Raw genomic sequence first — 57,671 nt, forward strand, 5'->3', positions numbered from 1 at the left:
CGGGTTGGCATTGGCTTCACGCAGGCCGCCGACACTGCCCAGTGCATCCAGCAAACTGGTGTTCTGCGCTGGCAGATCCTTCAGGCCGGGTTCGCCTACGGCGCCCATGGCAACGAAGCGCTGGCGAGCGCGGTCCAGGACGACTTCCGAGTTCGGGCGCAGCACCATGTTGTTGCCGGCCAACACGTCTTCGTAGTTGAACTGTTGCACCTGGCTGCCGGTACGCACCGTGACATTGACCAAGTGTGGCTCCATGACCGGACCACCGGCCTGGTTGACGGCGTCCAGCAGGGTTAGTGGACCCTGCAGGGTGCTGAAACGGCCAGGAGACTTCACTGCGCCAGCTACCAGCACTGAGCCGGACAGATCTCCTACCAGTTCAACGTGAGTCTGCACGTCGGTTGTGACACCTTTGAGCTGCTTGCGGATCATGTTCTCAACTTCGTTGAGGGTCATGCCCGCCACGAACTGACGACCGACGTAGGGCAGGGAAATCATGCCTTGATCGTCGATGCGGGTTTTCAGTTGGGTGCCGCCGCTGGAGAGCGGGGCGAACAGCGCCGAACCTTCCGGGGCGTTGTCGGTGATCAGCACATCGAGGATGTCGCCGGCCATCAGGCGCGCGGAAGGCGCGACTGGCTTGGCAATCGAGGCTTGCACCGGGCGCACGGCGCCGCGCATGTAGGGGCCGATGGTGTTGGCGTTGATCTCGACCAGATTGTAGGTCTCGTTCTTGCTCTCGATATCATCTTTGTACGGGCCTGCGCCCGACAGCGTGCCGCCACAACCGCTGAGGCTCAGGCCGGCCAAGGCCAGCGCTGCCAGTTTCAGTTTGAATTTTGCTGGAGCTGTAAGGGATTTAATCACGATGATCCTCGATCGAAGCCAGGATGAAGCGGGTGATGCCGTACAGCATGAGCAGGCCAAGCAAGATCGTTGCCAGGTTGTACAGGCGCTCTGGGTACAGGGCGAGTTGCGGGCTGTTCGGGCTGACTACGGTGACCAGGGTGCGAATCTTTTTGCTGGCTTCGATACGGGCGTTGTCGAGGGCAGCAACGGCGGTCTTGTAGCTTTCTTCGGCGATACCGGCATCCAGCGTCAGTTGCTGGAAGCGCGAGGCGACGACGTTAAGCTGCGAGCCATTTGGCGAGGAAACCAGCAGGCGCTTTTCCTTGGCCAGTTGCTGGGTGATGGCGTTGACCTTCTGCTTTTGCTGTTTTACCTGCGGCGAGTCGGCGCGCAACTTGAATAGCATTTCAGTGAGGATTGCCTGTTCCTTGGTGTACTGGCCTTCCAGGTCGGCAATGATCGTTGCACGGCTTTGTGCGGTGTTGGCACCGTCCAGTACCTTGTTGTCATTCTGGAAGTCCAGCAACTCGGTCTTGCGTTCGGCGTAGTTGACGCGCGCGGTTTCCAGTTCGCTCTTGGCGAAGGCCATCTGTTCGCGGGCGATGCTGTGGCTGACTTCGTTGACGAAGTGCTCACTGGCCTCAAGGATGGTGCGCAACATCTTTTCCGACAGTTCCGGGGTGAACGCCTGGACTTCGACGCGCAGCAGGCCGGTGGTTTCGTCGTAGTGGGCAGAAACCATGCGCTGGTAGTACTTGAGCAGGTCTTCGCGCTCGGCGTCCTTGTCCAGCCAGAAGAAAATATCGTTGCGCTGGGCGGCGTATTGCTCGATCCAGTGCAGGCGTTCTTCCAGCAGCAGCATCATGTCCATGGACACGATGTATTCGCGCAGGTAGAGGGTTTCTTCGCGGGAGGCGGGATTGGTGCCAGTGAGCAACGTCGCTAGGCCTGGTACTGACGCCGCCTGATTGCCACCGTCCTGGCGCACAACTACTTGTGCCGAACTGACATAGCGGTCAATGGCGAATGCACCGTAGTAAATGGCTGCAAGCACCAGCGGTATTACGACCATGCTGATTGCCAGGCGCCAGCCTTTGAGTTTACCCGTACTGCTCATATGTGATGCATCCTTGAAGTGGAACGGTGCTGCGATATAAGGGGTTTGTAATCAGGTGTTGTAGGCTTTTATGCCTTCAGCGACGTCCTCGTAGATCTGTATGCCTCCATCTCGAACCAGCAGGACGATGTCGCAGATTTTTTCTACTTCGGACATGGCGTGGGTCACAAGCACGACGTTCGATTGCAGAAGCTTCTCTTGGAATACTTCTGCGCACTTGCGCTTGAACTGAGCATCGCCGACCGACATGACTTCATCTATCAAGTAGTAATCGAAATCAAAAGCCATGCTCAATCCAAAGGCTACGCGTGAACGCATACCAGACGAATAGGTCTTGATGGGCTCGTCGATCCAGTCGCCGATTTCAGCGAACTCTTGGACGTAACGAATTTTTTCGCGCATGGCTTCGCCCTCGGCACCATAGACCCGGCAAACAAACTTGATATTGTCCCGGCCGGTCATGCTGCCCTGGAAACCACCCGCCAACCCCACGGGCCAGGAGATACTCTTGTCCGTGATGATGGAGCCAGAGTCAGGAATATCAGCGCCGCCCAACAGGCGCATCAACGTCGACTTGCCAGCGCCGTTGCGGCCGATCAAGCCAATGTTTTTTCCTGGTGGAATCGACAGCGATAGGTTACGGAATACATGCCGACGACCTTTGGGGGTCAGGTAGGACTTGGTGACGTTTTTAAGCTCGAACACGTTGGCCTGTACTCATCCGTTCTTGGTGGAAATCAGGTGCAGTCGGCGGGCGCGGTAGCTGCCCAATGCTACAAATAGCAGGATTACCGTGACCGAAATTACATACAGCTCAGACACGCCATCCACGGGTGTGTAGTGGGGGAGGACTTCGGCGCGAATCAGTTCGACAAGGTGCAAAAAGGGATTAAGGAGCAGCAGAGGCATCATGGCTTGTGGAAGATACGCAGCAGGAACCAGGACACCGGAAATGAAATAAAGAGGGAAGAACGCCATGCGGATCACTGGCTTGATGCTTGGTAGGGCGTGAGTGACTAGGGCCAGAACCATGCCAAGGCTAAAGGCAAACAACAGACCCAGGGCCAGGGTCCCTAGCCATTGCAGAGGGTTGCTCACCGACATGTCGAAGCCAAACCAAGCGAAACCGAAGACAAGAATCGAGTAAACAGAAGCGCTGATACAGGTTTCCACCAGCACTCGAGCGACGTAGGTATCCAGTGGTTTGATCTGTTTGTAGGCGAACAGCGAACGGTTTTCTCGCAGACTGTCCATCAAGCGCAGCGCAGTGTTGCGATATAGAAGAAAGGGGGCCATGCCCACGAGAACAAACACCGGGTATTCAACACCGGCCACAGTTCGCCCTCTTATCAATGAGAACAACAGGCTGAAGATCAACAGATGGCAGATCGGCTCAATCAACGTCCAAACCGCCCCCATGCGACGGTCACCAAACCGCGCACGCGCCTCGCGCAGGACCAGGGCAAAGATGACCGATTTTTGAATCTGGAAGGAGGAGCGAGGTTTCACGATTTTTACCGCACAGCAAAGCGGCGTGCCTGGGCACGCCGGTGAATTCGTTTCAGGAATGGCCCGCATCCGCGCGGTGACTTGGGGATTCGGGCGGCTTCCGTGCTCAAGGGGCGGGAGATTAATCGCTGGGTGGTATTAGCGTCAAGTGAGAATCTTTCCCTATATCCTACACTTCGCTGGTAATTGCCTACACATGTATCCTGCGTCAGCGACAGGCATTTCCTACATTGAGTGACACTGCATCGCATAAATGACAGGCTTCAATCTGCATGGTCATTGATGGCGTATTGGCATCGCGATGATGCACAGCATTGGAAGTTGTACTTGGTAGGAAAGTTGTACAGAAAATGCCTGTCTTTATATTAATCAGGCAATTAGATGTTTCCATCGGCTTTGGTGGACTGCATACGCGTTTGGCGGTATGGATAACGGCCCGGGATGCCCGGCCTAGAGACCTTTTCGCCGCCTGAGGCCTTGCGGTTGAGCGAGCTTGGTGACGACGATTGAGCCGCGGTACTCGACGGCTCGGTGCGCTGACGAGTTTGACCTTAAGGTCAATTATTCATCCCGTGGATCCCTCACTGTCGCTGGATTTCTTCTTATAAATAGTCGCCATTCGTCGGAAGTCTCCAGAGAGTAGAAGTATTGGAAGAGTTTTCGCTAATGGGACGGAAGTTCCGGTTCTGCTCCGGCGCTAATCATTGCATTTATTACCCTGCCAGCAAAACGCGGTGGGGTGGTTGGTAATAGCGCGAAGTTATGCGCTGACAGTATCGGGAAGATCGATGCCGAGTGCAGATTGACGTTGCAAACTGCCCCGCGAATTTCAGTCACAATACCCCCCCTCAGAAACTCCGCTTCCAGGCCCATCAATGAAAAAACTCCCCCTCCTGGCCCTCATCGCCGCACTCGCCGCCGCCAGCCTCTACCTCAACAAATCACCCCAGCCCCCCCGACCCGACAGCAAGCCCCAAGCCCAATCCCAACCCACCCCCGGTCAATTCGACTACTACCTCCTGGCCCTCTCCTGGTCGCCCACCTTCTGCCTGACCCGCCCGGAAAACGCCCAGTGCTCGGGCAAGGGCTACGGCTTTGTGCTGCATGGCCTGTGGCCGCAGTACGCCAAGGGCGGCTGGCCGCAGTCGTGTGATGGGCAGGCGAAGCTGTCGCAGGCTGAGCGGGCGCGGGGGATGGAGGTGTTTGTGACGCCGGCGTTGCTCAAGCATGAGTGGGCCAAGCACGGTACGTGCAGTGGGTTGGGGGCGATGGGGTATCTGGCGGCGGCGGATCGGGCGTTGGCGGCGGTGAAGATTCCCGAGCCGTCGCAACCGTTGGGCAAGGATGTGTACTACTCGGCGCAGGATATCGCGCAGATGTTTCGGCGCAGCAATCCGGGGATTCCCGGTGATGGCCTGGCGGTGATTTGTCGTGGGCCGGAGTTGTCCGAGGTGCGGGTGTGCCTGGGCAAGGATTTGTCGTTCCAGGCGTGCGGCAAAGGCGTGAAGAACCAGTGCCGCTCGGGGGATATTCGGGTGCCGCCGGTGCGCTGAGGCGCCCGGTGGGGGTGGGTCAAACAACCTGCGAAGGGCTGAGGGGTAGGCCGAAGGCGATCAATTCCTTGCGCAGTTGCTCGGCGGTGGTGAAATGCAGGGCATTGAAACCTTCGCCGCGGGCGCCTGCAATGTTCGGGGCGTGGTCGTCGATGAATACGGCGTGTTGGCCTTCGAACTGGTAGCGCGACTTCAACAGTTGAAAGATTTCCGGCGCCGGTTTGATGATGCCCTCGGCGCCCGAGACCAGGATGCCGTCGAATTTGCCCAGGAAGGCGAAGCGCTCCAGGGCGATGGGGAAGGTTTCGGCGGACCAGTTGGTCAGGGCCAGCAGGCGAATGCCTTTGGCGTGCAGTTCTTCGAGGATCAGTACGCTGTCTTCGAGGGCGCCGCCGAGCATTTCTTCCCAGCGTTCGCGGTAGGCGCGAATCAAGGGCGCGTGGTGCGGGTGGCGGGCGATGGCTTCGGCTATGGCTTCTTGCCAGGGGCGACCGGCGTCCTGGCGTTCGTTCCACTCGGTGCTGCACACCTCGGACAGAAAAGTCTCCATGCCCTGTACGTCGTCGCCAAACAGCTTGCGGTACAGGTTGCGTGGGTTCCAGCGAATCAGCACGTTGCCGAGGTCGAAGACCACGGTGTCGATGGATGGATTCATGGTGTTCCTCCTTGAAATTTTTCTTGAGCTTGCAGGCTAGCAGAGAGCCGGGCGGCGGTTTGCTCCGGGTCGTGGCCCTGGGCTAAGCTCTGCGCGCCAAGGAATTGCGGCCTCTGTTCGCGCATTACCGTTCAAGGATGATGTATTGCCTACCCCCGTGCACGACCCTTATCACACTCTCGGTGGCCCATTGAAACGTTTGCCCCTGCGCAAGGCGGCGGTGGCGTTTATCGCGGCGGTCTGCCTGTGCCTGTGTGGCTTGCTGTACCTGCAGCTGGAGCAGTCTCGGGAGCATGATCTGGCGCTGGCGCAGAAGAGTTCGTCAAACCTGACGCAAGCGATGGCGCAGCAGGCTGAGGATACTTTCAGGGCGGCCGACCTGGTGGTGACCAGTCTGGTCGACTGGATTCAGGCCGAGGGCTTCGAGGCGGCGCGCAATCCGCGCCTGCAGCCGACCTTTGCGCGTCGGGTGCAGGCTCTTGAGCCGTTGCACGGGTTGTTTCTGATCGATCGCGACGGGCGTTGGCTGTTGAGCTCATTTGCCGATCTGGCGCCAGGTGCCTCATACAGTGATCGTGAGTATTTCCAGTTTCATCAGCGCAACGCCTCCCTGCAAGCGCATATCGGCCCGGCCATTCGCAGTCGGCAGAGCGGCGAGTGGATCATTCCGTTGTCGCGGCGGATCAATGATCGCCAGGGGCAGTTCCAGGGGGTGCTGGTGGCTGGCATTCGCATGGCTTACTTCGACCGCTTTTTCAAAAGTTTCAGTCTGGATGACCACGCGCTGATGTTTCTGGCGTTAACGGACGGTACGTTGTTGGCCCGGCGTCCCCATGTAGAGCAACTGATCGGCACCTCATTGGCACGCCGGGCGATATTCAGCGACTACTTGCCGGATGCGCCTTCGGGCAGTGCGATGATTCGTTCGACGTTGGACGGCAAACAGCGTTTGTTCAGTTACCAGCAGTTGTCGGCTTACCCCTTGGTCGTCGCTGCGGCGATCCCCGAAGAGGTGGTGTTGCGTGGCTGGTACGCCAATGCGGTGCAGTCCAGCGTGATTGTGGCGCTGGTGGTGCTCGGGATCAGTCTGTTTGGCTGGGTGTTCGTGTTGCAGGTGCGCAATGGTGAGCGCATCGAAGCCGACCTGCGTGCCGCCCAGGAGCGCCTTGAAGTGATTGCCACCCACGACAGCCTGACCGGCCTGGCCAATCGGCGGTTGTTCGAGCGGGTGCTGGACACCGAGTTTGCCCGGGGCCTGCGCCAGCAAAGCTGGTTGAGCCTGATTCTGCTGGATGTCGATTACTTCAAGCGCTACAACGATACCTATGGTCACGTTGCCGGGGATCAGTGCCTGGCCCGGGTCGCCAGCCTGGTCAGGAGTTGCTGCCAGCGCAAGACCGACCTGGTGGTGCGCTACGGCGGCGAAGAGTTTGCGGTGTTGTTGGCCGATACCGATGAGCGTGCGGCCTTTACGGTGGCCGAACAGATCCGCCGTTGCGTCGAGAATGCCCGGATTGTGCACAGTGCGGCGCCGTCGGGATACCTGACGGTCAGTCTCGGCTGTCATACGTTTGTACCGACGGCGCAGGACAGTATCGAGTTACTTATCGAGCGAGCAGATGCCGCGTTGTATCAGGCGAAACACCTTGGCCGAAACTGCACGCAAGTAACCAGTGCCGAGGGCAAGTTACCGGAGCAAGTGTCCACCCGTTGAATAAAGACCGAGTGCAAGAATCAGCTATTCAGGCCGGCTGTCTTGCGTTCGAGCTGTTATCGCCAACTCGTCTAGAGTTCAATTGCCTGCGCAGTAACTGGCCAACTATTTCCCCCACCCTTCGGACGATCACGCACATGTTGATACCCAAAGCATTCAAGGCCTCGGCGCTGATGGTCGCGGCTGCATCGTTGTCGCCGCTGACCAGTTACGCCGACTCGACATTGACGGCGCAGGAAGCTCACGCCATTGGTATCGATGCCTATGTGTACTTCTATCCGCTGTTGACGATGGACGTCACGCGCAAGCAGTTCACCAACATCGAACCCGGCAAAGAGTTTGGCAAGGGGCCGATGAACATGTTTGTCAGTGTGCCGGAGTATCCGCCGGCCAACTTCAAGGGCGTCGTGCGTTCCAACTTTGACACCCTGTATTCGATTGCCTGGCTCGACCTGAGCAAGGAGCCGCTGGTGGTGTCCGCGCCGGCCACCAACGGGCGCTTCTATCTGTTGCCGATGCTCGACATGTGGACGGATGTCTTCGCCTCGCCTGGCTGGCGCACCACGGGCACGGAGGCCGGGCAGTTCCTGGTGACGCCGCCGGGCTGGCAGGGCAGTGTGCCGGCTGGCATGACCCAGTTGCCGGCGCCGACCCCCTATGTGTGGGTGATCGGCCGGACCAAGACTGACGGTGCGGCGGATTATCCGGCGGTGCACAAGATCCAGGCCGGTTATACCGTGACCCCGCTGTCGCAGCTGGGCAAGCCGGCGGTGCCGGTCAGCGTCAAGGTCGATCCGGCGATCGACATGAAAACCCCGCCGAAGATTCAGGTCGATTCGATGTCGGCGGCCAATTACTTTGCCTACGCGGCGGAGTTGCTCAAGCTGCACCCGCCCCACAGCACCGACCAGCCAATCGTTGCGCAGATGAAACGCATCGGCATCGAGCCGGGCAAGTCGTTCAAGCTCGACGCGCTCGATCCGACGATCCAGCAGGCGTTGCAAACCGCTCCGGCCGAAGCCCAGGCCCTGATGACGTGGAAGGTGCAGACCCTGGCGCGGGTGGTCAATGGCTGGTCGATGAACACCGACACCATGGGTGTCTACGGCAACTATTACCTCAAGCGCGCGATGGTCGCGCAACTGGGGCTGGGGGCCAACCTGCCGGAGGATGCGATCTATCCGTTGAACCTGGGCGATGACAAGGGTCAGCCGCTGGATGGCGCCAATCAGTACGTGCTGCATTTCGACAAGGATTCGGTGCCGCCGGTCAACGCCTTCTGGTCCATCACCCTGTACGACGCCGAGGGTTTCCAGGTGGGCAATGAGCTCAACCGCTTTGCGGTGAGCAGCTGGATGCCGTTCAAGACCAATGCCGATGGTTCGCTGGATCTGTACTTCCAGCACCAGAACCCCGGCAAGGAGCGCGAGGCCAACTGGCTGCCGGCGCCGGCCGGGGCGTTCAACCTGACCATGCGCCTGTACGGGCCCAAGCCTGAAGCCTTGAACGGCAAGTGGAACCCGCCTGCGGTCAAGCGCAGCTAATCAGCAGTCGGGCCGCCGTGGGTGAGCGACAGTTTGCTTTGCAGTCCCTCACGCACCTGCGGCCATTCTTCTTCGATGATGCTGAAGCGCACTGAATTGCGTTTGCGCCCGTCGGGCATGATCCGTTCATTGCGTACGATGCCTTCCTGCTGCGCGCCAAGTCGCAGAATCGCCGCACGGGACTTGAGGTTGATTTCGTCGGTAGTGAATTGCACACGCACGCAGCCGAGTTGTTCAAAGGCGTGGCGCAACATCAGGTACTTGGCCTCGGTGTTGACGAAGCTGCGCTGATGGCGGGTGGCGATCCAGCTGCTGCCGATTTCCAGCTTGCGGTTGACCGGGTCGACCTTCCAGAAGCGCGTTGAGCCAATGATCTCGGCGGTTTCGTTGAGCACGATGACGTAGGGCAAGACGCTGCCGGCGTCGCGGCCGACCAGGGCTTTTTGCAGGTAGCTGTCAACGGTGCTGCTGGACGGCACCACGGTAAAGGGCAGGTTCCACAGTTCGCCGTCGCTGGCCGCCCGCACCAGGGCGTCAGCATCGCTGGCCTGGAGTGGACGCAGGGTGATTCGCGGGCCGTGCAGTGTGTCCATGATCGATAAGGGCTCGTGGCGAGAACTGGTTTGCCATTACTGGCAGCCGGCGACCCGCTTGGCAAGGGCTGCAGCGCGGCGATGAGCGAAATCTATTATCGGCCGGGCGCGGCAATGCTCTATAACCTCGTGATCATGCACAAGGAATCGCTCATGTTCACGCCAGCGCTCAACGACCTCGACCTGTATCTGCACCGCCTGGGCTATAACAGTGCACCCGCGCCCACTCTTGAGACATTGCAGCAACTGCAATTGCGCCATACCAGCACCTTTGTCTTCGAAAACCTGTCGCCCTTGGCGGGCCTGCCGGTGCGCCTGGACCTGGAGTCGATCCAGGGCAAATTGCTGCACGAAGGGCGGGGCGGATACTGCTATGAGCTGAATAATCTGTTCATGACCCTGCTGCAGCACCTGGGTTACGAGGTGCGCGGGATTACCGGGCGGGTGGTGATGAATGCGCCTGCGGACGCCTGGGTGGCGCGCACCCATCGCTTGACCCTGCTGACCTTGCAGGGCGTGCGCTACATCACCGATGTCGGCTTCGGCGGCATGGTGCCCACCGCGCCGCTGCTGCTCGACACCGAGGCGGTGCAGGCCACGCCCCATGAGCCTTACCGTATTACCCGCGAGGGTGACAGCTACACCTTGCGCGCGCTGGTGGGGGATGCCTGGTGGGCAATGTATGTGTTCGACCTGCAGCGCCAGGGCGATATCGATTACGAGATCGGCAACTGGTATGTCTCGACCCACCCCGAATCGCCGTTCCTGCAGCGCCTGATGGTGGCGCGGACCGAGGGGCCGACGCGGCGCACCTTGAACAACGGCAGCTTCGCCGTGCATCGCGTGGGGGCGCCCAGTGAGCGCCGGGAGATCACCGATCCTGGCGAGTTGGTCAGGATTTTGCATTGTGAGTTCGGCCTGCAGGTGCCCAAGCTTCCGGCTCTGGAGACGAGGCTGACGGAATTACTTGCCGCCACCCTGTAGGAGCGAGCCTGCTCGCGAAGAGCGTCAACGATAACGCGAGCATCCTGAATGTACGCGGCGTTCTCAGGTTTTTCGCGAGCAGGCTCGCTCCTACAGTGGGCGTGATTTTTTTCGGGATAAAAGCTGATCAATCGATCAGCTTTTTTTCGACGGGCGGTCACGGCCGCAAGTCCCGTCCCAGAGGGCTCTGCAGGGGTGAATATGAACGAGTGTCCATTATGTGACTGGCAAGTTGTATACAACTCTATGGACATTTGTCTTGTGTGTTGAATACAGTGTGCGCATAACAAAAACCCAGGGAACCCCCCACGATGAAAACGCCCTCTGTTTCACACCAGCGGCCCGAGGATGAAAACCTCGGGATCGGCGCGAATATGGCTTATGGCCTGCAACACGTTCTGACCATGTATGGCGGTATCGTTGCGGTACCACTGATCATCGGCCAGGCGGCCGGGCTTTCTCCGGCGGACATTGGTCTGCTGATCGCGGCATCGTTGTTTGCAGGGGGGCTGGCAACGCTGCTGCAAACCCTGGGTTTACCGTTCTTTGGTTGTCAGTTGCCGCTGGTGCAGGGCGTTTCGTTTTCGGGCGTGGCAACCATGGTGGCGATTGTCAGCAGCGGCGGGGAGGGTGGCTTCCAGTCGATCCTCGGCGCGGTGATTGCCGCCTCGCTGATCGGGCTGTTGATTACCCCGGTGTTCTCGCGAATCACCAAGTTCTTCCCACCCCTGGTCACCGGCATCGTCATCACCACCATCGGCCTGACGCTGATGCCGGTGGCGGCGCGCTGGGCCATGGGCGGTAACAGCCACGCGGAAAGCTTCGGCAGCATGGCCAACATCGGCCTGGCCGCCGTGACCCTGGTACTGGTGCTGCTGCTGAGCAAGATCGGCAGCGCGACCATCTCGCGGCTGTCGATCCTGCTGGCGATGGTCGTCGGCACCCTGATCGCCGTGTTCCTCGGCATGGCGGACTTCTCCAACGTCAGCGAAGGGCCGATGTTCGGCTTCCCGACGCCGTTCCACTTCGGCATGCCGACCTTCCATTTCGCCGCCATCCTGTCGATGTGCATCGTGGTCATGGTGACTCTGGTGGAAACCTCGGCGGATATCCTCGCGGTCGGTGAAATCATCGACACCAAGGTCGACTCCAAGCGCCTGGGCAATGGCCTGCGTGCCGACATGCTGTCGAGCATGATCGCGCCGATCTTCGGTTCCTTCACCCAGAGCGCTTTCGCCCAGAACGTGGGCCTGGTGGCGGTAACCGGAATCAAGAGCCGCTATGTGGTAGCGACTGGCGGGCTGTTCCTGGTGATCCTCGGCCTGCTGCCCTTCATGGGTCGAGTGATTGCCGCCGTGCCGACCTCGGTACTGGGTGGCGCCGGCATCGTGCTGTTCGGCACCGTGGCGGCCAGCGGCATTCGTACGCTGTCCAAGGTCGACTACCGCAACAACGTCAACCTGATTATCGTCGCTACTTCGATCGGCTTCGGCATGATCCCGATCGCGGCGCCGAACTTCTACGACCACTTCCCAAGCTGGTTCGCCACCATCTTCCACTCGGGCATCAGCTCGTCGGCGATCATGGCCATTGTGCTCAACCTGACCTTCAACCACTTCACCGCCGGCAACTCGGACCAGCAGTCGGTATTTGCCGCCGGCACCGAGCGCACCTTGCGCTTCCAGGACCTGGCCGCGCTGCGTGAAGGCGATTACTTCAGCGATGGCAAGTTGCATGACTGCGACGGCAAAGAGGTGCCGGTGCTGGCGGAGGATGATCATGGCCATGGCGCGCCGGAGCATCGGCCGGTGCAGATAAAGAGTAGTGAACACGTCTGATTGGCGTCGTTGAAAAGAGGCCGGCCTGATAACCAAACAGGCTGGCCTTTTTTTTTGCGCCTACCAACAAGAGCCTGCTCGCCGAGCAAACCCGTGGCTGAAGGATGCGTTTTCTCACACCCATGGGTGATGCCCGGAGGCGTTGAGGCCCCCAGGCTTTTCACGGTCACGGCATTTCCGGTAATTCTTGAGGCCGCAGGTCGAACACCAGCACTTCGGCATCGACACCCTTGGTCAGGGTCAGCGCCTGTTCATCCCTGACCCGCACGCCGTCGCCTTCCTGCAACAACAGTCCATTGAGCTCGACGCTGCCCCGGGCCACATGCACATAGGCGTAGCGGTTGGCGTCCAGCGCCAGAGTAGCGGTTTCATTGCCGTCGATCAGGCCGGCATACACCCGGGTATCCTGACGCACCCGCAGCGAACCGTTGGCCCCATCGGGGGCGATGATCAGTTGCAGGCGACCGCGTTTCTTCTGCGTGCTGAAATGCTCTTGCTGATAACGCGGTTTGGCACCGCTGATGTCCGGCACGATCCAGATTTGCAGGAAGTGCACCGGCCGGGTCGCCGAGTGATTGTATTCACTGTGGGCCACGCCGCTGCCGGCGCTCATCAATTGCACATCGCCGGGGCGGATCACCGAACCGGTGCCCAGGGTGTCCTTGTGTTCCAGGGCACCTTCGAGCACATAGGAGAAAATCTCCATGTCGCGGTGCGGGTGTTGGCCAAAGCCTTTGCCGGCTGCCACGCGGTCATCGTTGATCACCAGCAGGTCGGAAAAACCCTGCTCCCTGGGATTGCGGTAGTTGGCGAAGGAGAAGGTGTGGAACGACTTCAGCCAGCCATGGTTGGCCATGCCGCGATTAGAAGCTTTGCGAAGGGTCAGCATGATGAATTCTCCTCTGGGGACGTTGATTCGTCCGAGTGAGAAGAAGGTTAATGTTTATCTTTTGGTGCAATAAGTAGATGAAAATTGAAATACTGTCTCTTGCAGGTTGACAGTATCGGGCGAGCGTCGCTCGTTCCGGAGCTGGGCCATAATGTTCAGCATGAGCGAAACCAGCCACAAAAAAACCTGGTCTGGTGGTTCGATCCCTTTTTGAATTCTGTGATGTGTACCCCATGAAAACTGTGGCAATGGTGCTGTTTCCCGACTTTCTCCTGCTCGACATGGCCGGGCCCATGGAGGTGTTTTCCATCGCCAATCGCTACCTCAAACCCGAGGACCATTACCTACTGTCGACCATCGGCACGGTGCCGGGTGCGCTGCGGGCGTCCAATGGTGTGAGCGTGCAGGCCGACCTGCACATCGATCAGGCCTGTGACGGTTACGACCTGTTGCTGGTGCCCGGTGGCCCCGGTGCCTACAACGAAAAGCATCCGCCGTTGCTCGAGTGGCTCAACCACACTGTCGCTCGGTCCAGGGTGTATGGCTCGATTTGCACCGGTGCCTTTGTGCTCGGGCATGCCGGTCTGCTCGACGGCTTCCGGGTCACCACTCACTGGCATTACACCGAACGGCTGATCAAGGGCTTCCCGAAGGCCACGGTGGAGACCGATCAGATTTACGTGCAGGACCGCAACCTCATCACCTCCGGGGGTGTCACGGCCGGCATCGACCTCGCGCTCGCGGTGGTGGCCGAGGACCATGGCAAAAAAGTCGCCCAGGACGTGGCCAAGGTATTGCTGGTGGTGATGAAGCGCCAGGGCGGACAGGCGCAGTTCAGTCCGTTGATGGCGACCGTCGCCCCCCATGAGACACCGGTGACCCGGGTGCAGAACTACATGCTCGAACACCTCGACGAAGCATTCAGCATCGAGCGCCTGGCGGGCCAGGCCAACATGAGCCCGCGTCATTTCGCCCGGGTGTTTACCCGGGAAGTGAACATGACGCCGATGGAGTTCCTGCAAAGTGCGCGCATCGATCGCGCGCGGAACCTGCTGGAAACCAGCGACTTGCCGCTCAAGACCGTGGCCTTCAAAAGCGGCTTCGGCAGTGTCCGGTACATGCGGTTTCTGTTCGGCGAAAAGCTTGGGCTGACGCCGGCCCAGTACCGCGAGCAGTTCAGCTAGTGCCGGCATGTCCGTATTGCGCACCGTGATGGCCGTGACGCTCCTCCTGTGGCAGTTGTTCCATCACGGGGGACTGCCAAGATACTGGTGAACGTATTATCGGGAGTTGCGCAAACCCTGCGTGTCATTGAGCCATAGCGGGTTTGTCCACGTGAACGCGCATGAACAGCCTCAGAGAGTTGAACACCGAGACCGCGCTGCACTTTGGTCCCTACGCCTTTCATCTGCGGCAACGGTTGATCCTGGAAGGTGCGCGGCCGCTGCGCATGGGCGGCCGGGCCCTGGATATTCTGCAGGTCCTGATTGAGCGTGCGGGCACCGTGGTCAGCAAGGACGAGTTGATTGCGCGCGTCTGGCCGACGTCGGTGGTCGAAGACATCAACCTGCGCGTGCACATCGCCGCGCTGCGTCGCGCACTGGGCGATGGGCAGCAGGGCCAGCGTTACATCGTCAACGTTCCGCAGCGCGGCTACCTTTTCGTTGCGCCGGTGGCCCACGCATCGGTGAGCCCGCAGATTTCGCTCGACAGCGCGCAAAGGGGCCAGCACAACCTGCCGACACGCCTGACTACGGTGACCGGTCGAGACCCGATGGTGGGTAGCCTGGTGCGGCATCTGCCCGTTTGCCGGCTCATGACCCTGGTCGGTCCGGGCGGCATCGGTAAAACCACCGTGGCCCTGCGTGTGGCCGAGTTGCTCTTGCAGCATTATCGGGACGGCGTCTGGCTGGTGGATCTGACGGCAATCGACGACCCCGCGCAGGTGGAAGAGCACTTGAGGTGCGTCCTGCACCTGGAGGTCGGGACTTCGCTCAAGGTCCTGTCGAACTGGCATGGGTTGTTGGTGCTGGATAACTGCGAACACCTGCACGAGCGTTGCCGTACGTTGGTCGAAGCCTTGTTGCAATCGGCGCCGCGACTGTCGGTGCTGGCGACCAGTCGTGAACCGCTGCGGGTGCCGGGGGAAATCGTCCAGTCGCTGCCGCCACTGACAGTGCCGCCCGAGTCGGCGCTGTTGAGGGTGGATGAGGCCATGGGGTACTCGGCGGTGCAACTGTTCGTCAGCCGAGCCCGCGCCCGCCAGCAGGGGTTCACCCTGCGCGAGCAGGACCTGCCGGTGGTACGCGATATCTGCCACCGCCTCGATGGCTTGCCATTGGCCATTGAACTGGCGGCCGCGCAAATCGATGCGCTGGCGCTGGTCGGTGTTCAAGCCCAACTGGATAACTGTTTTCAGTTGCTGTCCCAGGGCCGTCGCACGGCGGTACCGCGCCATCAAACCCTCAAGGCGGCACTGGACTGGAGCTACCAGCGACTCAGCCCCCTGGAGCAAACCGTGCTGCAGCGTCTGGCGGTGTTCAAAAAGGCCTTTACCCTGGAGGCGGCCACCGGCGTCCACGGCGGGGCGATACTGCCGACTCGACTGGCGCAGGGGCTGCACAGCCTGGTGCGCAAATCCCTGCTGGCAGAGGCGCAGGGCAGTGGTGCAACCCACTATCGTCTGCTTAACACCACGCGCCGCTATGCCTTGGAGAAGCTCGAAGGCAGCGGTGAGCTGCGCGCTGTCGAGATGAGCTACGCGCGCTACATCAGCCAGGCCCGCCGCGGCTCAGGCGAGCGCATGGGTTTGCAACTCGTCGAGTAGCCGGCAGGCCTTTGTCAGGTCCGGGGTGGCGTGTCCTTCGGTGAACCGGTTGCAGATCGGCGCCAACAACGTGTGGGCCTGGCGATGCCGGCCCTGACGCTGCCACAGCTGCGCCAGCGAGGTAGCACTGCGCAACTCCCAGGCCAGCGCCCCTTGGTGTTTCGCCACATTCAATGCGCGAATCAGCAGGCTCTCGGCCGTCCCACGATTGAGCAGGTCATCCTCGACGAGCAGCGCGCCCGCCCTGGCCCGCAGGATTTCCGCGGTGCTCCAGCCCGCGATGCCGGTTTCCGCCCGCAGCACCAGTTGGTCATCGACGAAACGGCTGTCCAGGGTGATCAGGATGTCCTTGATCAACCCCTGGCCTGGCTTGAACGGCAGGTCGGCTTCGCCAGGGTCGATCACTTGCGCGTAATGCCGGGCCCAGGTGTGGAACAACTGCACCGAGTGTTTTTGCGCCTGCTCCAGCAATAGGCGCAAGAGTTCACGCGCCGTGCGGCGGTCGCCGTTGTAGTGTGCAATCAGGCAACCGGCCAGGGCCAGGGTGTAGCAGATGGACGTGCCGTGGTTGATCTGCAACGCAATGTCCAGTGCTTGCCGGGCGGTGCGCCAGGCCTGCTCCGGTTGCCCCTGCAGCCAGAGGATGCGCGCCAGAATGGTCAGTGACGCGACGCTCTGATCGTACTGCACGCCAAATCCGTGGGTGAAGCGGTTGAGGTGCCCGCTCTGGGTCATGCGCTGCAGCACCTGCTCGGCGTTCGTTCGCGCCTGCACCTGGTCGCCGGCGAAGTGCAGCGCCAGCACCCGCAAGCGCTGGGTGCTGAGGGACAGGGTGGCATCACCGTGCAGACCCAGGCAGTCGAATTGCTGGCTCTGCTCCAGCGCCATCTGATAATCGGCGCAACAGAGGTTGACCGCCAGGTGTCCGGAGACCGCCCGCAGCTGGCCGGCGATGTCGCTGCACTGCCTGGCCAGGGTCCGGGCGCTGATGAACGCCTCGATGGTTTCCGGCGTGCCGCCCTGTGCGTGATAGCAGGAACTGCCCAGCGCCAGTTTGAGGTCGATCTGCACCTTGGGGCAGGGTTCGCAAGCGGCCTCCAGCAAGGCCAGTGCCTTGCGCACATACAGGCCATGCTCCTTGAGCAGCGACAGTTCCTGCCACAACGGTGTGGACGTCGCGGTCAGGCGGATCGCCAAGACTTGCGCGCCCTCGCGGGTCAATCCCCAATCGAGGGCCGAGCGAATGTCTTCCAGGCTGCGGGCATAACGCTCGAGCCACGTGCCCGTCGAGATCCGCTCCCAATCGTCCCGGGCCTGTTCCATCAAGGCCAGGCAGCGTTCGGCGTGGCGTTCGCGGGTGCCCGGCAGGTCTGAGGCCAGGCCGAGTTTTTCCAGGGCATAGCTGCGTGTGGTGTCGAGCAGGCGGTAGAACACTTCCTCATCGCCGACTTCGACGTTCAGCAGCGACTTGGCCACCAGTTGCGTGATCGAACCGAACACCTCGCGCGGGTCGATGTGCTCGCCGCCAATCACCGCCGCCGCCGACTCCAGGGTGAAACTGCCCCTGAACATCCCCAGGCGACGCAAGCAGGTTCGTTCGCAGGCACTGAGCAGTTCATAGCTCCAGTCCAGCGTGGCGCGCAGGGTCTGGTGGCGGCCCAGCGTACTCGGACAACCCTGGGTGAGCAGGCGGAAACTGCCTTGCAGTTGCCTGAGCAAACCGCTCAATCCGAGGCTGGCGACCTGTGCCGCCGCCAGCTCGATGGCCAGCGGAATACCGTCCAGGCGCTGGCAGATTTCGATGGCCAGCGGCAGTTCGTCATCGGTCAATTCAAAACTGTCGTGGCTGGCCATGGCCCGCTCGACAAACAATTGCAGGGCCGAAAACGTCAGGGCCTGCGCGCGGTCGAGTACGGCGATGGGCGGCGGGCAGTCCAGTGACTCCAGGCGCTGGACGAATTCCCCTTCGGCCCGCAGGCTCTCGCGGCTGGTGGCCAGGATATGCACCTGGGGCGCGGCGCGCAGGAGGCTTTCGCTGAGCGGGGTGATGGCGTCGATCAGGTGCTCGCAATTGTCGATCACCAGCAACATCTGTCGGTCCCGCAGGAACGTCGCGATGCCACGCATGGGGTCGTCATCGTGCAGGGACAGTTCGAGCAGGCTGGCCAGGTGCGGGGCGATCATCGACGGATTGTTGATCGGTGCCAGGTCCAGCAGAAGTATGCCGTCGCGGTAGCGCCCGATCAGTTGTTCGGCGACCCGCAGGGCCACGGTGGTCTTGCCGATTCCGCCGGGGCCGACCAGGGTAATGAAGCGCTGGCGCGGCAGTTGGGTCACCAGGTTATCGACCAGGGATTGGCGGCCGATCATGCGGGTGCGGCGCAACGGCAGGTTGTGGCCGCCAGGCGTTGAGGCGGGATGCGTCGCCGGTTGCACAAGTGGCTCCAGCGAATAGGGCGCGACGAAACTGTAGCCGCGCTGGGCCACGGTGACGATGTAGCGCTGCCCGGCCTGACCATCGCCCAGCGCCTTGCGCAAGGCCGCCAGGTGCACCCGCAGGTTGATGTCTTCGACGACACTGTTGGGCCAGACCCCGGCGATCAGCGTTTGCTTGCTCACCACATTGCCGGCGTGTTCGAGCAGGATCAACAGAATGTCCATGGCACGCCGACCCAGGCGCACGGGCTGATCGGCCTCCATGACCAGGCGTTGCTCGGGATAGATCCGATAGGGACCGAAATGGATCGCCTGGGCGGGGGTTAGGGTCAACGGCTCACTCCTGCTTGCAACCGTCTGGTACGCGGTTTCCGAGCATTTTCGTCGGGATTTTTCCTTGGCGCAATCCACAGCCGAGCGCGCCGACGGTGTCCATCGCCACCGCCTGTCCACCTGTGATGCGCATTCGCGGCGTGTTTACGGGCTGCGACGGCGGATAAAGGTGTCGCCATGGCTTTTCGCGCGCCGGGAATAATTAACAACATTTAACTCGTGCTGCGTCCGGTCTACGCCCAAAACTCTGCCTCTTCAACTTCCACCGGTCAGTGTGGGGGCGCGCCTGCTCGCGACCGCGGCGGCCCATCCAGCAGCATGGATGACTGACGCAACGCTTTGGCCGGCAAGCCCGGTCTCTCTGCCAGAAAGGACAATGGAATGAGCAACGTGGTGGTGGTCTATCACAGTGGCTACGGACACACTCGCGTCATCGCCGAGGCGGTGGCCGAGGGGGTGGAACGTCAACCAGGAAGCACCTGCCTGTTGATTGCCGTCGAGGACGTGGATCAACACTGGGACCGTTTGCACCACGCCGATGCGATCATCTTCGGCGCGCCGACCTACATGGGCAGCGCTTCGGCGCACTTCAAGGCGTTCATGGAGTCCACCGCGATGTTCTATCTGGCCCAGCCCTGGCCCAGCCCTGGCGCGACAAGCTCGCTGCAGGCTTCACCAACTCCGGCTGCCTGTGCGGCGACAAGCTCAACACCTTGCTGCAGATGGCGGTATTCGCCGCCCAGCACTCGATGATCTGGGTCGGGCTCGATGTACTGCCGGCGCGTTCCAGCAGCGGTCTGTTCGACGGGCAGTTGAATCGCCTGGGCAGCTCGCTCGGCGCCATGGCGCAATCGAATGTCGAGCAGTCCCCCGAAGACGCACCGCCGTTCGAAGACCGCTGCACCGCCGCGTGCCTGGGCGAACGGGTGGCGCGACTGGCCAAGCGCCTGGGCGCTGCACCGCCCTGATCGGACGTCGCATCAATGGGTTGGAGATTCGAGGCGTTCCTTCAAGCGGGGGCGCCGGACGCTTGCTGCGCGTGAAACGGCGGGGTGGGGAGGGCGTGATGGGGCAGGGCGCGAACCGTGCGGCAGCGCCAGGCAAACGGGTTGATGCCTTCGCTGCGGGTGAAGATGTGGCAGAAATGGGCCTGGTCGCAGAACCCGCATTCGAGGCTGATCTGCGTCAGGCTGCGGTTGGTGTTCTGGATCAACTGCTTGGCCCGGGCGATGCGTTGCTGACGGATCCAGTCCTGGGGTGAGAGACCGGTGGTGCATTTGAACGCGCGGGAAAAATGGCTGCGTGACAAGGCGCAGGCCCGAGCCAGGTCACTGACTTCGATGGTTTCGCCCAGGCGCTCGAGGATCAGTTGCTTGGCCAGGCTTTCGCGCCACGCTGTCAAACCCCCGGTGGGTTTCTTCGGCGTTTCGGTGACCGTCAGATATGCGCTGTGCTGCTGAGAATGGGCCATGACGAATGTCCGTGTCGGTGAGCTTCATTCTTGGACGCGGGGCACTGGCAGGCGAGTTAAACGTTGTTAATTGTGTCGATGTGCATTCCGACTGACTCAGCACATGGCTGCAATTTCCACGGGCCAGAGGTGTGCACAATCGAGGCTCTTGGCGGCTGAGCATGGCCGCATTTCCGATCGATCGAGGTGGCGCCAATGAACCGTAACGATCTGCGTCGCGTCGACATGAACCTGCTGGTTATTTTCGAAGCCCTGATGTTCGAGAAGAACCTGACCCGGGTCGCCGAAAAGCTGTTCATGGGGCAACCGGCGGTCAGCGCGGCGCTCGGTCGTCTGCGCGACCTGTTCGACGATCCGCTGCTGTTGCGCAACGGTCGTGGCATGGAGCCGACGGCGCGGGCGCTGGCGATTCTCAAGGAGCTGCAGCCGGCGATGGACGTTATCTCCGGGGCGGTCAGCCGGGCCAAGGAGTTCGATCCGACGACCAGCTGCGACGTGTTTCGTATCGGCTTGTCGGACGATGCCGAGTTCGGCCTGTTCCCGCCATTGCTGCGGCAATTGCAGGAAGAGGCGCCGGGGATCATCGTGGTGGTGCGGCGTGCCAATTACCTGCTGATGCCGACCCTGCTGGCCTCCGGTGAAATTTCCGTAGGGGTGAGCTACACCACGGATTTGCCGGCGAATGCCAAATGCAAGAAGCTGCGCGACATCCCCTGCAAGGTGCTGCGCGGCGACAAACGGCCGGGACCGCTGACCCTCGATGAGTACTGCGAACGACCGCATGCCATGGTGTCTTTTTCCGGTGACCTGAGCGGTAACATCGACCTTGACCTGGCGAAGATCGGCCGCAGTCGCCGGGTGGTGCTTGGCGTGCCGCAGTTCAGCGGGTTGCGCGCGCTGCTCGCCGGCACCGAGATGATCGCCACGGTGCCCGATTATGCGGCGTGTGCGCTGGTCGAGGGGTGTGCGTTGCGGGCTGAGGATCCACCCTTCCCGATTGCGGCGGCGCAGTTGTCGATGGCCTGGAGCGGCGTGCACGACAACGACCCCGCCGAGCGCTGGTTGCGCTCGCGGATCGCCGAGTTCATGTCAAGGCCTTTGCCTCTGGCGGGCTGACCGTCGCGGCCACAGGTTGGTCGCAACGCCTGCAGATCGGCGCTCGCTCCTGAAAGAGAGCACGTACATCCAATTTTCCCCAGCCCCATACCCGCATTATCGAATAACGTTGCGGCGCATTGACGTCGGTGTTTTTTCATTCGGGCGGGTAACCCATGAACGTTTCGCGACAGGATGAACGGGCCCAGGCCTTCGGGCTGCTGTTTTTGCGTGTCAGCGCCAGTCTGTTCCTGTTGTGGGTGCACGGTTTGCCCAAGCTGTTGAATTTCAGTTTTCAGTTGCAAGTGATCGAAGACCCTTTCCACCTGGGCGCCCACATCACCCTGATGCTGGCGATCTTTGCCGAGGTGCTGTGCCCGCTGCTGATTATCGCAGGGGTGTTGGTGCGTCTGGCGTGCCTGCCGATCCTGTGTGTCCTGTTGATCGCGTTGCGGGTGGTGCATCCGCAGTGGAGCGTTGAAGAGGGGCAGTTCGGCTGGCTGTTGTTGCTGCTGTTCAGCAGCGTTCTTATCGCCGGGCCGGGCCGGCTCGCGCTCAATGTCCGATTCACCGGAGCTTTACGTTATGCCTGAATCCAACCGTTTCGAGGAAGTCGTGACCCTGGTCATCAAGCACCGGGTCAAGTCCGGTTTCGAGGTGCCTTACGAAGCCTGGCTGCGCAACATCGTCAGCATCGCCGGGCAGCAGGACGGGCACCTGGGGGTGGATGTGATTCGCGGCAGAAACGCCGGCCTCGACCTGTATACCTGCGTGCTGCGCTTTTGCAGTACCGAAGCGATGCAGCGCTGGCTGGATTCGCCGCTGCGCCAGCAACTGGTGAACGAAGCCACGCCGATGCTCGCCGATGGCGACCAGACCGAGGTCAACCCGGTCAATGAGTTCTGGTTCGCCCCCGGCACCGACCCCGCTGCTCCAGCGCCACCGCGCTGGAAACAGGCCGTCGTCACGCTGCTGGTGATTCTGCCGCACACCCTGCTGGTACCGCTGCTTTGGGGCCCGCTGTTGAGCCTCAATGCCTTCCTGTCCAACTACATGGTCGCCACGTTCCTGATCACGCTGACCATCGTGGTGTCGGTGGTTTACCTGTTCATGCCCATGGCGACACGCCTGTTCGCCCCCTGGTTGTCCTCTTCCCATCAACCCAAGGAAACGCGATGAACGCCAGTCTGATTCTGTTCAATGGTCAATTTCATACGGTTGACCGTGAAAACCCACATGCCAGCGCCGTTGCCATCAGCGACGGTCGCTTCGTCGTGGTGGGCACCGATGCCCAGGCCATGGCCCTGCGGGGTGCAGACACCCAGGTCATCGACCTCAAGGGGCGCTGCGTCATTCCCGGCCTCAACGACTCGCACCTGCACCTGATCCGCGGAGGGCTGAACTACAACCTCGAACTGCGCTGGGAAGGCGTGCCGTCGCTGGCCGACGCGCTGCGCATGCTCAAGGAGCAGGCCGACCGTACGCCGACGCCGCAATGGGTGCGCGTGGTGGGTGGCTGGAACGAATTCCAGTTCGCCGAAAAACGCATGCCGACTCTGGCGGAACTCAACCAGGCGGCGCCGGATACGCCGGTGTTCGTGCTGCACCTGTACGACCGCGCCTTGCTCAACCGCGCCGCACTGCGGGTGGCGGGCTACACCCGCGACACGCCGAACCCGCCGGGTGGCGAGATCGTGCGCGATGCCAATGGCGAGCCGACCGGCATGCTGGTGGCGCGGCCGAACGCGATGATTCTGTACTCGACCCTGGCCAAGGGGCCGAAGTTGCCGCTGGAATACCAGGTCAACTCGACCCGCCAGTTCATGCGTGAACTCAACCGCCTGGGCCTGACCAGCGCCATCGATGCCGGCGGTGGTTTCCAGAATTACCCGGACGATTACCAGGTGATCGAACAGTTGGCGAAGGACGAGCAACTGACCGTGCGCATCGCCTACAACCTGTTCACCCAAAAACCCAAGGAAGAGTTGACCGACTTCAAGAACTGGACCAGCAGCGTGAAGCTGCACCAGGGCGACGATTACCTGCGACACAACGGCGCCGGGGAAATGCTGGTGTTCTCGGCGGCGGATTTCGAGGACTTCCTTGAGCCGCGCCCGGACCTGCCGCAAAGCATGGAAGACGAACTGGAGCCGGTGGTGCGCCACCTCGTTGAACAGCGCTGGCCGTTCCGTTTGCACGCCACCTACAACGAATCCATCAGCCGCATGCTCGACGTGTTCGAGAAGGTCAATCGCGACATTCCGTTCAACGGCTTGCCGTGGTTTTTCGACCACGCCGAAACCATCACCCCGCAGAACATCGAGCGGGTGAGGGCGCTGGGTGGCGGCATTGCGATCCAGGATCGCATGGCGTTCCAGGGTGAGTATTTCGTCGAGCGTTACGGCGCCAAGGCGGCCGAAGCCACGCCGCCGATCAAACGCATGCTGGCCGAGGGCGTACCGGTCGGCGCCGGTACCGACGCAACGCGGGTGTCCAGCTACAACCCGTGGACCTCGCTGTACTGGATGGTCAGTGGTCGCACCGTCGGCGGAATGGAGTTGCACGCCGAAGGTCTTTCACGCCTGACGGCGCTGGAACTGTTCACCCATGGCAGCGCCTGGTTCTCGTCGGAGCAAGGCAAGAAGGGCCAGATCAAGGTCGGGCAACTGGCCGACGTCGCGGCCCTCAGCGCAGATTTTTTCAGCGTCGACGAAGAGGCGATCAAGTGGATCGAGTCGGTATTGACCGTGGTCGGCGGCAAGGTCGTGTATGGCGCCGGTGACTTCGAGAAGCTCGGGCCGGCCAGCGTGCCGGTGCTGCCGGACTGGTCTCCGGTGGTGAAGGTCCCGGGCCACTGGCGCCCGACCTCGCCGATGCAGGCCCAGGTTCACCATTGCAGCGGCCCGTGCGCGGTGCATTCCCACAGTCATGAACGGGCGCGCCTGTCGAACGCGCCGGTCAGCGATTTCGCCGGTTTCTGGGGCGCCTTTGGCTGCTCGTGTTTTGCCTTCTGAGCCCTTTTAAAAAGCGCCGGCCCAGCAGGTCGGCGCTGACTGCAACAACCATCCACCAAGGAGTTTCCAATGAGCAACGTTCCGTACAAACGCCTGAACAAAGACGATGCCGTGGTCTTGCTGGTCGACCACCAGACCGGCCTGATCTCGCTGGTACAGGATTTCTCGCCCAACGAGTTCAAGAACAACGTGCTGGCACTGGGCGACATCGCCAAGTTCTTCAAACTGCCGACCATCCTCACCACCAGCTTCGACAGCGGTCCGAACGGCCCGATCGTGCCGGAGCTCAAGGCGCAGTTCCCGGACGCGCCGTTCATTGCACGCCCAGGCCAGATCAATGCCTGGGACAACGAAGACTTCGTCAAGGCGATCAAGGCCACCGGTCGCAAGCAACTGATCATCGCCGGTGTGGTGACCGACGTGTGCGTGGCGTTCCCGACCCTGTCGGCCCTTGCCGAAGGCTTTGAAGTGTTTGTGGTGACCGACGCTTCCGGCACCTTCAACACCACCGTGCAACAAGCGGCCTGGGCACGCATGTCGGCCGCCGGTGCACATTTGCTGAACTGGTTCTCGGTGGCTTGCGAGCTGCAAGGCGACTGGCGCAACGACATGGAAGGCCTGGCCAATCTGCTGTCCGAACGCCTGCCGAACTATCGCAACCTGATCAACAGCTACACCAAGTTCACTGCGCAGTGATTGGCTGAAAAAAATGCCCGCCGATGTGCGGGCATTTTTTCGCTTAACGTTTTTGCAACCACCCCAAAAAACCGCCTTTCCTCACCGGCGCAGGCTTGGCTATCAACGCCAACCGGCTGTTCTGCTGGCGCACCGCCTGCAAGGTGTGCAACGCCCGATCCACTTCGCTACGCTGTTCCATGCACTGGCGGGTCAGGTTCTTGTCGAGACGGTAGATGATGCACGAGGTCAGCGCGGTGAACGTCGCCTGTGACGGCGTATCGGCAAGGATGCTTTGCTCGCCCATGACTTCGCTCGGTCCCATGCGTCCGGCTTCAGTACGGCCATTGCCGTCGGACACGCTGGCGCTGACCACGCCCGTGGCGATCACCAGCAGGCTGTCCGGCACTTCGTCCAGATCCAGCACCACCTGCCCGGCGGCGTACTGCTGCGGCACCATCGATTCGGCGAGACGATCACGTTCCTCGTGGCTCAGTGAGCGAAAAATCTTCACCTCATCGAGCAGCGCGCGGGCGCGGGTCGAGGGTTCGATCACACCGTCCGGATGCCGCGAGATGCCCGCCGCTTCAAGGTGCCTGTGGGCGAGGTCGAACAGTTGATTGCGCACTTCGCCTTTCCTGGCTAGTTCGGCAATGAAACCGCTGGCCACGTATTCGGACATTTCATCGCCAGCCTCTTTGAGCAGCGCTTTCGGCGCTGGATTGAGCAACAGGCTGCTGCTGCCTTGCAGCGTACGGTCGAGGGCATCGAGCACCCGCCGCGGACGGACGTGGTTCGGCACCTTGATGCTGATCGACACGCCGTGCAGATTGGTCGGGCGGCTGAGGTTGACGATCTTGGCCTTGGCCGCCACCGAGTTCGGCACCACGGCCAGAGTGCCGGCGCTGGTCAGCAGATGCGTGGCGCGCCAGTCGATATCGAGCACCTTGCCTTCGACGCCGTCGATCATCACGAAATCGTCCACCTGATAGGGCTTGGTGGTGTTGAGCACGATGCCGGAGAACACGTCGCTCAACGTACTCTGCAACGCCAGACCGACCACGATGGCGACTACCCCGGAGGTCGCAAGCAAGCCCTTGACCGGCAGCTCCAGCACATACCCGGCGGCAGCCACAATGGCGGCCAGGAACACCAGCGCACCGATCACGTCCTGCAACAACCGACCGCTGTGACCGATGCGGCGCATCAAGACCAGACCGATGACTTCGGTGAGTACCCGCGCGACGTACAGCCACCAGAGAATCGCCAGTGCCGTGGCGCCGAGTTGGGCAACACGATCGTCGGCGAACAATGGCGCTTGCAACGGGCTGACGCCGGCGTTGATCACCAGCGCGCTGAACGCCAGAAACAACACCAGGCGCACGCCGACCCGCGGGGCGCGGTGCTTGAACGGGGCGAGGTGCCAGAGCGCAGCGTCGAGCACCAGGAGCAGGGCGCTCCAGGACAGCAGGTGGGTAGAGAAAAGGCTCATCGATTGCACTCCGGCGGGCACAAAAAAACTCACCACACCCAGGGGTGTGGCGAGCGGTTGGACTCAGTTCAGATGCGTCTTGAGTTCGGCCGCGGCCTGACGTACCGCCGCTTTGACTTCCGGAATCTGATTCAGCGGATTGAGCAGGCCAAAGTCATGGATCATCCCGTTGTAGCGCACCGAGGTCACCGGTACGCCGGCTGCGTCGAGATGGCGGGCATAGCTTTCGCCTTCGTCACGCAGCACGTCGAATTCGGCGGTCTGCACCAGCGCCGGGGGCAGGCCCTTGAGCTGTTCGGCGCTGGCGTTGAGCGGCGAGGCATGGATCTGCGCACGCTCGGCCGGGTTGGTGGTGTAGTTGTCCCAGAACCACTGCATCATGCCTTTGGTCAGGAAGTGGCCATCAGCGAACTGCTGGTACGAGCCGTTATCGAACCCGGCGTTGGTCACCGGCCACATCAACAACTGGAAACGCAGGGCCGGGGTTTGCTGTTCCTTGGCCTTCAACGCCACCACCGCCGCCATGTTGCCGCCGACGCTGTTGCCGGCCACCGCCAGGCGCTTGCCGTCGACTCCGATGTCCTTGCCGTGCGCGGCTACCCATTGGGTAGCGGCGTAGGCCTGGTTGATCGCGGTCGGGTAATGCGCTTCCGGCGACGGCGTGTAATCGACGTAGACCGCCACCGCGCCGGAACCCACCACCAGGTCACGGATCAGCCGTTGGTGGGTCGGGAAGTCGCCCAGTACCCAACCGCCACCGTGGAAGAACATGAACACCGGCAATTCGCCCTTGGTCCTGGCCGGACGCACCACTTTCAAGTTGATCGTCTGGCCGTCGACCTTGATCGCCTTGTCGCTGACTTCAACACCGGACAAATCGACCTTCACCGAAGCCTGGGCACCGGTCAGCACCGCGCGGGCGTCTTTCGGGCTCAGTTGTTCCAGCGGTTTTCCACCGCCGGCGGCGAGGGCGTCGAGGAAGGCCTGGGTGTTGTGTTCGACACCGGCGCTGCCGGCGGCGAAAGCGTTGCCGATGGACAGGGCAAGAAGGGACGCGGTGAGGGTTTGCTTGATGCTCATGGTCAATTCCTTTTTCAATCGTCTGGTTTTTTTATGCCTTGGGATCGGGCTGCTGTGGCGCTGGGGTTCAGGCCTCAGCAACACCGTGAGGACAGATTAATGGGGTGCCAGGAAGTGAAAAAGCGGCTATAAAGCGTTTAACTGTCAACCAGGGAGTGACAATGAACCCGTTCGAGGATATGCGTATTTTTTGCCAGGTCATGGACTCCGGCAGTTTCACCGCAGCGGCCGATCAACTGGGGCTGTCCAAGCAATTCGTCAGCCGACGCCTGATGCAACTGGAAGAGCGCCTCGGTGTGCGGCTGCTCAATCGCTCGACCCGGCGGCTGGACGTCACACCCCTGGGGCAGAGTTATTACCAGTCGGCCTTGCGCCTGCTCGGCGAAGTCGAGCAAGTGGAGCAGGGGATCGCCGGCCAGACCCCCGAGCCTCGCGGGACCATTCGCTTGAGCGCGCCGCTGTCGTTCGCGGTGGCGCACCTGGGTTGCTTGCTGCCGGTGTTTTTGCAGCGCTATCGCGACGTCACGGTGGAAGTGGATTTGAGTGATCGTCCGGTGGACTTGCTCAATGAGGGCTACGACCTGGCATTGCGCATCGGTGTGCTGGAAGACTCGACGCTGATCGCCCGACGCCTCGCCTCCATCCAGCGGGTGTATTGCGCCAGCCCGGCCTACCTGGCCGAGCGCGGCATGCCGGTCATCCCTGAAGACTTGGCCAGGCATGACTGCCTGCCTTACGGCCATGGTCGTCAGGTGCAATGGTGTTTCGCAGGGCAGGGCAAGCCATTGACCGTGAACGTCACGGGCAGGATGCGGGTCAACAACGGTGAATTGCTCAAAGACGCGGCCATCGCCGGCATGGGCATTACTTATTTGCCGACCTTCATTGTCGGTTCGGCCTTGAAGGACGGGCGGCTGGTGCCGGTGCTGGACAACTTCCGCCCTGAGCCGTTGACGTTATCGGCGGTCTATCCGCAACATCGTCAGGGCTCGCGACCGGTACAAGCACTGATTGAATTCTTGCGTGAACGGCTGGATCGGACCGAGGACTCGCTTTAAATGAGGCGCATTCCTTGAGCGGACGCAATAGGCGCGGTCTGGGGCTTGGCCCAACGGCCAGTAGTGTCGGAGCGTGGAACAGTGGTGCGCGACATAAGGGTGCGCCCTTTTATCGAACGGTCTTTATCTCAAACTCCACCCTTGGTTACGTGGTGGCGACAGGCGGGCTGTTCCTGGTGATTCTCGGTCTGCTGCCCTTCATGGGCCGGGTGATTGCCGCAGTACCGACCTCGGTACTGAGTGGCGCCGGCATCGTGTTGTTCGGCACCGTGGCGACAAGCGGCATTCGCACCTTGTCCAAGGTCGACTATCGCAACAACGTCAACCTGATCATTGTCGCCACGTTGATCGGCTTCGGCATGATCCCGTTCGCGGCACCAAACTTCTACGATCACTTCCCAAGCTGGTTCGCCACCATTTTCCACTCGGGCATCAGCTCGTCGGCGATCAGGGCCATCGTGCTCAACCTGACCTTCAACCACTTCACTGCCGGCAACTCGGACCAGCAGTCGGTATTTGCCGCCGGCCCCGAGCGCACCTTGCGCTTCCAGGACCTGGCCGCGCTGCGTGAAGGAGGTGTTTGTCAGAGCCATTGAGGGTGACTGCAAATCTGAAGAAGACTTCCAATATCCGCAAGCCCCAATAAATGCGGGGTTTGCATGTCGATGGTGGTGGCACTAGCTGAAATCCAGGGATTCAAATGTCGCCTTGGAGTATTTGAAGCGAAGTGAGCTAACCCGAAAACACTTTGCACTCCTGGTGTCTTGTTGAGCAAGGGGGGGCTCTCCGGTTTTGTGCGTTATGGCATAACGTTGCTAGCGGAGCCGGCAGCGCAATGCACGCGCCCTTCCTGTAGATGCCCAGATTTTTTAAGGGTGCCTCGACGCCCAAGTCACGTCTACGCTTGGGTTGTCTTTTTTGGATCAAGATTGCGTTCAGACGCACGGGTAGTAGAGGCACTACATACCTGAGAATATTCAATCGGTATACTCGGCGCGATTCTATTGGTTGGGTGTGGTCGATATGCTAGGTCGCCGGGAAATGTTGAAGCTCAGTGCTGTCGGTTCCGTATCGTTTGCGGCCCCGATGGCTTTTAGTGCAAATATGATATCTATGACCAACACTGAGGAGGCGACCAGGCTCGATTCTGCAAGTGTTGATGCATTGCGCAAAGAACTCGGAAAATCTGCGGGATCCGAAATTGTAGGATATCAATCATCCAGTACAGGGATTGGAAGGACTCTCTTAGATCATCTCTCAGACTTTCAAGTGTCTGTTAAAGACTATGGCGCAGTAGGTGATGGCACGGCAGATGATATTGAGGCGATCAATAAAGCGATTGACTTTGTCCGATCCCGGAGTAGTGGTGGAAGCATTTGGTATCCCGCTGGCACCTACTTGGTCTCAAGTCCAATACCCTTGGACTCATTGATTCACCATGAAGGTCCAGGGCGCGGTACGTGCACAATTGTAGCTGCACCAGGCTCAAATACAGACGTCTTTAAAACGCGAGATTTTGACAAGCTAATCGGTAGGGGAAGCATATCAGCCGCGCCGAATGCCTTTAGTATTAAAGGTATGACAATTGAAGGTAATTATCTCGATGTAAGTAGCGGTAAATCATGGAGGAAAAGCAATAGGGTGATTAATTCTGGAGGAAGCGGAATTAAGATTTTCGGAAGCAGATTCGATATTGATGTGGAGGTTTATAACGTCGCAAAAAACGCATTGTATGTAGAGGGGGTGGGACCATTTTCAGAAAATCAGGAGCACGCGAGTCGTATCCGGATCACAGGCCGCATAAGCGGTAAGGAGGGGATTGTTTTTCGAGGTCCGGGTGACATCTATCTTGAATACGTAGTTTTTGGGCTAACAGGATTGCTCCCTTACTCTCAGCGGCAAACGGCTATTGATAACCTTAGCGACATCTACCCGGGTATTAGCGTCGATGGATTGGTGCTGGATAACTCCCCCCCGTACACAGGGCACGCCGAACTCGGCTTCGTTCACATGTATGCAAATAACTATGGTTATGGTGTGCGCACGAGAGGAGTTAACAGGTTCAATGTGGGGCATGTAGTATCCGAAAATAGTCGAGGAGGCTACTACTTCGGAGAAGGGGCGCACGGTGTTATAGGCGTTCTTGAGAGTCGAGCAAATGGTAGGGTTCCTGATTCATACACTGGCTCTAAATTCGTCCCGCTTTCTGACATAGTTGTGAATAATGGGACTATCTGGCAATTAACAGGCCAGATGCGTGTATATCGTTACAGGCCCAGCCAAGATTTGTCTGGATATTCGGTCGAAATCATGGGGAGTGGAAATAACTTAACGATAACTTATGCGGCGCAGTTGCAAGGAGATTTTGTTCCCCTTAAGGCTGGTTTTTTGAAAATTACGGGGAGTAACAATAATATAAGATTTCAAGCGTTGCGGGTTAGAGGGGGCGGAGTGTATGTCTCCGGCGAGACCAATCGTATTGATGGCGTAGTTGATACTATCTACTCGGGTTCCGCGTTTATTCGAGATGGTAACTCCGCATTCGGTAATATCGTGGATATTGCCGCAGCGGGTTTGACGGCTGACAGTATTGGCTTTCGGTCCGTAGGGGTTGTCGCGAGTGAAAAAATAAGGTTGGTGATATCGGGAGCAAGTGGGTATACGAAATTTGCAGGTGACCCTATGGCCGCTCTTAATCGGGCTTGTACCTGGGATATCAATGCTAGCAATGGTAACTCAATAAATGCAAAGACCACAGAAGATTATATTGATGTAATTATCCCGACTGCTTCGGTATCGGGGGATATTGTTGTGGCGCATAATTTCCTTTACGCCCCAAATGCTAGTCAGGTGTCGACGTCTTTGAGATTTCCTGGTTCTCCTCCAGATCAACTCTTGATTGTTGGGGTAAGAGACGATGAGGCGAATAAGCCAACTGCCACGCAAATTGTACTTTCTTACAGATGGTCTGCAGTTCCTAAGTCGGGCAGTGCTAACTGCACCGTCCATATTCGTTGAGCTTGTAACACGCATAAATTCGGCATCCCGCCTTGGTCGCGCTCTTTTTCTTGCGCAGAGGCTAGCAACAGTCGTGTGGCTTACCCAACCTCAAGCCTGTCACGCGAACGCGCTAGCCTTCCTCAATATTCTCATTTGGGCCTAGGGCGCTAGTGCTGGGAACGTCATTAACATGGATGGGTATGGCGCAATCCTCACCAGTATTGTCGACAATTAGGCCGAATTTCGAGCGCATCAGGGCTACACCAGCAGATGAACGAGGGCAGGCCGCACTGTAAAGCGATCACTCAAGTCTCTGAACTTCAGCCTCGTCGGAAGCCTTAGTGTGACCGCAGTGCGCCCGTTAGTGATGTTTTGGTCAGCCCGTCGGATTCAGCCTATGGCCTGCGTCAACAGCGCCTTCAGGGCATCTCGAGTAGTTGAAGAAATCGAGGTGATTTGGCCGGTCGTGGCAAAAGCGATGAGTTGTGTTTGCATGGTGGGAGCGAAGCGCGACTGGTAGGGTGATGTAAGCTGGTTGCAGTTGCAAAGCCAACTCCGGATCGATTTAACGGCAACAAAAAACCCCTGATCTTTCGATCCAGGGGCTCTTCGATGTTGCTATCTGGCTCCACGACCTGGACTCGAACCAGGGACCCAGTGATTAACAGTCACTTGCTCTACCAACTGAGCTATCGCGGAATGAGGCGTATCTTACTGATTAAAAAGGATAAGTCAACAAGAAAAGTGATTTTTGTGGTTTTCGTCCAGCGGTGGTCATCCACCGAAGGTCAGGGTGCCTAGCAGGAATTTGGCGTACAGCGAAGTGCAAACCAGTTGGACCAACCACAATGCCATGCCGCCGAGGAACACGCCGAGTGCCACTTGTCCCACAAGGCTAGCGCCGCGCTTGCTTGACGTGCGCGGGACGTAGTGGTTGAGGCCGTCATCGCGGTCGGCGCGTAAATTGTCGTTCTTCATCTAAGTTCTCGCAGGTATGGCCATCAGGCATTATCTACTCATCCATAGAATGGGGGAAGGCAGTTGGCCTACATGATTAGCAGTTGCGCCTACGGTCTTACTAGGGGGGAGTCAGGTGGCGCGAGCGTCAAGCTTCCGCAGCTCGATGTTCTTTCTTGAGTTGTGATTGCAGATCTGAGCGCAAAGGACTGATTCACCCACGTCCACGAGTGCATGTTTACGGTAAATTTGAGAGTACTGCTGAGGCTGTCGCATCTCAGAAGGTTCGCCCACTGAGCGGACTAGCGCGGATAGAATTGACGGTAATATTGAATGAAGGTCAACCAACTTAATCAGCTAATACTGAACTTTAAAGTGGCTGCGTATTGCTCAGTGAGCAGTTTAGCTACTCGTGCAGATTGTGACTGATTAAATCGCAGATAAATTAATGGCTGAGCTGCGACGCCGTTCTGGAACATGAGCAGCTCATAGTGGGTGCTAATGAGTTTTAATAATGTTGTTATTTTCTTGTTGGTGTGCCGACTCTGGTAAATATGCGCGCTAAGAGCCTTGCCGCTCTAGCGATAATCGTAGATCCGAATCCATGGTCTATTATCCACTTACTCTGGCATAGAACTCGCGCCCCAACTAAATGGTTGTCAGAATTGATTTTTAAGGTGTGCGCCGAGTAAAGGTTGCTCACATGTATGTCAATAATTGTGCTGGCTCCGCAGTTATTTATCTTCAAAAGACCTTTCGAGACTCTTGCGCTGACCCATCTGTTATTTACTAGGTAATTTACCGTGATTTTTTGCTTGGCTCTAGATAAGGTCGATATGGGTACCGTAATAGATCTGATTTTACCGGTTAAGAATCTGGATTTTATATATATTCGTGCCCTTTCAGCAGAGCTCCAGCGGCCCCACGATTTTTCCTCGTGCCATCCCTCTGCAAAAATTATGCATTCGGAGAAAGGTGTGGCTTCCTTGGTTTTTGTAGTTGTGGATATGTTGATGTTGTTAATTAAGGTGTGGAGGCTCTTATCATGCCCGTATTTTTTTTGCCACTCACAGTTGTATTTTTTTGCGAGGTCAAGTTTGTCCGAGGCGATCAAGGCACGAAGAAGCAAAACTCTAATGCTTGGGTTGGAGTATGGTAGGAATCGCTCGATATTCTCTGAAAGATATTTGTATCCGCCACCTATATACAGGTTTCGCACTAGTCCTGGGGTGATATCATGCGATAATCCTGTTTGACTCTGATTGATAAGGTTGATGGCGTAATCAGCATTGCGCAACGCTAAATCCCTAGCTAAAAATATCTTACGGGGCGGCCATCGTTTTTTTGATTGTCGTACGGTTCGGTATATTCCGGTAAGGTCGCCAATAACGCTATAACGTACAATATCGCCCATTGTCTTGTTTTGGGTAATGGCATGAGCACACTGATGTCCGGTCCCGAACATTTTTATTGTTTTGGTGTTAGGTAAGGTGGTTTCTATTTGAAGTGTATTTAATTTGTCGAGTTTGTCATACGGGTCAAAAAAGATGAATGAGATGCACTCGTTGCTTTGGTCGGTGTTAACGATTTCAATATGATTGGTTGTGTTTTTGTAATAAGCAGAAAATCGCTTGTCTGCGCCTTGCATGCTTTCAGGGTTTATCGAAAACTGTGGGCAGAACGATATTGATGCGCAGGCATCAAATAGTGATGAGTATTTTATAGCTGCATATCCCCCTTGAGACTGGCCGAAAGTAACTATGGTCTTAAATGAGTTTGTGATATGTGCTAATTTTTTGTGTGCTGTTTTTACGCTAGCCTCTGGAAACCAGTTTGGTCTTTTCGATATAAATCCTAAGTATGATAGTCCGTCTCTGCGAAGCGCTTCGCCATTCCATGTGGCCTGGGCAGGTTTAGCGCGTTCGTCGCTGAAGGAAATTGCCAGTATGTCTACGTCTCCTTGATGGAAGTAAACTTCTATGTCTTCATCTTCAAATACAATCTTTTCCATCAGATCTCTGCTTATGAATTCATCGGGCGTTTTGGATGCTTTAAAAAAAATCGCGGTTGGGGTGGCGGCTAATAATTGAGACGAACTTATAGTAATCGCCATTCAAATTTCATTGTCAAATCCTCTATGAACCATTGAGGAGTACCATCCATTACTCTCGGGTTGGCTAATGCTGAACATCACTTTGTCGAGGTTGCTAAGCATATGATAAATGCTAAAAACGTTATTTCATCCGGACGCAGCCGTTATGGACGCAGCCTTGCATCACTGATTCTCTCACATCCGGGTGGCTCGGTTAGCCATGTTGTGTGGATGCGCATCAAGCGATCGTAAGTAAAGGGGAGGCGGGGGGGCGGATGTACAGCCCGTCCATCAGCATCGTTAGGTGTAATGCAAAACGCCCAATGCGATGCATCGGGCGTCGAGGTTTAGGTACAACTGTCAGGACTCTGCGCCTGTGGTTTAGATCACAGCAACAATCGCCTGGGTCACTGCACCAATGTTGCTCTGGTTCAGCGCGGCCACGCAGATGCGGCCGGTGTCCAGGGCGTAGATGCCGAATTCGTTGCGCAGGCGGTGAACCTGTTCAACGCTCAGGCCGGAGTAGGAGAACATGCCGCACTGGCGACCAACGAAGCTGAAGTCGTGATCCGGTGCGTGCTGGGCCAGCAGGTCGACCATCTGGGTACGCATGCCACGAATGCGCAGGCGCATTTCGGCCAGTTCCTGCTCCCACTGGGCGCGCAGTTCCGGGCTGTTGAGCACCGCAGCAACGATGGCGGCGCCGTGGGTCGGCGGGTTGGAGTAGTTGGTGCGGATCACGCGCTTGACTTGCGACAGCACGCGCGCGCTTTCTTCTTTCGATTCGCTGACGATCGACAGGGCACCCACGCGCTCGCCGTACAGCGAGAACGATTTGGAGAACGAGCTGGAGACGAAGAAGTTCAGGCCCGACTCGGCGAACAGGCGCACAGCGGCGGCGTCTTCGTCGATGCCGTCACCGAAACCCTGGTAGGCCATGTCGAGGAACGGCACGTGGTTTTTCGCCTTGACCACTTCCAGGACGTTTTTCCAGTCCGCCGGGCTCAGGTCGACGCCGGTCGGGTTGTGGCAGCAGGCGTGCAGGACCACGATCGAGTTGTCCGGCAGCGCGTTCAGGTCTTCCAGCAGGCCGGTGCGGTTGACGTCGTGGGTCGCGGCGTCGTAGTAGCGGTAGTTCTGCACCGGGAAGCCCGCGGTTTCGAACAGTGCGCGGTGGTTTTCCCAGCTCGGGTCGCTGATCGCCACGACGGCGTTCGGCAGCAGCTGCTTGAGGAAGTCGGCACCGATTTTCAGTGCGCCGGTACCGCCGACGGACTGGGTGGTGACCACGCGGCCAGCGGCCAGCAGTGGCGATTCAGCGCCGAACAGCAGCTTTTGCACGGCCTGGTCGTAGGCGGCAATGCCGTCGATCGGCAGGTAGCCGCGCGAAGCGTGTTGAGCGGCGCGAATCGTCTCGGCTTCGACCACAGCGCGCAGGAGTGGAATTCGCCCCTCCTCGTTGCAGTACACACCGACCCCCAGGTTGACCTTGTTGGTACGGGTATCGGCGTTGAATGCTTCGTTGAGGCCCAGGATTGGATCGCGTGGTGCCATTTCGACAGCGGAGAACAGGCTCATTATTGCGGCGGCTCTGAATGGAATGTGGAGGGACCTGTGGCGCTCCAGCCGAATGCACTAGAGCGGTGCACAAACGGGGAGCTAGTATAGAGGCCATCACCGGGCAGGGCGACAGGCGTTTGCGCTTTTTGCCGAAGATTCGGCCTTTATTTTTTGACCGTTAGTCTTATTGTCATGTCCCAGCATTAAAGGGCCTGTAGGACGATTATCTTGAAACCACAGGTATTCGCCTCCACATCAGCGGTTATCATGATTTTTCCCGGCGACATCCGTGTTGAACGCTGTACGAAACCGTAGAGCGATGCATGCGACTCACGCTGCGCAAACCAGAGGTCAGTATGTCCGAATTCCAGCTAGTCACCCGCTTCGCACCCGCCGGCGATCAACCGGAAGCCATTCGCCTGATGGTCGAGGGCATCGAGGCCGGGCTGGCGCACCAGACGCTGCTCGGCGTGACCGGTTCGGGCAAGACCTTCAGTATCGCCAACGTCATTTCCCAGGTGCAGCGTCCGACCCTGGTGCTGGCGCCGAACAAGACCCTGGCGGCGCAGTTGTATGGCGAGTTCAAGTCGTTCTTCCCGAACAACGCGGTGGAGTACTTCGTTTCCTACTACGACTATTACCAGCCCGAAGCCTATGTGCCGTCGTCCGATACCTTTATCGAGAAAGACGCCTCGATCAACGATCACATCGAACAGATGCGCCTCTCGGCGACCAAGGCGTTGCTCGAGCGCAAGGACGCGATCATCGTCACCACGGTGTCCTGCATCTATGGTCTGGGCAGCCCGGAAACCTACCTGAAAATGGTCCTGCACATCGATCGCGGCGACAAGCTCGATCAGCGTGCCCTGGTGCGCCGCCTGGCGGACCTGCAATACACCCGCAACGACATGGATTTTGCCCGCGCCACCTTCCGGGTGCGCGGTGATGTGATCGATGTCTATCCGGCGGAATCCGACCTCGAGGCGATTCGCATCGAGCTGTTCGATGACGAGGTGGAGAGCCTTTCGGCCTTCGACCCGCTGACCGGTGAAGTGATCCGCAAGCTGCCGCGCTTCACCTTCTACCCCAAGAGCCACTACGTGACGCCGCGGGAAACCCTGCTGGATGCCATCGAGGGGATCAAGGCCGAATTGCAGGAGCGCCTGGATTACCTGCGCTCCAACAACAAGCTGGTGGAAGCCCAGCGCCTGGAGCAGCGCACCCGCTTTGACCTGGAGATGATCCTCGAACTGGGTTACTGCAACGGCATCGAAAACTACTCGCGCTACCTCTCGGGGCGCGGGTCGGGCGAGGCGCCGCCGACCCTGTTCGACTACTTGCCGGCCGATGCCTTGCTGGTGATCGATGAATCCCACGTCAGCGTGCCGCAGGTCGGCGCCATGTATAAGGGTGACCGTTCGCGCAAGGAGACCCTGGTCGAGTACGGCTTCCGCTTGCCGTCGGCGCTGGATAACCGGCCGATGCGCTTCGACGAATTTGAAAGCATCAGCCCGCAGACAATTTTTGTCTCGGCCACGCCGGGCAATTACGAAGCCGAGCACGCCGGACGGGTGGTCGAGCAACTGGTGCGACCGACCGGGCTGGTGGATCCGCAGATCGAGATCCGTCCGGCGCTGACCCAGGTCGATGACTTGCTGTCGGAGATCAACAAGCGTGTGGCCCAGGAAGAGCGGGTGCTGGTGACGACGCTGACCAAGCGCATGTCCGAGGACCTCACGGACTACCTGGCCGATCACGGCGTGCGCGTACGTTACCTGCACTCGGACATCGACACCGTGGAGCGGGTCGAGATCATTCGCGACTTGCGCCTCGGCACTTTCGATGTGCTGGTGGGCATCAACCTGCTGCGTGAGGGCCTGGACATGCCGGAGGTGTCGCTGGTGGCGATCCTCGATGCCGACAAGGAGGGCTTCCTGCGCTCCGAGCGCTCGCTGATTCAGACCATCGGCCGGGCCGCGCGTAACCTCAATGGCCGGGCGATTTTGTATGCCGACCGGATCACTGGCTCCATGGAGCGGGCAATCGGCGAGACCGAGCGCCGCCGGGAAAAGCAGATTGCCTTCAACCTGGCCAACGGCATCACCCCCAAGGGCGTGTTCAAGGACGTCGCCGACATCATGGAAGGCGCCACCGTGCCCGGCTCGCGCAGCAAGAAACGCAAGGGCATGGCCAAGGCCGCGGAGGAGAGCGCCCAGTACGAAGCCCAGTTGCGCTCACCGAGCGAGATCACCAAGCGTATTCGTCAGCTGGAAGAGAAGATGTACCAACTGGCCCGCGACCTCGAGTTCGAAGCGGCGGCACAGACCCGCGACGAGATCGCCAAGATGCGCGAGCGGTTGTTGGCGGTTTGATCTGTGCCGTCTGAGCGGGCCTCTTCGCGGGCAAGCCGGCTCCTACAGGTTTTGCGTAGATCACATATTCTGTGGCGCTCGCAGAACCCCTGTAGGAGCTGGCTTGCCAGCGAAGCTTTTAGCGTTCTCAAGGCCGCCTTCGCCGGCAAGCCGGCTCCTACAGGTGATGGCGGCCGGCCAGTCACCATCAATCCCTCTTAATGCACCTCACCCGCCTTCAATCCCTTCGGCAATGCCTTGGTCAGCAAGATCGCCAGCATGCTCACCCCCAGCGCAATCCCGACAAAGTGGAACGCATCGTTGTAGGCCATGATCGACGCCTGCTGATGGGCGATCTCACTGAGTTTGCCCAGTGCCGCCGTCTCGCTGCCCAGGCGTGCGGAGAGGTCGGCCAGGCGCTCGGCCACTTGCGGGTTGGTCGGCACCAGCGCCTCGCGCAAGTAATCGAAGTAGGTCTTGGTCCGCGCGTCGAGCAAGGTGGCGAGCAAAGCGATGCCGATGGCGCCGCCGAGGTTGCGCAGGATGTTGAACAGACTCGACGCCGAGCCGGCATCCTGGGGCAGGATGTAGGCGGTGGCGATCAGCGAGATGGTGACCATGATCAACGGCTGGCCGAGGGCGCGGATGATCTGGATCTGGTTGAACTGCGGGCCGGCGAAATCCGGGTTGAGCACCCCCGAGGAAAAACTCGCCAGACCGAAAAGGCCAAAGCCCAGGGTGCATAGCCACTTGGGCGAAATGTACTTCATCAACTTCGGCACCAGCGGGATCAGGAACAGCTGCGGCACGCCCATCCACATGATCACTTCACCGATCTGCAGGGCGTTGTAGTTCTGGATCTGCGCCAGGTACAACGGCAAGAGGTAGATCGAGCCATACAGCCCCACGCCCATGCCCAGGCTGGAGATGCTCGACAGGCCGAAATTGCGGTTGCGCAGAATACCGAGGTTGATCAGTGGATTGGGCTTGGACACCTGGACAATCACAAAGGTGATCAGGCTCAGCAGGGCGATACTGCCCAGCGCAACGATCAGGTTCGATTCCAGCCAGTCCTTGCGATGGCCTTCTTCGAGAAACACCTGCAGGCAGCCGAGGCCGACCCCGAGGGTGAGGATGCCGGCGTAGTCGGTGCTTTTCAGCAGTTCCCAGTGCGCCTCTTTCTTCTCCAGGCCGTACATCAGCCCGGCAATCATCAGCAGGCCCGGTGGCACGTTGATGTAGAAGATGTATTCCCAGCCCCAGTTTTCCGTGAGCCAGCCGCCCAGGGTCGGGCCGATGGAGGGGGCGAAGGTGGCGGTCATGGCAAACATCGCCATGCCCTTGGCGCGATGGTGCTCGGGCAGTTTGATCAGGGTCAGGGTGAACGCCAGCGGGATCAGCGCACCGCCGGTGAAGCCCTGCAGCGCCCGGAACACGATCATGCTTTCCAGGCTCCAGGCCATGGAACAGAGCAGCGAGGCGAACAGGAAACCCACCGAGACCCAGACCGCCAGGCGCCGCGCCGACAGCAGCTGCACCAGCCAGGCAGTCAGCGGGATCATGATGATCTCCGCCACCAGGTAGGAGGTGGAGATCCACGAGCCTTCTTCCAGCGTGGCCGACAGTGCGCCCTGGATGTCCTTGAGCGACGAGTTGGTGATCTGGATGTCGAGCACCGCCATAAAGGCGCCGAGCATCACGCTCATCACCGCAATCCAGTCCCGCCGGGTCGGTTCGCCGACCGGGCGGATCAGTTGATCACCGGCCATCGACCGGGTCTTTGATGTTCACTTTGACGGTGACCGACATGCCCGGACGGATCTTGCCCGCCAGCGGATTGTCGGCGGCGAAGGTCAGCTTCACCGGAATCCGTTGCACGACCTTGGTGAAGTTGCCGGTGGCGTTGTCCGGCGGCAGCAGGCTGAACTGCGCACCGGAGGCGGCGAACAGACTGTCGACCCGCGCCTCGATCGGTGTGTCGCCATAGGCGTCGAAAATCAGCTCGGCTTTCTGTCCGGGCTGCATATGACCGATTTGGGTTTCCTTGAAGTTGGCCTGAATCCAGATTTCCTGGTCCGGGACAATCGACAGCAGGTAGGCGCCGGCCTGGACTACCTGGCCGTTGCGTGCGGCGCGCTGGCCGATCAGGCCGCTGATCGGCGCATGGATTTCGCTGCGGGTCAGATTCAGTTCGGCCTGGGCCAGGTCGGCCCGGGCATTGGCGATCTGCGCATCAAGGCGCTTGATTTCGGCGTTGAGCGCATTGATCTGTTGGCGCTGCGCCTGGGCATCGGCCTGGGCCTTGGTCACCTGGGATTGGGCGATGTGGTTCTCGGCGGAGAGGGTGGTGACCCGTTCCTCGGACACGTAGCCGGGTTTGCGCAGGGTCTCGGCGCGGGACAGATCGACTTGCGAGCGCCCCAGGCTGGCCCGGCTCGAAGCCACCTGGGCCTCGCTGGACGCAATCAGGCTGGCTTGCTGGGTCAGTTTGCTGCTGGCTTGCAGGCGCTCGGCCTGGCGAGTGGCGAGGGCGGCCTGGGCGCGGTCGACGGCCAGACGGAAGTCGTCGCCTTCAAGGCGGATCAGCAACTGGCCTTTCTCTACGTGCTGATTGTCCTGCACCAGCACTTCGTCGATGCGCGCGCTGAGTTGACTGGAAACCCGGGTGATTTCGCCCTGGACATAGGCGTTGTCGGTGCTTTCATAAAAGCGCCCCTTGAAAAACCACTCGGCAAAAAAGCCGCCGGCGATCAGCAGGACGACAAACAGGAAGATGAACAGGCGACGCTTGAGTTGGGCAGGCATGGGCAGACTGTAATCAGGAAAGTGTAAGGAAATTTAACAGCTGGTGAATTTGTCACATAGCCGACAAGCGGTAAATGCCACCTAGGGATAATCGGCCATTGAGTGGCGTTAACGCCATTTGTGGCCTCTATCTTGGCTTATATGCCCTGCTCACTGGAGCGGGGCGGCAGTCGCCTGTTACCATTCGCCCTTTGTTTCAACTTCGCTTTTCATCTTCTTTCGAGACACGCCATGACCACCGTCCGCACTCGCATCGCGCCATCGCCTACTGGCGATCCCCATGTCGGCACCGCTTACATCGCTTTGTTCAACTACTGCTTTGCCAAGCAGCATGGCGGCGAGTTCATCCTGCGTATTGAAGACACCGACCAACTGCGTTCGACCCGCGAATCTGAACAGCAGATTTTCGACGCCTTGCGTTGGCTGGGCATCGACTGGGCCGAAGGTCCGGACGTCGGTGGTCCGCACGGCCCGTACCGCCAGAGCGAACGTGGCGAGATCTACCAGAAGTACTGCCAGCAGTTGGTCGATATGGGCCATGCCTTCCCGTGCTTCTGCACCGCTGAAGAGCTGGACCAGATGCGCGCCGAGCAGATGGCCCGTGGCGAAACCCCGCGTTACGACGGTCGCGCGCTGCTGCTGTCCAAGGAAGAAGTGGCCCGTCGCCTGGCCGCTGGCGAGCCGCACGTGATCCGCATGAAGGTGCCGACCGAAGGCGTCTGCGTGGTGCCGGACATGCTGCGTGGCGACGTCGAGATCCCGTGGGATCGCATGGACATGCAAGTGCTGATGAAGACCGACGGCCTGCCGACCTATTTCCTGGCCAACGTGGTCGACGATCACCTGATGGGCATCACCCACGTGCTGCGCGGGGAAGAGTGGCTGCCATCGGCGCCCAAGCTGATCCTGCTGTACGAATACTTCGGCTGGGAGCAGCCGGAGCTGTGCTATATGCCGCTGTTGCGCAACCCGGACAAGAGCAAGCTGTCCAAGCGCAAGAACCCGACGTCGGTGACCTTCTACGAGCGCATGGGCTTCATGCCGGAAGCCATGCTCAACTACCTGGGGCGCATGGGCTGGTCGATGCCGGACGAGCGCGAGAAGTTCTCGCTGCAGGAAATGGTCGACAACTTCGACCTCAAGCGCGTGTCCCTCGGCGGGCCGATCTTCGACATCGAGAAGCTGTCGTGGCTCAACGGCCAGTGGCTGCGTGACCTGCCGGTGGAAGAGTTCGCCAGCCGCCTGCAGACCTGGGCGCTGAACCCCGAATACATGATGAAGATCGCGCCGCACGTGCAGGGCCGTGTTGAAACCTTCAGCCAGGTCGCACCGCTGGCCGGGTTTTTCTTCGCCGGCGGGGTCAACCCGGACGCGAAGTTGTTCGAGTCGAAGAAGCTTTCGGGCGATCAGGTCCGCCAGTTGATGCAGTTGATCCTGTGGAAGCTCGAGAGCTTGCGTCAGTGGGAGAAGGACAACATCACCGCGACCATCCAGGCGGTGGTCGAGTCTCTGGAGCTGAAGCTGCGCGACGCCATGCCGCTGATGTTTGCCGCGATCACTGGCCAGGCCAGTTCGGTGTCGGTGCTCGATGCCATGGAAATCCTCGGTCCGGACCTGACCCGTTTCCGTCTGCGCCAAGCCATTGACCTGCTGGGCGGCGTGTCGAAGAAAGAAAACAAGGAGTGGGAAAAGCTGCTGGGCGCCATCGCCTGACACCCTGCGTGACGGACTGATGGCCAAAGCGCACGCCTGTGAGGAGTGCGGTTTGGTCGTCAGACTCCCGAATTTACGGGGGGAGGGCGGTAAGTGATTGTTATGCCGACAAAATTTTTTGAAAAATTTGAAAAATAAGTTTGACAGGCTTTCGATACGCCCTTAAGATTCGCCCCGTCCTCAGCGATGAAGCCAACAGCAACAACGGCAACATCAACGATGAGGGGCTATAGCTCAGCTGGGAGAGCGCCTGCATGGCATGCAGGAGGTCAGCGGTTCGATCCCGCTTAGCTCCACCAATTTACACTTCAAGGCCTGGCCACACCGGCCTTGAAGGGATCAACACTCAGCGTTGATCAGTGGTGTAGAAGGGTTTGCGTCCCCTTCGTCTAGTGGCCTAGGACACCGCCCTTTCACGGCGGTAACAGGGGTTCGAGTCCCCTAGGGGACGCCAGTTTTGCAGAAGCGATGTTGCAAGAGATCGCTCCGCCGCGAGGCGAAAAATCCGGGGCTATAGCTCAGCTGGGAGAGCGCCTGCATGGCATGCAGGAGGTCAGCGGTTCGATCCCGCTTAGCTCCACCAATTTACAGTTCAAGGTCTGGCCACACCGGCCTTGAATCGATCAGTACTCAGCGCTGATCAATGTACAGAAGGTTTGTGTCCCCTTCGTCTAGTGGCCTAGGACACCGCCCTTTCACGGCGGTAACAGGGGTTCGAGTCCCCTAGGGGACGCCACGATTACCCGCTATGCGGGATTTTATAAGGGTCATTCAATTATTGAATGGCCCTTTTGTTTGTCTGGCGTTTGGCCAATCTTCCCACTCCCTCAATCCTGCTCTTCTGACCAACGGTCCTATCAACGACTTGCGTAAATTTATTATGAGAATAATATTTCTATCGTAATATTCGGAGGCAACGATGAACGACAAAAAAGCACAAACCCGTGAACGCATTCTCCAGGCCGCCAGTTCTGCGCTGGTCCAGCGTGGTCCGGCCGAGCCGAGCGTGGGCGAAGTGATGGGCGCTGCCGGCCTGACCGTCGGCGGTTTCTATGCGCACTTCGAAAGCAAGGACGCGATGATGCTGGAAGCCTTCACTCAATTGCTTGGCAAGCGCCGCGCACTGATCGCCGAGATGGACAGCGAGCTGAGTGGTGAGGAACGTCGGGCGTTGGTGGCGGCTTTTTACCTGTCGCGCAAGCACCGTGATTCCACCGAACAGGCCTGCCCGATTCCGGCAGCGGTCGGTGAGATGGGGCGCTTGCCGGATAATTTTCGCAGCGCGTTGAATGAGCACATCGAGCTGATGGTGGCGCAGTTGGCCAGCAGCCCGGAAGACATCGACAAGGTGCTGGCTGACCTGGCGTTGATGGTCGGTGGTTTGGCCCTGGCGCGCGCGCTGGGGGCCGGTGAGTTGTCTGATCGATTGCTGCGGGCCGCCAAGTCGGCGGTGCTGTGAGCTGAAGCGTTGGTCCTGGGAGATGAGCGATGAGCACGATGAGTTGGATTCGCGGCGTTAACGGCACATTGGGCTGGGTAGCGCCACAGATGGTTGCGAACAGGATGCGCCAGGTGTTCATGACTCCCCGCGAGACGCCACCCCGGGATTGGGAGCTGCCGCTGCTGGCCAGTGCCGAGCGCATTACCCTGCGCTTCGGTCTGTCGGCCTTGCGCTGGGGCCAGGGGCCCACTGTTTTGCTGATGCACGGTTGGGAAGGGCGGCCGACCCAGTTCGCCAGCCTGATCAACGCGCTGGTAGAGGCGGGCTACACCGCCGTTGCGCTCGACGGTCCGGCCCACGGCCGATCGCCTGGCCACGAAGCCAACGTGATGCTGTTCGCCCGGGCGATGCTCGAGGCTGCAGCCGAGTTGCCGCCGCTGCATGCAGTCATCGGCCACTCCATGGGCGGCGCCAGTGCCATGCTCGCCGTGCAACTGGGCCTGCGCACCGAGCGTCTGGTGAGCATCGCCGCTCCGGCGCGGATCCTCAGTGTGCTGCGCGGTTTTGCCAAGTTCGTTGGCATGCCGGCGCGGGCACGTTCGGCGTTTATCCGCACCATCGAGCAAGAGGTGGGCATTCCCGCTGCCCGACTGGATGTCGCCCATTACCAGCTGGACATGCCGGGGCTGATCGTCCACGCCGAAGACGACACCTTCGTGCGGGTCAGCGAATCCGAGCTGATTCATGAAGCCTGGTTCGACAGCCGTCTGTTGCGCCTGGAGCAGGGCGGACACCAGCGCGTGCTGGCCGACCCACGGGTGGTCGAGGGCGTGCTGGCCCTGCTCGCCGGCCGCAGCCTGCAGGCGCGCCAATCGGCCTGATCATCCGTTACACTGCTCCCGGTCGAATAAACGGACCGGGAGTGTGGAATGGGCTGGGATCGGGCAACCCCCTTTGTGATTGACCTGCAGGTGGCCGCCGAGGACATCGACGGGCTGGGACACGCCAACAACGCGGTGTATGTCACCTGGCTCGAACGCTGCGCCTGGCGCCACTCACAGCGCCTGGGGCTGGATCTGGTGGAGTATCGCCGCCTGGATCGCGCCATGGCCGTGGTTCGCCACGAGATCGATTACCTGGCGGCTGCCTACGAAGGCGATGAGCTGCAGCTGGCGACCTGGATCGTCGACTGGGACCAGCGCCTGAAAATGACCCGGCAGTTTCAGCTGGTACGCCCCAGCGACAACTCCACACTGCTGCGAGCGCAAACTACGTTTGTTTGTATTGAACTGTCTACGGGCCGGCCGAAGCGTATGCCGAGTGAGTTTATTGAGGGGTATGGGCCGGCGTTGCAGGTTGAGGCTTGAGGCAATCTGTTTATGACTGAAAACAAAAACGGCACCCGAAGGTGCCGTTTCTGTTTGTACTGCGTGCCGTTCTAAGCGATCAACCCGCCAGACCCGATTGCTGAACCAGGGTCAGCAGCGGTTGTGGGTAGACGCCGAGGAAGAACGCCAGGACGGCGATTGCCAGCAGCATCACGCCGCCCGCTTTCTGTTCCCAGTGCAGCTGGGCGTCGACGCGGCGCAGGTTGGGCTCGATCAGGAACAGGGTGACCATCACGCGCAGGTAGTAGAACACGCCGATGGCGCTGCCCAGGACCAGCGAGCCGACCAGCCACCATTGGTGCGCTTCGACACCGGTGGCGATGATGTAGAACTTGCCGATGAAGCCGGCGGTCAGCGGGATACCGGCCAGGGACAGCATCATCACGGTCAGTACGGCGGTCAGGTACGGACGGCGCCAGAACAGGCCGCGGTACTCGTACAGGGCGTCAGCGTCACGGCCTTTGTACGGCGAGGACATCAGGGTGATCACACCGAAGGCGCCGAGGCTGGTGATCACGTAGGTGACCAGGTACACGCCGATGGCTTCCAGTGCCAGGCCCTTGCTCGCCACGAGGGCGATCAGCAGGTAACCGAAGTGGGCAATCGAGGAGTAACCCAGCAGACGCTTGAGGTTGCTCTGGGTCAGTGCCAGCAGGTTACCGAACAGGATCGAGGCAATCGCGATCACGGTCAGTACGGTGCTCAACACGCCGCTGCTGGCCACTGGCGACATTTGGAACAGACGCACCATCACCGCGAACACCGCGACTTTCGAGGCGGTGGCGAGGAACGCCGCCACCGGTGCCGGAGCACCTTCGTAGACGTCCGGAGTCCACAGGTGGAAGGGTACCAGCGACAGTTTGAACGCCAGGCCGATCAGCATCATGCCCAGGCCCAGTTGCGCCAGCGGGCTTGGCAGGCCAGTGGCCTCCAAGGCCATGCCGATGCCGCTGAAGCTCAGGGTGCCGGCTTCGGCGTAGAGCAGGGCCATACCGAACAACAGGAACGCGGAACCGGCAGCCGACAGCACCATGTACTTGATGCCGGCTTCCAGCGAACGCTTGTTGAAGAAGGCATAGGCCACCAGGCCGTAGACCGGTACCGACAGCAGTTCCAGGCCAATGAACAGGCCGGCCAGGTGCTGCGCGCTGACCAGCACCAGGCCACCAGCGGCGGCCAGCAGGATCAGCAGGTACAGTTCTTCGCGGTTGCCCGGGTAACCGGTGCCGCCGTCGCCCAGATAGGCGTGGGCGAGGGTGACGCAGGCGAGGGTGGCGACCAGGATCAGCGCCATGTACAGACAGGCGAAGCTGTCGATTTGCAGCAGTGGAGTCACGGCCAGGGGCGCGACTTTCAGCGCTGGCAGGATCGACAACAGGGCCAGGTTAAGACCCGCCACCGACAACAGGAAGGTCTGCGAGTGGTTGCGGCGCCAGGCGATCGCCAGCATCACCACGATAATGGTGAGGCTGGTGATCAACAGTGGCGCTAGCGCAATAAAGTGTTGAATCGTGAATTCCATAGCGCTCTTACCGGGCCGAAGCGAGTTGAGTGAAGGCGGTACCGAGCCATTGCTGCACGCCATGCATGGTCGCAGCAGAGGTATCGAGGAACGGTTGCGGGAACACGCCGAGGTAAATCAGCAGCACCGCAAGGCCGAGCACCATGATCAGTTCGCGAGCATCCATGCCATGCAGCACCGCGTCGGACTTCGACGGGCCGAAGTAGGCGCGGTGAATCATGATCAGCGAGTAGACCGAGCCGAACACCAGGCCGGAGGTAGCAATCGCGGTGATCCACGGCGCACTGGCGAAGGTGCCGATCAGGATCAGGAACTCACCGACGAAGTTACCGGTACCCGGCAGACCCAGGGAGGCGGCTGCAAAGAACAGGCTGATGGCCGGCAGGTAAGCGATCTTCGACCACAGGCCGCCCATTTCACGCATGTCGCGGGTGTGAGTGCGCTCGTACAGTTGACCACTGAGGATAAACAGTGCGGCAGCCGACAGGCCGTGGGCCAGCATCTGGATCACGGCACCCTGCAGGGCTTGCGCGCTGCCGGAGTAGATGCCGATCAGCACGAAGCCCATGTGGGACACGCTGGAGAAGGCGATCAGACGCTTGATGTCGGTCTGCGCGAATGCCAGGAAAGCACCGTAGAAGATCCCGACCAGGCCCAGGGCCATGGCGATCGGCGCGAACTCGGCCGAGGCATTCGGGAACAGCGGCAGGGCGAAACGCAGCAGGCCGTAGGCCGCGGTTTTCAGCAGGATACCGGCGAGGTCGACGGAACCGGCGGTCGGTGCCTGGGCGTGAGCGTCAGGCAGCCAGGAGTGGAACGGTACCACCGGCAGCTTGACCGCGAAGGCGATGAAGAAGCCGAGCATCAGGATGTACTCGGTGGTCATCGACATCTTGGTCTTCAACAGGTCGGCGTAGTTGAAGGTGATCACGCCGGTGTTGTTGAAGTTGACCAGGACCAGGGCCAGGATCGCCACCAACATGATCAGGCCGGAAGCCTGGGTGAAGATGAAGAACTTGGTCGCCGCGTAGATCCGGGTTTTCTTGCCGTCCGAAGAACTGTGACCCCAGAGCGCGATGAGGAAGTACATCGGCACCAGCATCATTTCCCAGAAGAAGAAGAACATGAACAGGTCGAGGGCGAGGAACACGCCGACAACGCCGCCCAGGATCCACATCAGGTTCAGGTGGAAGAAGCCCACGTGACGCTGAATCTCTTTCCAGGAGCAGAGTACCGAGAGGATACCCAGCAGACCGGTCAGCAGGATCATCAACAGCGACAGGCCGTCGAGGGCCAGGTGCACGTTGATGCCGAAGCGCTCGATCCAGACGTGCTTGAATTCAAGCGCCCAGGTCGGGTCGGCGCCAGGCGCCGGCGCAAATGAATAGTCACCGTGGGCCCACAGCCAGAGGCCGAGAGCGAGTTCCAGGGTCATGGTCAACAGCGCAATCCAGCGCGGGAGGGTGGCGCCGAAGCGCTCAGCCATCCAGCACAGCAGGCCGCCGATGAAGGGAATCAGGATTAGCCAAGGCAGAATCATGACGGGCTCGTTTCCTTTCGCAAGTTCGCAAGGTTCATATCAGACCGCTACCAGCACGATGGCGCCGATAACCAGCACGGCACCAGCAGCCATCGAGGCAGCGTACCAACGCAGTTGACCGGTCTCGGTACGGCTCAGGGAGTTGTGACCCCCTTTGGCCAGGCGCGGGATCAAACCGATGGTTTGGTCGAACGGGTCTTTGCGCAGCAGGTGGCTGATCGCCAGATATGGCTTGACGAACAGTTTGTCGTAGATCCAGTCGAACCCCCAGGCCGCGAACCACCAGGCCGAGAGCAGACGGCCGATGCCGCTGTTGGCGATCGCGGTGACGAAGCGACGCTTGCCGAGGAACAGCAGCGCGGCCAGCAGGATACCGGACAGGGCGATGGCGCCCGAGGCGATTTCCAGGCTGTGCTTGGCTTCGCCGCCGGCGTGGCCAACGCTTTGTGGCAGTACGCCATGCAGCGGTGGAACGATCATCGCGCCAATGGCGGTCGACAGCACGATCAGCACCGACAGTGGCAGCCAGTGGGCAATGCCGTGGCCGGCGTGGGCTTCGGTCTTGGCTTCACCGTGGAACGCGATGAAGATCAGGCGGAAGGTGTAGAGCGAAGTCATGAACGCACCAACCAGACCGGCGTACAGCAGGCCGTGGTTGCCGCTGGCGAAGGCTTCCCAGAGGATTTCGTCTTTCGAGTAGAAACCTGCGGTCACCAGTGGCAGGGCCGCGAGGGCCGCGCCGCCGACGATGAAGCTGGCGTAGGCCAGTGGCAGCTTTTTCCACAGACCACCCATCTTGAAGATGTTCTGCTCGTGGTGGCAGGCAACGATCACCGCACCGGAAGCAAGGAACAGCAGGGCCTTGAAGAAGGCGTGGGTCATCAGGTGGAAGATCGCGCCATCCCAGGCACCAACGCCCAGGGCCAGGAACATGTAGCCGATCTGGCTCATGGTCGAGTAGGCGAGGATACGCTTGATGTCGGTCTGAACCAGGGCGGCGAAGCCGGCCAGGACCAGGGTCACACCGCCGACCAGGCCAACCAGTTGCAGGATGTCCGGCGCCAGGGCAAACAGACCGTGGGTACGGGCAATCAGGTAGACACCGGCGGTCACCATGGTCGCGGCGTGGATCAGTGCCGAAACCGGGGTAGGACCCGCCATTGCATCCGCCAGCCAGGTTTGCAGCGGCAGTTGTGCCGATTTACCGACAGCACCACCCAGCAGCATCAGGGTCGCCAGAACGATCCAGAAGTCGCCGGCCTGGAATTTCTGCGGTGCCAGCACCAGCAGTTCCTGGATGTTCAGCGTGCCCACCTGTTGGAACAGGATGAACAGGCCGATGGCCATGAACACGTCGCCGATACGGGTCACGATGAAGGCTTTGAGGGCTGCGTTGCCGTTGTTGCGGTTGCTGTAGTAGAAACCGATCAACAGGTAGGAGCACAGGCCCACGCCTTCCCAGCCGAAGTACAGGAACAACAGGTTATCGCCGAGCACCAGGAACAGCATGCTGGCGATGAACAGGTTGGTGTAGGCGAAGAAACGCGAGTAGCCGTCTTCACCGCGCATGTACCAGGACGCGAACAGGTGGATCAGGAAGCCGACGCCAACCACCACACCGAGCATGGTGACCGACAGGCCATCCAGGTACAGGGCGAAGTTCGGGGCGAAGCCGTCAACCGACATCCACTGCCACAGCACCTGGGTGTAGTGGCCGCCTTCCGGTGGTGCGACGTTGAATTGCCAGATCACGTAGGCGGTCACGATCGCCGACAGGCCGATGGAGCCGACGCCGATCAGTGCCGCGAGGTTTTCCGAGATGCGGCCGCGGGAGAACGACAGCAGCAGGAACCCGATCAGCGGGAATACGAAAGTCAGAAAGAGTAGGTTCATCCGCGCATCTCACTGGCAGCGTCGATATCGAGCGTGTGGAAGCGGCGATACAGTTGCAGCAGGATCGCCAGGCCAATACTGGCTTCGGCGGCTGCCAGGCTGATCACCAGGATGAACATGATCTGTCCATCCGGCTGGCCCCAACGGGCACCGGCCACAATGAACGCCAGGGCAGAGGCGTTCATCATCACTTCCAGGCTCATCAACACGAAAAGAATGTTGCGGCGGACCATCAGGCCAACCAGGCCGAGGCAGAACAGGATGCCGGCGACCGCCAGTCCATGCTCAAGAGGGATAGCAGGCATGAGTTACTCCTTCGCCTCGTTGCGGCCCAAATGGAATGCCGTGACGGCTGCAGCGAGCAGCAGCATCGAGGCGAGTTCGACCACCAGCAGGTAAGGACCGAACAGGCTGATGCCCACGGCCTTGGCGTCCACGGTGGTTTGACCGATGGCTGCACCGCTGCTGTGGCTGAACAGCACATACAGCAGTTCAGCCAGCAGCAGGGCGGCGAGTACGACCGGACCTAGCCAGATGCCGGGCTTGAGCCACACGCGCTCTTGCTGAACCGCGGCAGGGCCGAGGTTGAGCATCATCACCACGAACACGAACAGCACCATGATGGCGCCGGCGTAGGCGATCACTTCCAGGACCCCGGCAAATGGCGCGCCGAGGCTGAAAAAGGTCATCGCCACGGCGATCAGCGAAATAATCAGGTAGAGCAGGGCGTGCACAGGGTTGGTGTTGGTGACCACACGAAGCGTGGACACCACCGCGATACCCGATGCGAAATAGAAAGCGAATTCCATCTTTCTTCCTTAAGGCAGCAAGCTCTTCACGTTGATCGGCTCGGCTTCGTTTTGTGCGGCGCCTTTCGGCTTACCGGCAACGGCCATACCTGCAACACGATAGAAGTTGTAATCAGGGTTTTTACCGGGACCAGAGATCAGAAGGTCTTCTTTCTCGTACACCAGGTCCTGACGTTTGAACTCGGCCATTTCGAAATCCGGTGTCAGCTGGATCGCGGTGGTCGGGCAAGCTTCCTCGCAGAGGCCGCAGAAGATGCAACGCGAGAAGTTGATACGGAAGAAGTCCGGGTACCAGCGACCGTCTTCGGTTTCAGCTTTCTGCAGCGAGATGCAACCTACCGGGCAGGCCACGGCGCACAGGTTGCAGGCTACGCAACGTTCTTCGCCATCCGGGTCGCGGGTCAGGACGATACGGCCACGGTAGCGTGGCGGCAGGTAGACCGCTTCTTCCGGGTATTGCAGGGTGTCGCGCTTGCGGAAGCCATGGCCGAAAACCATGATCAGGCTGCGCAACTGGGTACCGGTACCCTTAACGATGTCGCCAATATATTTGAACATGGGTCAAATCCTCACTGAACCGCGCCCGCAGGCGTGTTCCACAACACCACCGCAGCGGTCACCAGCAAATTGATCAGGGTCAGTGGCAGGCAGAATCTCCAGCTGAAATCCATCACCTGGTCATAACGCGGGCGCGGGATCGAGGCGCGCAGCAGGATGAACAGCATGATGAAGAACGCGGTCTTGACTGCGAACCAGAAGAACGCCAGTTGCGGCAGGATGCCGAACGGACCGTGCCAGCCGCCGAAGAACAGGGTGACCAGCAGCGCCGAGATCAGGATGATGCCGATGTACTCGCCGACGAAGAACATGCCCCATTTCATGCCGGCATATTCAATGTGGTAACCGTCGGCCAGTTCCTGTTCCGCTTCCGGCTGGTCGAACGGGTGACGGTGAGTCACGGCGACGCCAGCGATGAAGAAGGTACAGAAGCCGAAGAACTGCGGAATGATGAACCACAGGTTCTGTGCCTGGTACTCGACGATGTCGCGCATGTTGAACGAGCCAACCTGGACCACGATGCCCATCAGCGCCAGGCCCATGAACACTTCGTAGGACACGGTCTGTGCCGAGGCCCGCAAGCTGCCCAGGAGGGCGAACTTGTTGTTACTCGACCAGCCGGCGAACAGCACCGCGTAGACCGACAGACCGGCCATGGCGAAGAAGAACAGCAGGCCGATGTTCAGGTCCGCGACACCCCAGGTCGGGGTGATCGGGATGATCGCGAAGGCGATCAGCAAGGCGCTCATGGCCACGACCGGTGCCAGGGTGAAGATCACCTTGTCGGCAAACGGCGGGGTCCAGTCTTCCTTGAAGAACATCTTCAACATGTCGGCTGCGATCTGGAACATGCCGAATGGGCCAACGCGGTTCGGACCGTAACGGTCCTGCCACCAGCCCAGCAGGCGCCGCTCGACGAAGCTGAGCAGGGCGCCGGCGACCACCACGGCCAGCAGCACCACGATCGCCTTGACGACCGCAATGATCGTGTCGATCACTTCAGGGGTGAACCAGGTCATTGCGCTGCCTCCTGCAGACCATCAACGGATGCGCCAAAGATGGCTGGCGGGATGCCTGCCAGGCCGGCTGGCAACGCCACCAGACCAGCACTCAGCTCTTCGTTGATGCGCAGCGGCAGACGCAGGGTCTGGCCAGCGACGTTGAGGCTGAGCAGGGCACCCTCGTTGACGCCCAGGCGATCGGCTTCGGACTTGGCCAGTGCCACGTAGGCAGTCGGAATGCGCTCTTGTACCGGCGCGGCCTTGGAAGAGTTCTCTTCGCTGCCGAACAAGTGGAAGAACGGCACGACCTGCCAGGTGCCCGGGGCCGGGTTGAAGGCGCGAGGAACACTGGCGAACCAGTTCAGCGCATCGCCCTGGCTTTCGATCAGGCGAGTACCCGGATCACCGGCACGCAGGTGACCACCGACTTCGTCCTGGAACTTGTTCCAGGCCTGCGGCGAGTTCCAGCCCGGCGACCAGGCGAACGGCACTTGCTGGCGCGGTTCGGCGGAGCCCGAGTAACCTTCCATGGAGAAGGCGAACGCGGTGTCCTTGTCTTGCGGGGTGCGTGGCTCGTGAACGCTGATGTCGGCACGCATCGCGGTGCGACCGGAGTAGCGCAGCGGTTCGCGGGCCAGCTTCATGCCCTTGATGCGGAACGAAGCGGACGGGGCGGCGTTGACGATGCCGGCCAGTTGGCTGCTGCTCGCGGCGCAGGCGGCAGTGACGTGGTCCAGTTGGGTCCAGTCCACCGGTTGGTTGAGCAGGGTCGCGCGCAGGGCGTGCAACCAGCGCCAGCCTTCGTGAACCAGGATGCTTGCATCCATGTACTGCGGGTCGAAGACCTGGAAGAAACGCTGGGCGCGGCCTTCCTGGCTGACCAGAGTACCGTCGCCTTCGGCGAAGCTGGCGGCTGGCAGGACCAGGTGCGCACGGTCGCTGGTGGCGGTCTTCTGATGGTCGGCGACGATCAGCACTTTCGCAGCGTTCAGCGCGGCATCGACCTTGGCTTTGGCGGTGCGGGTGTACAGGTCGTTTTCCAGCACGACGATGGCGTCGGCCTTGCCGTCGATCACCGCTTGCAGGGCAGCGTCTACCGACTCGCCACCGAGCATGGCCAGGCCGAGGCTGTTGGCTTCCGGCACGATCAGGCTGATGGAACCGTTCTTCTCGCGCAGCTTCAGGGCCTTGGCGATGTTCGCCGCGGCTTCGATCAGCGCGTTGGAGCCCAGCGAAGTGCCGGCGATGATCAGTGGGCGCTTGGCGGCCAGCAAGGCATCGGCGATACGTTTGGCCAGTTCCAGGGCTTCAGCGTCCAGGCCTTCAACGGCCGGAGCGCTGGCGTCGAGGGCGTGGGCCACGGCGAAACCGATACGGGCGAGGTCGTCGGGAGCGGCATGTACGCACTCTTCGGCAACGTCATCGAGCTTGGTTTCAGCCAGGCTGGCGATGAACAGCGGGTTCAGCGCGTGCTGACCGATGTTCTTCACCGCGGCGTCGAGCCACGGCTGGACGCGCATGGCGTCGGCCATTTCTTCGGCCTTGCCCTTGACCGACTGGCGCAGGGCCAGGGCCATGCGTGCGGCCGTCTGGGTCAGGTCTTCACCGAGGACGAACACGGCGTCGTGGTCTTCGATGTCGCGCAGGGTCGGGATCGGCAGCGGGCTGTCTTTCAGCACCTGCATGACCAGGCGGATGCGCGCCAGTTCACCGGCTTCGATGCCGCTGTAGAAGTGCTCGGCACCCACCAGCTCGCGCAGCGCGTAGTTGCTTTCGAGGCTGGCGCGGGGCGAACCGATACCGACGATGTTGCGACCGCGCAGCAGGTCGGCAGCCTTGTCCAGCGCTTCGTCCAGGCTCAGCTTGGCGCCGTTGGCCAGCAGTGGCTGACGCGGACGGTCTTCGCGGTTGACGTAGCCGTAGCCGAAGCGGCCACGGTCGCACAGGAAGTACTGGTTCACCGAACCGTTGTAGCGGTTTTCGATGCGACGCAGTTCGCCGTAACGCTCACCCGGGGAGATGTTGCAACCGCTGGAGCAGCCATGGCAGATGCTCGGCGAGAACTGCATGTCCCATTTACGGTTGTAGCGCTCGGAGTGGGTCTTGTCGGTGAACACACCGGTCGGGCAGACCTCGGTGAGGTTGCCGGAGAACTCGCTTTCGAGCACGCCGTCTTCAACGCGACCGAAGTACACGTTGTCGTGAGCGCCGTACACGCCCAGGTCGGTGCCGCCGGCGTAGTCCTTGTAGAAACGCACGCAACGGTAGCAGGCGATGCAGCGGTTCATTTCGTGGGAAATGAACGGGCCCAGTTGCTGGTTCTGGTGGGTACGCTTGGTGAAGCGGTAACGGCGCTCGTTGTGGCCGGTCATGACCGTCATGTCTTGCAGGTGGCAGTGACCGCCTTCTTCGCACACAGGGCAGTCGTGCGGGTGGTTGGTCATCAGCCATTCGACAACACTGGCGCGGAACGCCTTGGATTCGTCATCGTCGATGGAGATCCAGGTGTTGTCGGTGGCAGGGGTCATGCAGGACATGACGATACGACCACGGGTGTCGTTCTCGTCGGTGTACTGCTTGACCGCGCACTGGCGGCAAGCGCCAACGCTGCCCAGGGCAGGGTGCCAGCAGAAATACGGGATATCGAGGCCTAGCGACAGACATGCCTGTAACAGGTTGTCTGCCCCGTCGACTTCGAGCGCTTTGCCGTCTACGTGGATAGTGGCCATTGTTCAAAGTTCTTCGTTGGCCCGGTGTCAGCGGGCGTGGCTAATGGAATCTGGTCATTCGCGTGAGTCAAAACAGCCGTTGCCGGCGTCATCACACGACAAGCGAAGGGCACGGACCCTTCGCTTTTTTCAACGGTTACGCGCCGACTACGATCGGCTTTGCCAGGGGCGGGACGGCGGCGCTGACAGGCGCGATACCGGCTTCGAACTCTGGACGGAAGTATTTGATGGCGCTGCCCAACGGCTCCACGGCGCCCGGTGCGTGAGCACAGAACGTCTTGCCTGGGCCGAGGAAGCCGACCAGACCCAGCAGGGTCTCGATATCGCCGGGCTGGCCCTGGCCTTTCTCGATGGCCATCAGCAGCTTGACGCTCCATGGCAGGCCATCACGGCACGGGGTGCAGAAGCCGCAGGATTCGCGGGCGAAGAACTGCTCCATGTTGCGCAGCAGGGACACCATGTTGACGCTGTCGTCCACCGCCATGGCCAGGCCGGTACCCATACGGGTGCCGACCTTGGCGATGCCGCCGGCGTACATTTGTGCGTCCAGGTGTTCCGGCAACAGGAAGCCGGTACCGGCGCCGCCTGGCTGCCAGCACTTGAGCTTGTAGCCGTCGCGCATACCGCCGGCGTAGTCTTCGAACAGCTCGCGCGCAGGCACGCCGAACGGCAGTTCCCACAGGCCAGGGTTCTTCACTTTGCCGGAGAAGCCCATCAGCTTGGTGCCGTGGTCTTCACTGCCTTCGCGGGCGAGGGATTTGTACCACTCGACGCCGTCGCCGATGATCGCTGGCACATTGCACAGGGTCTCGACGTTGTTCACGCACGTCGGCTTGCCCCACACGCCTACAGCGGCGGGGAAGGGCGGCTTGGAGCGCGGGTTGGCGCGGCGGCCTTCGAGGGAGTTGATCAGTGCGGTTTCTTCACCGCAGATGTAACGCCCGGCGCCGGTGTGCACGAACAGTTCGAAGTCGAAACCCGAACCGAGGATGTTCTTGCCCAACAGGCCAGCCGCCTTGGCTTCTTCCACGGCACGGTTCAGGTGCTTGGCGGCGGTGGTGTACTCGCCGCGCAGGAAGATGTAGCCACGGTAGGTTTTCAGGGCACGGGCACTGATCAGCATGCCTTCGATCAGCAGATGGGGCAGTTGCTCCATCAGCATGCGGTCTTTCCAGGTGTTCGGCTCCATTTCATCCGCGTTGCACAGCAGGTAGCGGATGTTCATGGATTCGTCTTTGGGCATCAGGCCCCATTTGACGCCGGTCGGGAAACCCGCACCACCGCGGCCCTTGAGGCCGGCGTCCTTGACGGTCTGGACGATGCCGTCCTGGTCCATCTCGGCAAACGCCTTGCGTGCAGCGGCATAACCGTTCTTGGCCTGGTACTCGTCGAGCCACACGGCCTGGCCGTCGTCGCGCAGGCGCCAGGTCAGCGGGTGGGTCTCGGGCGAACGCTTGATCAGGTTCGCCGGGCCGAAGGAAGTCAGGGTCATACGTAGCCCTCCAACAGTTTGGCCACGCCGGCAGGCTGCACGTCGCCGAACGTGTCGTCGTCGATCATCAGCGCCGGGGCCTTGTCGCAGTTGC

The 57,671-nt window shown here is 60.2% G+C and carries 45 protein-coding genes, 5 tRNA genes and 2 pseudogenes (2 of these 52 running past the window's edge); 25 read left to right on the forward strand and 27 right to left on the reverse strand.

The genetic code is table 11. The annotated features are described in order from the left end of the window. The 4 genes in view from ACZYR5_RS23185 to ACZYR5_RS23200 are tightly spaced (at most 51 nt apart) and all read right to left on the reverse strand, a layout consistent with a single transcriptional unit that may run on beyond the window. Positions 1-867: the 5' portion of a polysaccharide biosynthesis/export family protein gene (locus ACZYR5_RS23185; RefSeq protein ID WP_489091720.1), read on the reverse strand. The gene continues 225 nt to the left of window position 1, outside the view; 867 of the gene's 1,092 nt are visible here — the first part of the coding sequence; the start codon lies at positions 865-867; its stop codon lies beyond the left edge, outside the window. Continuing rightward, positions 860-1,966: a KpsE/RkpR family capsule polysaccharide export protein gene (locus ACZYR5_RS23190; RefSeq protein WP_489091719.1), complete on the reverse strand. Its 1,107-nt coding sequence runs from the start codon at positions 1,964-1,966 to the stop codon at positions 860-862. Before ACZYR5_RS23190 ends, ACZYR5_RS23185 begins: the two co-directional genes overlap by 8 nt. 51 nt (positions 1,967-2,017) lie before the next feature. Beyond that, the gene (locus tag ACZYR5_RS23195; RefSeq protein ID WP_489091718.1) at positions 2,018-2,671 is read right to left on the reverse strand and encodes an ABC transporter ATP-binding protein; all 654 of its coding nucleotides are present in this window, start codon (positions 2,669-2,671) and stop codon (positions 2,018-2,020) included. A gap of 12 nt (positions 2,672-2,683) precedes the next feature. Beyond that, a complete protein-coding gene (locus tag ACZYR5_RS23200; RefSeq protein ID WP_489091717.1) occupies positions 2,684-3,475 on the reverse strand; it encodes an ABC transporter permease in 792 nt (263 codons plus the stop codon). Positions 3,476-4,350: 875 nt separating this feature from the next. Between ACZYR5_RS23200 and ACZYR5_RS23205 the strand changes: the two genes are divergently transcribed. Next, a complete protein-coding gene (locus ACZYR5_RS23205) occupies positions 4,351-5,028 on the forward strand; it encodes a ribonuclease T2 family protein (protein WP_489091716.1) in 678 nt (225 codons plus the stop codon). A gap of 19 nt (positions 5,029-5,047) precedes the next feature. Here the strand turns inward: ACZYR5_RS23205 and ACZYR5_RS23210 are convergent, their stop codons facing one another. Continuing rightward, positions 5,048-5,683, reverse strand: coding sequence for an HAD family hydrolase (locus ACZYR5_RS23210; RefSeq protein ID WP_489091715.1), 636 nt, complete (start codon positions 5,681-5,683; stop codon positions 5,048-5,050). 145 nt (positions 5,684-5,828) lie between these two features. Here ACZYR5_RS23210 and ACZYR5_RS23215 point away from each other — a divergent pair, with 145 nt between their 5' ends. Both ACZYR5_RS23215 and ACZYR5_RS23220 read left to right on the forward strand, forming a co-directional pair. Continuing rightward, a complete protein-coding gene (locus ACZYR5_RS23215; RefSeq protein WP_489091714.1) occupies positions 5,829-7,397 on the forward strand; it encodes a sensor domain-containing diguanylate cyclase in 1,569 nt (522 codons plus the stop codon). 137 nt (positions 7,398-7,534) lie between these two features. Then, the gene (locus tag ACZYR5_RS23220) at positions 7,535-8,941 is read left to right on the forward strand and encodes a DUF1254 domain-containing protein (RefSeq protein ID WP_489091713.1); all 1,407 of its coding nucleotides are present in this window, start codon (positions 7,535-7,537) and stop codon (positions 8,939-8,941) included. Here ACZYR5_RS23220 and ACZYR5_RS23225 read toward each other — a convergent pair. Then, positions 8,938-9,534, reverse strand: coding sequence for a GNAT family N-acetyltransferase (locus tag ACZYR5_RS23225; protein WP_489091712.1), 597 nt, complete (start codon positions 9,532-9,534; stop codon positions 8,938-8,940). The genes ACZYR5_RS23220 and ACZYR5_RS23225 overlap by 4 nt on opposite strands. Positions 9,535-9,687: 153 nt before the next feature. Between ACZYR5_RS23225 and ACZYR5_RS23230 the strand changes: the two genes are divergently transcribed. Continuing rightward, positions 9,688-10,518, forward strand: coding sequence for an arylamine N-acetyltransferase family protein (locus tag ACZYR5_RS23230; protein ID WP_489091894.1), 831 nt, complete (start codon positions 9,688-9,690; stop codon positions 10,516-10,518). A gap of 311 nt (positions 10,519-10,829) precedes the next feature. Continuing rightward, the gene (locus ACZYR5_RS23235; protein WP_489091711.1) at positions 10,830-12,356 is read left to right on the forward strand and encodes a nucleobase:cation symporter-2 family protein; all 1,527 of its coding nucleotides are present in this window, start codon (positions 10,830-10,832) and stop codon (positions 12,354-12,356) included. 166 nt (positions 12,357-12,522) lie between these two features. Here ACZYR5_RS23235 and ACZYR5_RS23240 read toward each other — a convergent pair whose 3' ends face one another. Next, positions 12,523-13,245: a pirin family protein gene (locus tag ACZYR5_RS23240; RefSeq protein ID WP_489091710.1), complete on the reverse strand. Its 723-nt coding sequence runs from the start codon at positions 13,243-13,245 to the stop codon at positions 12,523-12,525. 233 nt (positions 13,246-13,478) lie between these two features. Between ACZYR5_RS23240 and ACZYR5_RS23245 the strand changes: the two genes are divergently transcribed. Together ACZYR5_RS23245 and ACZYR5_RS23250 are read left to right on the forward strand one after the other, a co-directional pair. Beyond that, on the forward strand, positions 13,479-14,429 hold the full coding sequence (locus ACZYR5_RS23245; RefSeq protein ID WP_489091709.1) for a GlxA family transcriptional regulator: 951 nt from the start codon (positions 13,479-13,481) through the stop codon (positions 14,427-14,429). A 161-nt stretch (positions 14,430-14,590) separates the two neighbouring features. Further along, positions 14,591-16,072 carry an ATP-binding protein gene (locus tag ACZYR5_RS23250; RefSeq protein ID WP_489091708.1) on the forward strand — a complete coding sequence of 494 codons (1,482 nt, stop codon included), beginning with the start codon at positions 14,591-14,593 and terminating at the stop codon, positions 16,070-16,072. Here the strand turns inward: ACZYR5_RS23250 and ACZYR5_RS23255 are convergent. After that, the gene (locus ACZYR5_RS23255) at positions 16,037-18,841 is read right to left on the reverse strand and encodes an ATP-binding protein (protein WP_489091707.1); all 2,805 of its coding nucleotides are present in this window, start codon (positions 18,839-18,841) and stop codon (positions 16,037-16,039) included. The two genes, ACZYR5_RS23250 and ACZYR5_RS23255, sit on opposite strands and share 36 nt — an antisense overlap. A gap of 381 nt (positions 18,842-19,222) precedes the next feature. On the opposite strand from ACZYR5_RS23255, the pseudogene ACZYR5_RS23260 reads away from it, so the two are divergent. After that, a pseudogene (locus tag ACZYR5_RS23260) lies at positions 19,223-19,809 on the forward strand (flavodoxin family protein). Between the two features lie 41 nt (positions 19,810-19,850). Here ACZYR5_RS23260 and ACZYR5_RS23265 read toward each other — a convergent pair. After that, on the reverse strand, positions 19,851-20,312 hold the full coding sequence (locus ACZYR5_RS23265; RefSeq protein WP_489091706.1) for a helix-turn-helix domain-containing protein: 462 nt from the start codon (positions 20,310-20,312) through the stop codon (positions 19,851-19,853). Between the two features lie 195 nt (positions 20,313-20,507). Between ACZYR5_RS23265 and ACZYR5_RS23270 the strand changes: the two genes are divergently transcribed. From ACZYR5_RS23270 to ycaC, 5 genes are all read left to right on the forward strand, one after another. Continuing rightward, positions 20,508-21,428, forward strand: coding sequence for a LysR family transcriptional regulator (locus tag ACZYR5_RS23270; protein ID WP_192301630.1), 921 nt, complete (start codon positions 20,508-20,510; stop codon positions 21,426-21,428). Positions 21,429-21,583: 155 nt separating this feature from the next. Then, on the forward strand, positions 21,584-22,000 hold the full coding sequence (locus ACZYR5_RS23275) for a DoxX family protein (RefSeq protein ID WP_489091705.1): 417 nt from the start codon (positions 21,584-21,586) through the stop codon (positions 21,998-22,000). Beyond that, entirely contained in the window at positions 21,993-22,586 is a 594-nt protein-coding gene (locus tag ACZYR5_RS23280) for an antibiotic biosynthesis monooxygenase (RefSeq protein ID WP_489091704.1), read from the forward strand. Before ACZYR5_RS23275 ends, ACZYR5_RS23280 begins: the two co-directional genes overlap by 8 nt. Next, positions 22,583-24,421, forward strand: a complete 1,839-nt coding sequence (locus tag ACZYR5_RS23285) for an amidohydrolase (protein ID WP_489091703.1) — start codon at positions 22,583-22,585, stop codon at positions 24,419-24,421. The genes ACZYR5_RS23280 and ACZYR5_RS23285 overlap by 4 nt, the downstream gene beginning before the upstream one ends. A gap of 69 nt (positions 24,422-24,490) precedes the next feature. After that, positions 24,491-25,117: an isochorismate family cysteine hydrolase YcaC gene (ycaC, locus tag ACZYR5_RS23290; protein WP_489091702.1), complete on the forward strand. Its 627-nt coding sequence runs from the start codon at positions 24,491-24,493 to the stop codon at positions 25,115-25,117. Between the two features lie 43 nt (positions 25,118-25,160). On the opposite strand, the gene ACZYR5_RS23295 is transcribed toward ycaC, so the two are convergent. Beyond that, the gene (locus ACZYR5_RS23295) at positions 25,161-26,588 is read right to left on the reverse strand and encodes a mechanosensitive ion channel domain-containing protein (protein ID WP_489091701.1); all 1,428 of its coding nucleotides are present in this window, start codon (positions 26,586-26,588) and stop codon (positions 25,161-25,163) included. A 63-nt stretch (positions 26,589-26,651) separates the two neighbouring features. Then, entirely contained in the window at positions 26,652-27,668 is a 1,017-nt protein-coding gene (locus tag ACZYR5_RS23300; RefSeq protein ID WP_489091700.1) for an alpha/beta hydrolase, read from the reverse strand. 161 nt (positions 27,669-27,829) lie between these two features. Between ACZYR5_RS23300 and ACZYR5_RS23305 the strand changes: the two genes are divergently transcribed. The 3 genes and pseudogenes from ACZYR5_RS23305 (at position 27,830) to ACZYR5_RS23315 (ending at position 31,744) form a co-directional block, all read left to right on the forward strand. Next, positions 27,830-28,726 carry a LysR family transcriptional regulator gene (locus ACZYR5_RS23305; RefSeq protein ID WP_489091699.1) on the forward strand — a complete coding sequence of 299 codons (897 nt, stop codon included), beginning with the start codon at positions 27,830-27,832 and terminating at the stop codon, positions 28,724-28,726. 146 nt (positions 28,727-28,872) lie between these two features. Then, positions 28,873-29,301 (forward strand): annotated as a pseudogene (locus ACZYR5_RS23310) (solute carrier family 23 protein); the annotation flags it as partial. A gap of 466 nt (positions 29,302-29,767) precedes the next feature. Next, a complete protein-coding gene (locus ACZYR5_RS23315) occupies positions 29,768-31,744 on the forward strand; it encodes a glycosyl hydrolase family 28-related protein (protein WP_489091698.1) in 1,977 nt (658 codons plus the stop codon). A gap of 605 nt (positions 31,745-32,349) precedes the next feature. Here ACZYR5_RS23315 and ACZYR5_RS23320 read toward each other — a convergent pair. The 4 genes from ACZYR5_RS23320 to ACZYR5_RS23335 all read right to left on the reverse strand — a co-directional run bounded on the left by ACZYR5_RS23320 (position 32,350) and on the right by ACZYR5_RS23335 (position 36,353). After that, positions 32,350-32,425: transfer RNA gene (locus tag ACZYR5_RS23320), tRNA-Asn, on the reverse strand. 75 nt (positions 32,426-32,500) lie between these two features. Next, entirely contained in the window at positions 32,501-32,704 is a 204-nt protein-coding gene (locus ACZYR5_RS23325; RefSeq protein ID WP_489091697.1) for a hypothetical protein, read from the reverse strand. A gap of 499 nt (positions 32,705-33,203) precedes the next feature. Then, positions 33,204-34,796 (reverse strand): hypothetical protein, encoded by a 1,593-nt coding sequence (locus tag ACZYR5_RS23330; RefSeq protein WP_489091696.1) that lies wholly within the window; start codon positions 34,794-34,796, stop codon positions 33,204-33,206. A 360-nt stretch (positions 34,797-35,156) separates the two neighbouring features. Next, positions 35,157-36,353, reverse strand: a complete 1,197-nt coding sequence (locus tag ACZYR5_RS23335) for an amino acid aminotransferase (RefSeq protein WP_489091695.1) — start codon at positions 36,351-36,353, stop codon at positions 35,157-35,159. A 338-nt stretch (positions 36,354-36,691) separates the two neighbouring features. On the opposite strand from ACZYR5_RS23335, the gene uvrB reads away from it, so the two are divergent. After that, entirely contained in the window at positions 36,692-38,707 is a 2,016-nt protein-coding gene (gene uvrB / locus ACZYR5_RS23340; RefSeq protein ID WP_489091893.1) for an excinuclease ABC subunit UvrB, read from the forward strand. Between the two features lie 197 nt (positions 38,708-38,904). Here uvrB and ACZYR5_RS23345 read toward each other — a convergent pair whose 3' ends face one another. Together ACZYR5_RS23345 and ACZYR5_RS23350 are read right to left on the reverse strand one after the other, a co-directional pair. Further along, a complete protein-coding gene (locus tag ACZYR5_RS23345; RefSeq protein ID WP_489091694.1) occupies positions 38,905-40,455 on the reverse strand; it encodes an MDR family MFS transporter in 1,551 nt (516 codons plus the stop codon). Then, entirely contained in the window at positions 40,445-41,491 is a 1,047-nt protein-coding gene (locus ACZYR5_RS23350; RefSeq protein ID WP_489091693.1) for an HlyD family secretion protein, read from the reverse strand. The genes ACZYR5_RS23345 and ACZYR5_RS23350 overlap by 11 nt, the downstream gene beginning before the upstream one ends. 231 nt (positions 41,492-41,722) lie before the next feature. Here ACZYR5_RS23350 and gltX point away from each other — a divergent pair, with 231 nt between their 5' ends. The 8 genes from gltX to ACZYR5_RS23390 all read left to right on the forward strand — a co-directional run bounded on the left by gltX (position 41,723) and on the right by ACZYR5_RS23390 (position 46,012). After that, positions 41,723-43,204: a glutamate--tRNA ligase gene (gene gltX, locus ACZYR5_RS23355; protein WP_489091692.1), complete on the forward strand. Its 1,482-nt coding sequence runs from the start codon at positions 41,723-41,725 to the stop codon at positions 43,202-43,204. Positions 43,205-43,427: 223 nt separating this feature from the next. Beyond that, positions 43,428-43,503: transfer RNA gene (locus ACZYR5_RS23360), tRNA-Ala, on the forward strand. Positions 43,504-43,582: 79 nt separating this feature from the next. Beyond that, positions 43,583-43,658, forward strand: a tRNA-Glu gene (locus ACZYR5_RS23365). Between the two features lie 53 nt (positions 43,659-43,711). After that, positions 43,712-43,787: transfer RNA gene (locus ACZYR5_RS23370), tRNA-Ala, on the forward strand. A 77-nt stretch (positions 43,788-43,864) separates the two neighbouring features. After that, positions 43,865-43,940, forward strand: a tRNA-Glu gene (locus ACZYR5_RS23375). 183 nt (positions 43,941-44,123) lie between these two features. Continuing rightward, complete coding sequence (locus ACZYR5_RS23380) at positions 44,124-44,663, forward strand: TetR/AcrR family transcriptional regulator (protein ID WP_489091691.1); 540 nt, start codon at positions 44,124-44,126, stop codon at positions 44,661-44,663. Positions 44,664-44,692: 29 nt separating this feature from the next. Continuing rightward, positions 44,693-45,526 carry an alpha/beta fold hydrolase gene (locus ACZYR5_RS23385; RefSeq protein WP_489091690.1) on the forward strand — a complete coding sequence of 278 codons (834 nt, stop codon included), beginning with the start codon at positions 44,693-44,695 and terminating at the stop codon, positions 45,524-45,526. Between the two features lie 48 nt (positions 45,527-45,574). Continuing rightward, positions 45,575-46,012 (forward strand): acyl-CoA thioesterase, encoded by a 438-nt coding sequence (locus ACZYR5_RS23390; protein ID WP_489091689.1) that lies wholly within the window; start codon positions 45,575-45,577, stop codon positions 46,010-46,012. A 79-nt stretch (positions 46,013-46,091) separates the two neighbouring features. Here the strand turns inward: ACZYR5_RS23390 and nuoN are convergent, their stop codons facing one another. The 10 genes from nuoN to nuoE all read right to left on the reverse strand — a co-directional run. Then, positions 46,092-47,555 carry an NADH-quinone oxidoreductase subunit NuoN gene (gene nuoN / locus ACZYR5_RS23395; RefSeq protein WP_489091688.1) on the reverse strand — a complete coding sequence of 488 codons (1,464 nt, stop codon included), beginning with the start codon at positions 47,553-47,555 and terminating at the stop codon, positions 46,092-46,094. A gap of 7 nt (positions 47,556-47,562) precedes the next feature. Further along, positions 47,563-49,095, reverse strand: a complete 1,533-nt coding sequence (gene nuoM / locus ACZYR5_RS23400; RefSeq protein WP_027616003.1) for an NADH-quinone oxidoreductase subunit M — start codon at positions 49,093-49,095, stop codon at positions 47,563-47,565. 39 nt (positions 49,096-49,134) lie between these two features. Continuing rightward, positions 49,135-50,988: an NADH-quinone oxidoreductase subunit L gene (nuoL, locus tag ACZYR5_RS23405; RefSeq protein WP_489091687.1), complete on the reverse strand. Its 1,854-nt coding sequence runs from the start codon at positions 50,986-50,988 to the stop codon at positions 49,135-49,137. Beyond that, the gene (gene nuoK, locus ACZYR5_RS23410; RefSeq protein ID WP_003223790.1) at positions 50,985-51,293 is read right to left on the reverse strand and encodes an NADH-quinone oxidoreductase subunit NuoK; all 309 of its coding nucleotides are present in this window, start codon (positions 51,291-51,293) and stop codon (positions 50,985-50,987) included. The genes nuoL and nuoK overlap by 4 nt, the downstream gene beginning before the upstream one ends. 3 nt (positions 51,294-51,296) lie before the next feature. After that, positions 51,297-51,797, reverse strand: a complete 501-nt coding sequence (gene nuoJ, locus ACZYR5_RS23415) for an NADH-quinone oxidoreductase subunit J (RefSeq protein WP_027616005.1) — start codon at positions 51,795-51,797, stop codon at positions 51,297-51,299. Positions 51,798-51,806: 9 nt separating this feature from the next. Continuing rightward, positions 51,807-52,355, reverse strand: a complete 549-nt coding sequence (gene nuoI / locus ACZYR5_RS23420) for an NADH-quinone oxidoreductase subunit NuoI (RefSeq protein WP_213878675.1) — start codon at positions 52,353-52,355, stop codon at positions 51,807-51,809. An 11-nt stretch (positions 52,356-52,366) separates the two neighbouring features. Beyond that, positions 52,367-53,374: an NADH-quinone oxidoreductase subunit NuoH gene (gene nuoH / locus ACZYR5_RS23425; protein ID WP_027616007.1), complete on the reverse strand. Its 1,008-nt coding sequence runs from the start codon at positions 53,372-53,374 to the stop codon at positions 52,367-52,369. Next, a complete protein-coding gene (gene nuoG, locus ACZYR5_RS23430; RefSeq protein ID WP_489091686.1) occupies positions 53,371-56,085 on the reverse strand; it encodes an NADH-quinone oxidoreductase subunit NuoG in 2,715 nt (904 codons plus the stop codon). Before nuoG ends, nuoH begins: the two co-directional genes overlap by 4 nt. A 136-nt stretch (positions 56,086-56,221) precedes the next feature. Next, positions 56,222-57,577: an NADH-quinone oxidoreductase subunit NuoF gene (gene nuoF / locus ACZYR5_RS23435; RefSeq protein WP_489091685.1), complete on the reverse strand. Its 1,356-nt coding sequence runs from the start codon at positions 57,575-57,577 to the stop codon at positions 56,222-56,224. Next, a protein-coding gene (gene nuoE / locus ACZYR5_RS23440; protein ID WP_007970445.1) for an NADH-quinone oxidoreductase subunit NuoE crosses the window boundary here: on the reverse strand, positions 57,574-57,671 show its 3' portion. Its footprint extends 400 nt past the window's final position; 98 of the gene's 498 nt are visible here — the last part of the coding sequence; its start codon lies off the right edge, out of view; the stop codon is at positions 57,574-57,576. Before nuoE ends, nuoF begins: the two co-directional genes overlap by 4 nt.

This window comes from Pseudomonas sp. F007 (assembly GCF_057814275.1).

Bases quoted from the DNA above. Each gene is read 5' to 3' on its own strand.
- nuoL (WP_489091687.1), bottom strand. From the start codon at position 50,988: ATGAACCTACTCTTTCTGACTTTCGTATTCCCGCTGATCGGGTTCCTG.
- ACZYR5_RS23325 (WP_489091697.1), bottom strand. From the start codon at position 32,704: ATGAAGAACGACAATTTACGCGCCGACCGCGATGACGGCCTCAACCAC.
- ACZYR5_RS23330 (WP_489091696.1), bottom strand. From the start codon at position 34,796: ATGGCGATTACTATAAGTTCGTCTCAATTATTAGCCGCCACCCCAACC.
- ACZYR5_RS23225 (WP_489091712.1), bottom strand. From the start codon at position 9,534: ATGGACACACTGCACGGCCCGCGAATCACCCTGCGTCCACTCCAGGCC.
- nuoN (WP_489091688.1), bottom strand. From the start codon at position 47,555: ATGGAATTCACGATTCAACACTTTATTGCGCTAGCGCCACTGTTGATC.
- ACZYR5_RS23380 (WP_489091691.1), top strand. From the start codon at position 44,124: ATGAACGACAAAAAAGCACAAACCCGTGAACGCATTCTCCAGGCCGCC.
- ACZYR5_RS23280 (WP_489091704.1), top strand. From the start codon at position 21,993: ATGCCTGAATCCAACCGTTTCGAGGAAGTCGTGACCCTGGTCATCAAG.
- nuoF (WP_489091685.1), bottom strand. From the start codon at position 57,577: ATGACCCTGACTTCCTTCGGCCCGGCGAACCTGATCAAGCGTTCGCCC.
- ACZYR5_RS23315 (WP_489091698.1), top strand. From the start codon at position 29,768: ATGTTGAAGCTCAGTGCTGTCGGTTCCGTATCGTTTGCGGCCCCGATG.
- nuoK (WP_003223790.1), bottom strand. From the start codon at position 51,293: ATGCCTGCTATCCCTCTTGAGCATGGACTGGCGGTCGCCGGCATCCTG.
- nuoH (WP_027616007.1), bottom strand. From the start codon at position 53,374: ATGACCTGGTTCACCCCTGAAGTGATCGACACGATCATTGCGGTCGTC.
- ACZYR5_RS23250 (WP_489091708.1), top strand. From the start codon at position 14,591: ATGAACAGCCTCAGAGAGTTGAACACCGAGACCGCGCTGCACTTTGGT.
- ACZYR5_RS23300 (WP_489091700.1), bottom strand. From the start codon at position 27,668: ATGAGCATCAAGCAAACCCTCACCGCGTCCCTTCTTGCCCTGTCCATC.
- nuoM (WP_027616003.1), bottom strand. From the start codon at position 49,095: ATGATTCTGCCTTGGCTAATCCTGATTCCCTTCATCGGCGGCCTGCTG.
- ACZYR5_RS23245 (WP_489091709.1), top strand. From the start codon at position 13,479: ATGAAAACTGTGGCAATGGTGCTGTTTCCCGACTTTCTCCTGCTCGAC.
- ACZYR5_RS23210 (WP_489091715.1), bottom strand. From the start codon at position 5,683: ATGAATCCATCCATCGACACCGTGGTCTTCGACCTCGGCAACGTGCTG.
- ACZYR5_RS23230 (WP_489091894.1), top strand. From the start codon at position 9,688: ATGTTCACGCCAGCGCTCAACGACCTCGACCTGTATCTGCACCGCCTG.
- ACZYR5_RS23270 (WP_192301630.1), top strand. From the start codon at position 20,508: ATGAACCGTAACGATCTGCGTCGCGTCGACATGAACCTGCTGGTTATT.
- ACZYR5_RS23190 (WP_489091719.1), bottom strand. From the start codon at position 1,966: ATGAGCAGTACGGGTAAACTCAAAGGCTGGCGCCTGGCAATCAGCATG.
- ACZYR5_RS23265 (WP_489091706.1), bottom strand. From the start codon at position 20,312: ATGGCCCATTCTCAGCAGCACAGCGCATATCTGACGGTCACCGAAACG.
- ACZYR5_RS23240 (WP_489091710.1), bottom strand. From the start codon at position 13,245: ATGCTGACCCTTCGCAAAGCTTCTAATCGCGGCATGGCCAACCATGGC.
- ACZYR5_RS23220 (WP_489091713.1), top strand. From the start codon at position 7,535: ATGTTGATACCCAAAGCATTCAAGGCCTCGGCGCTGATGGTCGCGGCT.
- nuoG (WP_489091686.1), bottom strand. From the start codon at position 56,085: ATGGCCACTATCCACGTAGACGGCAAAGCGCTCGAAGTCGACGGGGCA.
- ycaC (WP_489091702.1), top strand. From the start codon at position 24,491: ATGAGCAACGTTCCGTACAAACGCCTGAACAAAGACGATGCCGTGGTC.
- ACZYR5_RS23345 (WP_489091694.1), bottom strand. From the start codon at position 40,455: ATGGCCGGTGATCAACTGATCCGCCCGGTCGGCGAACCGACCCGGCGG.
- nuoI (WP_213878675.1), bottom strand. From the start codon at position 52,355: ATGTTCAAATATATTGGCGACATCGTTAAGGGTACCGGTACCCAGTTG.
- ACZYR5_RS23205 (WP_489091716.1), top strand. From the start codon at position 4,351: ATGAAAAAACTCCCCCTCCTGGCCCTCATCGCCGCACTCGCCGCCGCC.
- ACZYR5_RS23275 (WP_489091705.1), top strand. From the start codon at position 21,584: ATGAACGTTTCGCGACAGGATGAACGGGCCCAGGCCTTCGGGCTGCTG.
- nuoJ (WP_027616005.1), bottom strand. From the start codon at position 51,797: ATGGAATTCGCTTTCTATTTCGCATCGGGTATCGCGGTGGTGTCCACG.
- ACZYR5_RS23335 (WP_489091695.1), bottom strand. From the start codon at position 36,353: ATGAGCCTGTTCTCCGCTGTCGAAATGGCACCACGCGATCCAATCCTG.
- ACZYR5_RS23295 (WP_489091701.1), bottom strand. From the start codon at position 26,588: ATGAGCCTTTTCTCTACCCACCTGCTGTCCTGGAGCGCCCTGCTCCTG.
- uvrB (WP_489091893.1), top strand. From the start codon at position 36,692: ATGTCCGAATTCCAGCTAGTCACCCGCTTCGCACCCGCCGGCGATCAA.
- gltX (WP_489091692.1), top strand. From the start codon at position 41,723: ATGACCACCGTCCGCACTCGCATCGCGCCATCGCCTACTGGCGATCCC.
- ACZYR5_RS23385 (WP_489091690.1), top strand. From the start codon at position 44,693: ATGAGCACGATGAGTTGGATTCGCGGCGTTAACGGCACATTGGGCTGG.
- ACZYR5_RS23285 (WP_489091703.1), top strand. From the start codon at position 22,583: ATGAACGCCAGTCTGATTCTGTTCAATGGTCAATTTCATACGGTTGAC.
- ACZYR5_RS23350 (WP_489091693.1), bottom strand. From the start codon at position 41,491: ATGCCTGCCCAACTCAAGCGTCGCCTGTTCATCTTCCTGTTTGTCGTC.
- ACZYR5_RS23390 (WP_489091689.1), top strand. From the start codon at position 45,575: ATGGGCTGGGATCGGGCAACCCCCTTTGTGATTGACCTGCAGGTGGCC.
- ACZYR5_RS23305 (WP_489091699.1), top strand. From the start codon at position 27,830: ATGAACCCGTTCGAGGATATGCGTATTTTTTGCCAGGTCATGGACTCC.
- ACZYR5_RS23235 (WP_489091711.1), top strand. From the start codon at position 10,830: ATGAAAACGCCCTCTGTTTCACACCAGCGGCCCGAGGATGAAAACCTC.